Here is a 57,671-nt window from a genome sequence, read left to right as displayed (position 1 = left end):
GTCGGCACAGCATTCGTCGTCACACCCCGAACCTACCTCCGCGCCCTCACCCCGCCCGCCCGTTTCTCCCGGAGCTCCCACCCCAGGCCCGGGCGCGGCGTCCCCGTTACAGCGCGGGACGTCGGCAGCGGCCACCGGGTCGGTGCCGTCGCTGCGCGCGCAGGGAGGTGAGGGCCGGAGACACGGGCGCCGGGGGGGGTGGTGGGGATCAGCGGTGGGGCGGGGGCCAGGGGGTGGAGGCGGAGGTGAGGGTGGACAGGGACTGACGGAGGCGGCGGACGGCGGGGTGGTGGGGGCCGTCGCGGCGTTCGCGGTCGAGGAGGAGGGGGAGCAGCCACTGCCACGCGTTCCGGGGGTCTCCGGTGGCGGCGAGGTGGAGACCGATGCGTTCGCGGAGGTCGTAGCTGCGCTCGGGGTCGGTGTCGAGGCCGGATTCGAGGCGGGCGGTGTGGGCGGCGAGGAGTGCCTGGTACTCGGCGAGGGCTTCGGCGCCGTGTCCGAGCCGTTCGAGGCAGATGGCGGCGCGGAAGCGGTGGTCGAGGCCCTGGGGGCCGTGCGGGCCGCCGTCGGCGGTGGCGACGAGGCGGCGGTACTCGGGGAGGGCCTGCTGGGGGTGGCCCTCGTGCAGGAGGATGCGGGCGTAGATGGTGCGGATGGTGCGCACCAGGGGTGCGGCATCGCCGAGTTCGGCCTCGGCCCGGGGCAGCAGGCGGGCGGCGAGGCCGAGCACCTCGGTGTGGCGGCCGGCGTCGACCAGGTCGGAGAGCCGGGCGCACTCGGCGCCGAGGTCCGGGCCCGCGGGGACGGCGGGGGGTGTCGCAGGGGCGGGCGGCATGAGGAAGGGCCGTGGCTCGGAGCGGACTGCGGACGCCGGGGCGGCCGCCGAGGCCGGCGGCTGCGGCTGGTGCGGGTAGCGGAAGGGACGGGCCGGGTCCGGCAGCGGGGTGTAGCAGGGCTGCGGGGCGCCGTCGGCCGGGGGCAGCAACGGGAGCAGCCGCGCGTACACGGTCCGGGCGTCGGCGGGCCGGTCGGCGGGCTGCTTGGCGAGCAGGTCGAGCACCAGCTGCTCCAGCGGCTGCGGCACCTCGGGGCGCAACTCCCGCAGGGGGACGGGCGGTTCGTCGACGTGTCGGCGCAGGACACCGAGCGCGGTGGGCGCCCGGAACGGCTCCTCGCCGGCCAGCATCTCGTGCAGCAGGCAGCCGAGCGCGTAGAGGTCGCTGCGCGGGTCGGTGGTGGCGGCGAGGGCCTGTTCGGGGGCCATGTAGGAGGGGCTGCCGACGGGCACGCCGGTGAGGGTGAGCCGGGTGGTCTCGGTGTCGAGGGCGGTGGCGATGCCGAGGTCGAGCAGGACGGTGCGGCCGTCCTCGCGGACCATGACGTTGCTCGGCTTGAGGTCGCGGTGGACCACCGGGATGGCGTGGACGGCGGCCAGCGCCGCGCAGAGCTGGGCGGCGACGGCCGCCGCGCGCTCGACGGGGAAGGGCGCGTCCTCGGCGATGAGGTCGGCCAGACTGACGCCGGGGATGCGCTGCATGACGAGGTAGAGCTCGCCCTCGTCCTCGCCGGCGTCGAAGACGGTGACCAGCCCGGGGTGGTCGAGCGCGGCCGTGACCCGGCACTCGCGCAGGAAGCGGCGGCGCAACTCGTCGCCGTGGCGGGCCCGTTCGCCGCCGGAGCCGGTCCCGCCGGCGACCAGGTGCTCGGGGCGGAGCAGCTTGACCGCGACCTGACGGTGCAGTCGTTCGTCCTGGCCGGCCCAGACCTGGCCCATGCCGCCGTGGCCGATCTTCTCGGTGAGCCGGTAGCGGCCGGCGATCAGCCGGGCGGCGGTCACGGCCGGTCCTCGCGGGCCTGGCGGCGCAGCAACTCGCCCAGCTCGCGCAGGTCGTGGGCGGTCTCGGGAGCGGGAGCGGAGGGGGCCGGGGCCGAATGGGCAGGAGCCGATGGGGCCAGGGTGGCGGGCGCGGGCACCCCGTACCCGGGCACGGTCGCCGCGTAGGGCGAGACGTTCGGCACCGCGTACGGCGACACGGCCTGCGGTACGGCCTGCGGCGCAGGTCGCCCGGCCAGCCAGACCGCGCGGCTGTCCATCACCAGGAAGTGCGCCGTCGGCAGGAACCAGAGCACGGCCAGCGCGATCTCACCGGTGGTGTCGGCGGTCGGGTTCTTCAGGCCGCCCGCGACCCCGGCGGAGACGATCATGGTGAGCAGCAGCGCGCAGAACACCCCCGCACCGGCGATGTCGTACGCCCGCCGGCGCCGGACCGCCAGCAACAGCGAGGGGACGACCCCGAGCAGGCCGACGGTGAGCAGCGGGACCAGCGCGCACAGCGCCCGCGCGGTCACCCCGAACCGCCCGGGAATCGGGGCCGGCCCGGCCACCGCCGCCGGCCCGGGCAGTGCGCCCGGCGGGTAGCCCGGCACGTAGCCCTGCCCGTGCCCCGGCCCGTACGCCGTTCCGCCGGGCGGCGGTCCGAACTGCCCGGGGTACTGCCCTGACATGCGCGCTCCTGAGCTGGTGAGGACCGGCACCGAGGGCGGTGCGGACGGTTCCGCTCACCGTACCGCCCGGCCCGGTCGGTCCGGAGGGCTTCCGTCCGCCCGCTGCCGCATCGGTATCGGACCGCCCGCCGCACCGTCACCGGCGTGCGTCGGCCCTGAGCCGCTACTGAGCCGGGGTCACCTCCGGGACGGGCCTCAGGCCGGCGGCACCAGGGTGCCCGTCGCCAGGGCGTCGGTGGCGGCCTGGGCGAGGCTACGGCCGAGGGCGGCGGCCTGGGTGAGGGCGGTGTCGAAGGCGGCGAGGCGGGCGAAGACGGCGCCGAGGCGCTGCTGGGCGGGGAGCGGGAGTCGGGGCAGCTCGACCCGGCGGATGTCGAGTCGGGCGGTGGTGGTGGCGTGGCTGGCGGCACGCCGGGTGCCGGCGGTGGAGCGGAACTGGCCGGCCAGGAACTCGGGGTCGAGGGCCGAGGGGTCGGGCCGCAGGAGGTGGAGCTGACGGCCGAGGGCGGCACCGACCAGCGGGCCCTCGGCGGGGACGACCCGGGCGGTGCCGCCGCCGAGGGCGGGGACCAGGACGTCGCCGGGGCGGGTGCGGACGTCCCCGGCCGGTCCGGGGCCGGTGGCCAGGACAGCGCTGGGCGCGGCGCCGGTGGCGAGGTCCTGGTCGGTGACGACGGGGGTGCCGCCCGGCTCCGCGCCGGCCGGCCGGGTGGCGGCGCCGGTGCCGGTGCCGGTGCCGGTGCCGGTGCCGGTGCCGGTGCCGGTGCCGGAGGAGTACACCTCCAGCGCACCACCGCGGACCAGCTCGCCGATGGTGACCACACCGACGGGGGCCGTCCCGGACACCCCGTCGGGCGCGGCGTCCGGCTGCGGCACCAGCGTGGCCGGATCGGGCAGTTCGGCCAGCAGCTCGGCCAGCCGGCCGCCGAGGTGGGAGAGTTCGGCCGCGCCGCCGAGCGGGGCGGCGGGCGGCACGTGCCGGGCCGGGGAGAGGTCGGTCTCGTCGTCGAGCAGGTCGATGGCGGCCATGGTCCGGTGGACGCCGGGGCGGTCGGCGGGGACCGGCAGGCCCTCGCGGGCGGCGAGGTCGAAGCCGCGCCAGGCCTCCAGGACGGTGCGGCGCAGCTCGGGCCAGTCGACCTTGTCCCGGCCGCCCTCGACGGCCGGCGACCCGGCGGCCGCGGCCGGACCGGAGTGCGCCGCCCCGGCGTCGAGCAGCAGCACCTGGCGGAAGTCGCTCCCCGGCCGGGGCGCGCGCAGCACCCACAGGTGCAGCGGGACGCCGTACGGCGGGGCGGCTCCGGCGGGCAGCGCGATGACGGCCCGCAGCGCGCCGGAGCGGAGCAGTTCGGCCCGGATGCGGCGGCCGGCCCGGCGGGCGGCGACGGTCGGCGGGAGCAGCAGCGCGGTGAGGCCGCCGGGGCGGGTGTGCGCGAGGCAGTGCAGCACCCAGGCGAGTTCGGACTCGCCGCGCGGCGGGACGAGTCCCCCGGGCCAGCGGGTGTCGAACTGCAGCTCGTCGTGGCCCCAGTCGCGTTCGTTGTACGGGGGCTGGCAGAGCACGGCCTCGAAGGTGTCGCCGGGGAAGCCGTCGGCGCGCAGCGCGTCGCCGGCCCGCAGGTCGAGCGGGAGCGGCCCGGGCTCGTCGGCGGGGGTGTGCAGGGCGATCCGGAGCCGGGCGAGGGCGGCGGTGACCGGGTCGGCGTCCTGGCCGTACCGGCCGGTGGTCGGCGGGTGGGCGAGCAGGACGGCGCCGAGGCCGACGGCCGGGTCGAGCACGGTGGCAGGGACACCGGCGACGGCGGCGAGCAGTTCGGCGGCCTCCGGCGGGGTGGGGCTGAGCTGACGGGTGTTGGCCTCGGCGTACCGGTTGAGCAGCTGCTCGTACGCGCCGGCCGGGCCGGCCTGGGCGGCGAGTTCGGCGAGCAGCCGGGCGAGGTCCAGCTGGGTGCTGCCGAGCAGGCCCGGGAGGCCGAGGGTGCGGGCGCCGTCCGGACCGAAGGCGTGCACGGCGGTGCCGGCGACGGCCCGGGGCAGCGCGAGGGCGAGCCGGGTGCCCGGCCGGCCGGCGAGCTCGGCCCACCGTTCGGGCTCGCGGTGCAGCAGCAGGAGCAGGGCACCCACCTCGACCAGCGGGGCGGCGGGGTGGCCGGCCGGGTCGCGGAGGGTGTCGACGAGCTGCCAGACCCGCTCCAGCAGCGGGAGTTCGGCGATCTTGCCCTGGGCGCGCAGCCAGGACTCGACCTCGTCGAGCGCGAAGGCCGGGCTGGCGTCGGTGCCGCCGACCGGGCGCGGGAAGTCGGGGTGGCGGCGGCGCCAGTTGCTGACCGCGGCCCGGCCGACGCCGGCCAGCCGAGCGATCTCGGCGGCGGTCACTTCGGGACGGTCCGGCACGGGGGCTCCTTCGGTGGGGGCTGCGACCGCGCAGCGAGGGGCGCTGTGACCGCACAGCATAGCGATGCCCCTTCCATGCACGGTTCACATGTGAACAGAGCTCTTTTGTGAAATAGCATTGACATGGTTCACGGCTTGGTGGTGTGATCCTTCCGTCGCCGCCGAACGGGGGCGGCGCAGGGAAGACCACCGATCACCGGGAGACACCCCATGTCCGCGAACGCCCGCCGCACCGCCGTCCGCCGCACCGCCACCCGCCGCACCGCCACCCTGCTGCTGGGCGCCGCGCTGGTCGCCCTGGGCGCGACGGCGTGCAACTCCACCGGCGGCTCCTCCGTCTCGACGGAGGCGAAGCAGCCGGCGGCCACCGCCGGCTCCGAGGCCGCCAAGCCGGCCGGGAGCAAGCCCGCCGACACCGCCAAGGCCCCCGCCAAGGTCGGCGACACCATCGCGCTCAAGGGCAACGACCCGGCCGACACCGCCGACGTGACGCTGGTGAAGGTGGTCGACAACGCCGAGGGCGAGGACGAGTTCACCCACCCGGCCGACGGCAAGCGCTTCGTCTCGATCCAGTTCCGGATCAAGGCGAGCGGCAAGAAGGCCTACAGCGACGCCCCGGGCAACGGCGCCAAGGTGGTGGACGCCCAGGGCCAGGCCTTCGGCAGCACGGTCGCGACCACCAAGGCCGGCCCGGGCTTCCAGGTCCCCGCGAACATCGCCCCCGGCGAGAGCGCCCTCGGCTTCGTCACCTTCGAGGTCCCGAAGGACGCCCAGCTCGACAAGGCCCAGTTCGGCCTCGACAGCGGCTTCGCCCCGCAGACCGGCCAGTGGAAGCTCGGCTGACGCGTCCGTTCACAGTCCGGCCGGCCGCCGCGCAGCGCCGACGACGGCCGGTGCCCGTACACACGGAACGGCGGCCCCGGGGCAGAGCCCGAGACCGCCGTGGACCACCCGGAGGGCGGACGCTACTTCTTCGCCCCCGCCAGGTCGTCGAACATGGCCGACAGGAACTCGCTGCACCAGCCCAGCAGTTCCCGCCCGACCAGCGGCTTGCCGCCGATCCGCCCGGTGCTCGGGCGCGGCACCAGCAGTTGCTGGGCCGCCGCCTTCACCTGGCTGCGCGGGTAGAGCCGGTTCAGCCGCAGCTGCTGGGACTCCCGCAGCTCCACCGGTCCGAAGCGGACGTTGGAGCCCTGGAGGGTGATGTCCGCGATCCCGCACCGCCGGGCGTACAGCCGCAGCGCCGCGACCAGCAGCAGGTTCTCCACCGGCTCGGGCAGCTTGCCGTAGCGGTCCACCAGCTCGTCCCGGACCTGCTTGATGTCCTCCTCCGAGTTGACCGCCGCGATCGAGCGGTACGCCTGCAGCCGCAGCCGCTCGCCGGGTGCGTAGTCGTGCGGCACGTGGGCGTCGACCGGCAGCTCGATCTTCACCTCCAGCGGTTCCTCCTCCGGCTCCCCGCCGCCCGCCAGCGACTCGCGGAACTCCGCCACCGCCTCGCCGACCATCCGCATGTAGAGGTCGAAGCCGACGCCCGCGATGTGCCCGGACTGCTCGCCGCCGAGCAGGTTGCCCGCGCCGCGGATCTCCAGGTCCTTCATCGCGACGTACATGCCGGCGCCCATCTCGGTGTGCTGGGCGATGGTGGCCAGCCGCTCGTGCGCGGTCTCGGTGAGCGGCCTCTCCGGCGGGTACAGCATGTACGCGTAGCCGCGTTCGCGGCCTCGCCCGACCCGGCCGCGCAGCTGGTGCAGCTGGGAGAGGCCGAAGGTGTCGCCGCGCTCCACGATCAGGGTGTTGGCGTTGGAGATGTCGATGCCGGACTCCACGATCGTGGTCGACACCAGGACGTCGAACTCCTTCTCCCAGAAGTCGACGACGACCTTCTCCAGCTGGGTCTCCCCCATCTGCCCGTGCGCGGTGGCGATCCGTGCCTCGGGCACCAGGTCCTTCAGCCGGGCGGCCGCCTTGTCGATCGACTCCACCCGGTTGTGGATGTAGAACACCTGGCCCTCGCGCAGGAGTTCACGCCGGATCGCGGCCGAGATCTGCTTCTCGTCGTACGGTCCGACGAAGGTCAGCACCGGGTGCCGCTCCTCCGGCGGGGTGGTGATGGTGGACATCTCGCGGATGCCGGTGACCGCCATCTCCAGGGTGCGCGGGATCGGGGTCGCGGACATGGTGAGCACGTCCACGTTGGCGCGCAGCTTCTTCAGCTGCTCCTTGTGCTCGACGCCGAAGCGCTGCTCCTCGTCGACGATGACCAGGCCGAGGTCCTTGAACCTGGTCTCGGAGGAGAAGAGCCGGTGGGTGCCGATGACGACGTCCACCGAGCCCTCGAACAGCCCCTCCAGCACGGCCTTGGCCTCGCTGTCGGTCTGGAAGCGGGACAGCGCCTTCACCGTCACCGGGAAGTTGGCGTAGCGCTCGGCGAAGGTCGAGAAGTGCTGCTGCACCAGCAGCGTGGTCGGCACCAGCACCGCCACCTGCTTGCCGTCCTGCACGGCCTTGAACGCGGCCCGCACGGCGATCTCGGTCTTGCCGTAGCCGACGTCGCCGCAGATCAGCCGGTCCATCGGGACGGACTTCTCCATGTCGGACTTGACCTCGGCGATGGTGGTCAGCTGGTCCGGCGTCTCCGCGTACGGGAAGGCGTCCTCCAGCTCGCGCTGCCACGGCGTGTCCGGGCCGAAGGTGTGCCCGGGGGCGGCCATCCGCGCCGAGTACAGCCTGATCAGGTCGGCGGCGATCTCCTTGACCGCCTTCTTGGCCCGCTGCTTGGTCTTCGCCCAGTCCGCGCCGCCGAGCCGGTGCAGCGTCGGGGCCTCGCCGCCGACGTACTTGGTGACCTGGTCGAGCTGGTCGGTCGGCACGAACAGCCGGTCGCCGGGGTGGCCGCGCTTGGCGGGGGCGTACTCCAGCACCAGGTACTCGCGGGTGGCGCCCTGGACGGTGCGCTGCACCATCTCGACATACTTGCCGACGCCGTGCGCCTCGTGGACGACGTAGTCGCCGGCCACCAGCGCCAGCGGGTCGATCGCGTTGCGGCGGCGCGAGGGCATCCGCCGCATGTCCTTGGTTGAGGACTTCTGACCGGACAGGTCGGTCTCGGTGATGACGGTGAGCTTCAGCTTCTCGTCGACGAAGCCGTGCTCGATCGAGCCGCAGGAGACGTGGACGACGTCCCGGGTGGGCGCCTCGGCGAGGTCGGCGACCAGGCGGGCGGGGATGCCCTCGTTGCCCAGCACCTCGGCGAGCCGGGCGGCCGGGCCGTGGCCCTCGGTCACCATGACGACCCGCCAGTCGGCGGCCAGCCGCTCCTTGGCGTCGGCGATCGCCCGGGCGGTGTCGCCCCGGTAGGCCTCGACGGCGTGCATGCCGAGGGTCAGCGTGTTGGCGTCGCCGTGCCAGTCAGCGGCTCCGCCGCGGGCCAGGATGCCGTCGACGGTCGACTCGCTGGTCGCGAACGGGCTGACGGACCACCAGGGCAGCCCGATCTCGCCGGCGTGCTCGCGCACCTCGGCGAGCGAGCGCAGCGAGGCGGCGGAGACGTCGATGGTCTCCAGGTCGATCGGCCGGTCCCCGCCCGCCGCGGCCGCGACCCAGGAGGCGTGCAGGAACTCCTGACTGGTCGCCACCAGGTCGGCGGCCCGGGTGCGGACCCGCTCCGGGTCGCAGACCACCGCGACGGAGCCGAGCGGCAGCACGTCCAGCAGCAGCTCCATGTCGTCCACCAGCACCGGCGCCAGCGACTCCATGCCCTCGACCGCGATGCCCTCGGCGATCCTGTCCAGGATCTCGGCCAGCCCGGGGTGCTCGACGGACAGCTCGGCGGCCCGGGCCCGCACCTCGTCGGTGAGCAGCAGCTCCCGGCAGGGCGGCGCCCACAGGCCGTGCTCGGCGATCTCCAGCGAGCGCTGGTCGGCGACCTTGAAGTACCGGACCTCCTCGACCTCGTCACCCCAGAACTCCACCCGCAGCGGGTGCTCCTCGGTCGGCGGGAAGACGTCCAGGATGCCGCCGCGGACGGCGAACTCGCCGCGCTTCTCGACCAGTTCGACGCGCGCGTAGGCGGCGGCGGAGAGCCTGCGGGCCACCTCCTCCAGGTCGTACGACTTACCGCGCCGGACGGCCACCGGCTCCAGCTCGGCCAGCCCCTTGACCTGCGGCTGGAGCACCGAGCGGACCGGGGCGACGATCACCTGGACCGGCCCGGCCGCCGGGTCGTCCGCCCGCGGGTGCACGATCCGGCGCAGCACGGCCAGCCGGCGCCCGACGGTGTCCGAGCGGGGCGACAGCCGCTCGTGCGGCAGGGTCTCCCAGGCCGGGAACTCGGCGACGGCGTCGGCGGGCAGCAGCGAGCGCAGCGACGCCGCGAGGTCCTCGGCCTCGCGGCCGGTCGCGGTGACGGCGAGCACCGGGCGGCCCCGGTCCCCGGCGGCCTGCCCGGCGAGCGCGCGGGCCAGTGCGGCAATGGCGAACGGCCGGGCGGCGGGCGGCCCGACCAGGTCCAGGTGGCGGCGTCCACCGGCCGCGGCTCCGGGGGCGGTGGCCGCCTCGATCGCCTCGGCGAGCGCCGCGTCCCGCGCGACGACATCGAGCAGTCCGGTCAGGCTCATCTGGGGTCTCTTCTTCGTCCCGTGGCTGGTGCTGCCCCCGGGCGGCGAAGGCCCGCCGGGGCAACGCGAACGGCCCGGCGCGCCGAGCGGCCGGGGGTCTCCAGCCTACGCCGCGGCACGGACACGCACGTGGTCCACGGCGTCGGCAGGGCCGGACCGGGGCTGGACCGGGGCTGGAACGGTGGCCGGACCGGGGCCGGACCGGGGCCGGACCGCCGGGCACCCGCTCGACCGCCCATCCCGTTTTGTCAGGAGCACATCCGGGAACGAACGACTGGACGGAACACCGGACCGGCCGGTGGACGAACCAACCGTGAGCCGCACCGGACCGGGCACGGCTATCCGCCACGAACTGGACATACTCCTGTCACTGGCCGTCCATGGAGATCGCGCACCATGGTGAACGTGCCCGCCGCACCCAACCGTGGGGGATGGCTGTGGGGGCACTGTCGCACCCCCGATGGGGGTCGGAGGTGCGAGGCCGGGCGGCCCTGGGTGGGGGCGCCCGCCCAAGCGCCGGGAACCGTGGCGCCCTTTCCTGGAGGGCGCCACGGGTCTCGGCCTCTTTCGCTCCCGGGGGGCTTACCCCGCCGGCCGCCGTCCTACCCCGGACAGCCGCCGCCCGTTTCCCCGGCCCCACTCCACCGTCCCGACCGCGCCCGGCACGGCGAAGGCCCCCGGAAACCCGGGCGGTTTCCAGGGGCCTTCGCGACGCGAGGACGGACGGCCGGTCAGCGGCGGCGGTAGCTCACCGTGTGGGGGGTCGCGTAGGCGCTGCCGTCGTCCACGATGACGATCTTCGGGACGATCCGGGTCTCCTCCTCCGACCGTCCCTCGGCGCCCTTCCCGACCGCGGCCTTCCCGTCGACCGCCTTCCCGTCGACCGCCTTGCCGTCGACCGCCTTGCCGTCGAGCATCTCCTCGGCGGGCGGCGAGGCCGGCTTCGGCGGCACCGGGCCGGCCGCCACGGGACCGCCGATGGCCTTGGCGGCGCTGCCGCCGACCACCGGCGTCCGCAGCACGGTCGCCGACTTCTCCTGGGCCGGGCCCTTGTCCCCGGCGCGAGCCGCGGGGGCCAGGGCCTTGCGCAGGTTCGCCACCGGGATCTCCCCGGTGTCCGCCTCCGAGTCCACCGGCGCGGCGTCGGCGACGGCGTCCTCGACCGCGTCCTGCGGAGCGGGGACCGCAGCAACCTCGGCGGAGGCCCGGGAGGTCGCGACCGCGGCGGCCGCGGCGGCCGCCACCTCGGGCTCGATCTGGCCGACCGCCGCCCCGGTGAGCGAGGCCAGCGTGCCCTTGATGTGGTCCAGGTGCTGCTGCACCGTCTCCAGCCGGGTGTCGAACTCGCGCTGCTCGTCCTCGCTCGCCGCGTTGATCTTCTCGGCCTCCCGGCGGGCCTGCTCGACCAGCTGGTCGGCCTTGGCCTGGGCGTCCGCCTCCAGCTGCTTGATCCGGTTCAGCACGGTCTCGCGCTGCTGCTCCGCCTCCTTGACCCGGCGCTCGGCGGTCGCCGAGACCTCGGTGTCCTCGGCGTCGGCCTTGGCCTGGGCGGCGGCGAAGGTCTCGTCGGCCTTGCGGCGCCGGGCGGCCAGCTCGGCCTCGGCCTGCTCGCTGGCCTCGGCGGCGGCCACCCGCACCTTGGCGGCGTAGGCGGTGGCGGTGTCCCGGACGGAACGGCTCTCCCGGTCGGCGTCGGCCCGGATGCCCTCGGCCTCGGCGCGGGTCCGCTCCTCGGTGCGGCGGACGGCCGCATCGGCGTCGGCACGGGTCGTGGTGGCGTACTCCTTGGCGGCGCGGCCGGCGGCCTGCCCGGCCTCGTAGACCTCGTCCCGCAGGTCCTCGGCGAAGCGCTCGGCCTTCTCGCGGACGGCGCGCGCCTCGTTCTCGGCCATCGCGGCCAGTCCTGCGGCCTGCTCGCTGAGCACCTGGTAGTCGGGCTCCGGGGCCTCCTCGGCGGTCCGGCGGATGTCGGCCAGCCGGGCCTCCATCTGCCGGATGCCGGCGCCCAGGACGCTCAGCCGCTCCCACGCCTCGTCGCGCTGCGCGGTGAGGGCGGCAAGGGCTCGGTCGACCTGCTCGGGCACGTAGCCACGGCGGGCCTGGGTGAAGCCGTACTGGGGGACGGCGTCGCTCATGGGCTCTTCCCCTCGTTTTGCGGGCTGCGGAGCCCATGATCGGACGGAACGGACGGATCCGGAACCGGTTCGGAGCCCGGGGCCGGATTCCGCCGTCGTACGGACCGGATTGTGTCGAGGACTGGTCGAATGGACCTACCCTCTTGACCTATTTTGCGCAGATCCGGGCGAAACCCCAACGAGGCACAGCTGCGGCGACATGCCGAAGGGGTCGTCCCGGACACCGGAACGACCCCTCCCCACCTGCGAGGATCGGCGACGGCCCGCTACAGCAGGCCGTCCCAGAACTGCTCCAGCAGCACGGCCCACCAGGTGTCCGCGTTCTGCAGGGCCGCCGGGTCGATCGCGGCGAGCTGGGCCTGGAAGTCGGTCGTCCAGCGACCGGCCTGATCCGGCGTCAGCCCGTACCGCAGCCGCCACATCCGGCCCAGCAGGGCCAGCGAGCGGACGAACTCCGGTACACCGCTGTTGACGAACCGGGGCGGCTGACCGGTTCCCTCGATGTCCACGGCCACCACGTGCGCGGTGCCGTACTGGACGCACAGCTGGCGGCCGTAGTCGTTGCCCAGCACCAGGTAGCCGCCGAAGTCCGGGCCGGCGGCGAGGCCGCGCTCGGCGGCCAGCTCGGCGAGCGTCGGGATCGGACGGCCCTCCTGCGCCTGCGCCCAGAAGAACGGCCCGAAGTCGCGCGGCAGCCCGGCCCACATCAGGGTCTGGGACACCGGCTCGGGCACGCCCTGGCGGGAGACGGCGCGCTGCTCGTAGCGGAACAGGTTCTGCCCGAAGGCGGCGCCGATCTCCTGGGCGAGCTGCTGCGGCGGGAGCGGCGGCAGCGCCTGGACCGTTCCCGGCGCGGGCAGCGGCACCCGGAACGGGCGGACCCGCTGGGCACCGGAGGCCAGCTGGTGCAGCTCGTCCAGGTGGTCGAGCAGCTCGGCCATCCCGGCCTGACGGGATGCGTGGTCGCGGCCGTACGGGGCGGTGTGGGTGAGCCGGACGTTCGGCCAGGACGCGGCGATCATGCGGTTGCAGTAGCCGCCCGGCAGGTCGCACGACTCCAGCTCGGTGTAGAGCTCCAGCACCTGCTCCGGCGGCACGTTGAGCCGGCGCAGGTCCTGGAGGATCTTCCACTCCGGGTGCGGGGTGCCGGGCTCGCTGCGGTGCAGCAGCTTCTGCTCCGAGCCGTCCGGGCCCCGGTAGCTGAGCGCGGCGAAGTACCCCGGACCGACCGCGGGCACGCCCGGGGGCACCGGCGCGGGCTGCGGCGAGCCGGGCACCGCCGCGGGCGGGACGACCCCGGCGGCGCCGCCCGCGTTCGGGTAGCCGTAGCCGGCCGAGGGCGCGGCGGAGGCCACCGGGCCGCCGGGCGGCGGCGGGACGGCGGGGCCGCCGGACGGCGGGGTGCCCGGGTCCGCCGGGCCGCTCAGCAGCGCCGGGTCGATCGCGCCCGCGAGCTGGGTCGCCTCGTACGCCGTCCCGGACGCGGGCGGGCCGGCGATCGGCGCGCCCTGCGGGGCCGCCGGAGCCTCACCGCCGCGCAGGCCCGCCGGGGGCGGGGGCGGCGGGGTGGAACCGGCGCCGCGGCCGCCGGGACCGGCGGCGGGCGTGCCGGCGCCGCCCGGGGTGTGCTTCAGCTCGGCGGGCGGGGGCGGCGGCGGGGCCGAACCCGCGTTGCGCCCCAGCCCGGCAGGGGCGGCACCCGCGCCGGGGGAACCGGCGGGGCCGCCGCGCAACGCGGCCGGCGGGGGCGGCGGCGGGGCCGAGGCCGTGCCCCGGCCGGGCCCGCCCTGTGGCGCGGCTCCCTCCGGAGCACCGGGGGCCGGGACGCCGGGGGCCGAGGCACCGGGGGCCGGGGCACCGGGCAGACCGGCGAGGCCGGGCAGACCGCCGGGCGGGGCCAGCATGGTCGGCGCGTGATCCACCGGCGCACCGCCGGCGGGCGGGGCGGCCGGGGCGGCCGGGGCTCCGGGCAGGCCCATCAGCCCGGGCATGGCGTCCGGCGAGGCGAGCAGGGTGGGAACCGGCTCGGCGGCCGGGGCGGGTGCCGGGGCCGGCACCGCGGCAGGCGGCTCGGCAACCGGGGGCTGCGCCCCCTGCAGCCGGGCGGCGGACGGCGGGACCGGGGGCACGCCGAAGCCGCCGCCCGCCGGCGGCATCAGCATGGTCGCCGCCTCGGCACCCGCCGGCGCGGCAGGCTCGGGCAGGTCCGAGCCGGTGGTCCGCAGCCCCTCGGGCATCAGGACGGCCCCGGCCGGCGGCTGGACCGGCGCGACGGGCGCGGCCTGCGGCTGCGGCTGCGGCTGCGAGGGCCGCGGAGCGACGGCCGGCTCCTCGTGCCCGGCCGGCGGCGCGAGCATGGTCGGCGCGTCACCGGCGGGCCGGTCGGAGACCGGCGGCTCGGTCAGCACGGCCGGCGCAGGCAGCGGCGCCGGCGCGGACAGCACGGCCGGCGCGGGCAACAGCGCCGGCGCGGGCGGTTCCACCACGGGTGCGGCAGCAGCGGCTGCCGGGGCCCCGGCAGCCGCCCCCTGCGGGCCGGCCGGTGCCGTCCCGAGCCGCTCCGCCTCCGCCGCGATCGCCGCGGCCCCCGCCTCCTGGAGCCACTGCGGCGGGCTGAGCAGGAAGGAGGTCGCCTCCACGGGCCCGGGCGAGGGCTTCGCCGCCCCGGCCGGGTTGGCCGCCACCGGCCGCCCGTAGATCTCCTCGTACTGTCGGACCACCTCGTTGACTGGCAGCGCGGGCCACAGCGTGCTGGCGCCCGAGTCCCGGGCGATCACCAGCCGCGCCTCCCCCGAGCCGCCGCCCGCACCGCCCGTGCCGCCCGTGCCGCCCGTGCCGTCGGCCGCGCCCGCGGGCGCCACCGCCCAGCAGACGAAGCCCAGGTCGAACTCCCGGACCCGCACCTCGCGCTGCTGCGAGCGCGGCACCCCGCCGTTGATCCACTCCTCGGCGAGCTCCTGCGCCTGCGCGTACGTCACCACGCCCGGTTCACCCCTGTCCGCATCCTCTTCGTCCCCCGTTCCACCGACACCCTCGCGACCACGTGCTTCAGCCCACCGGGACGGCCCGGGCGAACCCGCCGTCCACCATCAGCTCCGCGACCGTCTCCAGCTCCGGCGGGCTGCCCGCCAGCCGCAGCAGGAAGGCGTCGAAGTCCTCGCCGCAGGGCAGCAGCAGCCGGGCGCAGCGGTCCTCCGGGGCCTCCGGGGCGCCGGTGTCGCGGGCATCGTCGTAGAGGTGGAACCAGACCGAACCGGCCCGCTCGCCGCGCACCTTGAGCGCGACCAGGCCGCCCTGCGCGTAGGCGATGCCCAGGTAGTCCTTGGTGAGGTGGTCGCGCAGGCACTTGTTGGCGTACACGACGTCCTCGGTGCCGTACTCCTCGCTGAGCGTCAGGAACGGCTGGTCGAGCAGCAGTCCGAGCTCGGTGTCCAGCGCCACGCCGACCGGGGCGCGGCCGCCGCCCAGCTTGAGGAAGGTGCGGTAGGCGTCGGGCAGCCGGTAGCCGAGGCGCTCCTCGGCGCGCTGGACCAGGTCCTCGGGGACGCCGATCGGGTCGCCGCCGTCCTTGGCCAGCGAGAAGTGCACCGGCCGGCGCTCCTGGAGGGGGCGGGTGCCGCGGCGGGTGTGGTCGGCGGCGGAGACGGCCAGGCCGCCGTGGTGCCGCAGCAGCGCCTTGACCTCGACCGGGACGAGCTCCATCCGCCGCCAGCCGGGGGCGGCCCGGCCGACCGCGTGGTGCCAGGTCCAGCCGGGCGGGGTGGCGACGGCGGTCGCGAGGTCGGCCCAGAGCGGGTGGCCCTGGGTGTAGAGCGCGGCATTGGCCGAGACGTAGTCGGTCAGCCGCAGCTCGTCCACGCCGAAGCCCTCCGGCGGGTCGGCCACCTCGGCCACGGCGGCGGCGTACGGGCCGAAGTCCGGGAATCCGTACTCGTCCACCCTGACCCCGGCGGGGTGCCGCTCCGCGCGGACCGGGTCCGGGAACTGCACCACCTGACCTGCGTACGCCGCGTTCGGTGCGGCGGCGACGCCGGGCCGACCTGTCGTCATCTGGGAGCCCCCACTGGCTGCTGCAAATACGGTGCTTGCTGGGCACCAGCCTAGGGCCTGCCCTCAACTCCCCGTCCGTCAGGCGGACGACGGGGGACCGGGGGCAGCTCCCGGCGCCGGTCCGCGGCCCGGGAGCACCCGCGGGGTCACAACCGCCCGCCCGGCGCCCGCGCCGGCGTCTCGGCCACCCGCGGCTGCCGGGCCTCGGTGAGGTGCGGGTGCGGCGGCAGGCCGAGCAGTTCGCGGGCGGCCCGCCGGCGACCGGGAACGCCCCCTCACAACGGCCGAGGTGACGGAACGCGGGTTGCGGGCGGACCGGCACCGGCCGGTCCGTCGCGGCGCCGGCGGCCGCCGCACCCCGGTTGTGCGGTTGTCGGTGTCGTTTGACAGGCTTGCCCCGGACCGGCCCGGTCACTCCGGCCGACGCCGGGTTACGAGGAGGAGGACGACGGATGACCACCGGTGAGCCGGCGGGCCCGCCCGTGCTGCGCCACCACCGCGACAGCCTGCTGCCCGCCGTCGCCGCCGCGCTGTCGCTCAAGGGCGGCGAGGTGCACACCCTGGCGGGCGACAAGGACGCGCGCCGCCCGGTGCTGCACCACCTGGTCGCCGACTTCCTGAACACCCTGCCGGCGGAGGCCCGCGAGCGGTTCACCGGCCGCTGCCCGGAGGCCGTCCTGCTCTCCCAGTACCTGGCCGCGGTCGACGGCAGGCGTTCCAAGCGCGCCGCCCGCAAGCCGATGACCCTGCACGAGGCCCGCAAGTCGCTCAAGGGCTCCCGGATGACGACCGTGCGCATCCGCGAGGAGGGCGACCCGGCGCACGGCAGCCACGCCCCGCCGTGCCGCTCCTGCGCTCCGATGCTGGAGCACTTCACCGTGCGCAGCGTCGCCGTCGGGCCGCCCGCGCACTGACCGGCCGAGCGCCGGCACGTCCCCCGTCCCCCAGCCCTGGAGCCCGCCCTGAACCCGCCCATCCCGCCCGCACCGGCCACCCTCTCCCCCGCCGACACCCGGACCCGCCCGCGCTTCCCGGCCGACGTCGCCGCCGAGCTCAAGGCGGCCGGCTGGCACCCCGGCCGCTGGCAGATCCGTCAGGCCGAGGAGTGGGCCGACACCCTGGCCGGGTACGGCGCGCCCACCGGCGTACGGCACGCGGTGTTCCCGGCGGCGGTGGAGGCCTGGGCCGAGTTCGGCGGCCTCGCCTTCGACCTGTCCGGCCCGGGCCGCCAGCTGGCCCGCACCCCGTTCCTGATCGACCCGCTGTGCGGCCTGCACCAGCCGCGCACCCTGTTCGACCTCGGCCGGGCGCTGGGCACCCGGCTGGCCCCGCTCGGCGAGGAGGCGTACGGGCAGGCGCTGCTGGCCGTCGACGAGGAGGGCCGGGTCTTCAGCCTGGACCACACCGGCGAGTGGTTCCTCGGCCAGGGCATCGACCAGGCGATCTCCACCCTGGTCCTGGGCACCGCCCCGGAGCGGCTGCGCACCGCCGAGGAGTACTGAGGGCGGCTCAGGGGCGTCCGGCCACCCCCGCCGCGCGCTGACCCGGCGCGAACCGTCGGACCCGCCTCAGCGCAGCCGTTCGGCCCGCACCGCCAGCCGGGACGGCAGCACCGCCTCGATCCGGAACCCGCCGTCCGCCTCCGGCCCGGAGGAGAAGGTGCCGCCCAGCGCGATCACCCGCTCCCGCATCCCGACCAGCCCGTTGCCCCCGCTGGGCAGCTTCGCCGCACCCTTCTCGCCGCCCGGGCAGGCGTTCACCACGGCCACCCGCACCCCGTTCGGCGCGTAGGAGAGCAGGACGGACACCTGGGCGCCGCCGGCGTGCTTGTGCGCGTTGGTCAGGCCCTCCTGGACGACCCGGTAGGCGGTCTGCTCGGCCTCGCCGGTGAACTCCTGCCGGCTGCCGCTGACCGTCAGCGTCACCGCCATCCCGGCCGCCCGGGACTGGTCCACCAGCCGCGGCAGCCCGGTCAGCGAGTCGGGCTCCGGCTGCCGCTCGTCGTCCATCCGCAACACCCCGAGGATCTCGCGCAGTTCGTTCAGCGCCTGCCGGCCCACCTCGCCCATCAGCTTGGCGCTCTGCGCCGCCTTGTCCGGGTCCTTGCCCGCGATCCGCTCCAGCGCCCCGGCGTGCACCACCATCAGCGACACCCGGTGCGCCACCACGTCGTGCATCTCCCGGGCGATCCGGGTGCGCTCCTCCAGCCGGGCCCGGCGGGCGCGCTCCTGCGCCTGCTCGGCCAGCAGGTCCAGCTCGGTCTCCAGGCCGTGCGCGCGGTCCTTGAGCGAATCGATCAGCCGCCGCCGCGCGCCGACGTACAGTCCGGTCACCACCGGGGCGACGGTCAGCCCGACCGACACCAGCAGCGACAGCAGGATCTGACCCCACAGCGGCGGCGTGTCCACCGGCGCGTCCCCGGGCGTCATCAGCGACACCGCCATCACCGCGGCCGCCTCGGCGAAGGCCAGTGCGGACAGCGCCACCACCCGGCGCCGCCGCAGGGGCCACTCCCAGGTCGACGCCAGCGTGTACAGCGCCACCACCAGCAGCACCACGCCCAGCATCCCGGGCATCACCAGCAGCGTCACCAGCACCGGGACGGCCGGCCAGCGCCGGCGCACCACCAGCGATCCGCCGGCCAGCGTGCCGAGCACGGCTATCCCGACCGCTCCCGCGGTACTGACATGGATCCGGGCGGAGAGGAAGGCGATCGTGCTGATCGCGCACTCCACCGCGGCGAGCAGCGCCAGCCCGATGTCCAGGAAAGCGCTGCGCGGCCGCTTCCACCACCAGAACGAACGGACCGGCACGCGCTCCCCAGGCGACTTGCTCATGCCCCACAGCGTAAGCGGCAACCCCCTCCCCTCCCCACCGGGATTGCCCGGAGCACTCCACGGAGCCGCCAAGTGGTCCAGACCATAGGTGGTTTTCGGCAGCCTTGTCCGCCATCCGGCCACCTCGCGGACAGCGCCCGCCCCGACACCTATGCTGGTCGCGTCGGACAGCGCGGTCCGCACGCGTCACACCTGCCACACGCGTGTGGACCTGTGACGATGAGCCGTTGCCGAACCCCACCACCACAGGGAGCCAGCCGTGACCGCTCCGGTCCCCAACCCGGCGGACAGCCCCACGCCCGTCGTCGCCGACAATGCCGCGTTGCGTGCGGACATCCGCCGCCTCGGTGACCTGCTCGGCGAGACGCTGGTCCGCCAGGAGGGCCCCCAGCTGCTGGGCCTGGTCGAACAGGTCCGCCTGTTGAGCCGCACCGACGGCGAGGCCACCGCCGAACTCCTCTCCGACATCGACCTGGACACCGCCGCCAAGCTGGTCCGGGCGTTCTCCACCTACTTCCACCTCGCCAACGTCACCGAGCAGGTCCACCGCGGCCGCGAGCTCGCCACCCGCCGCGCCCGGGAGGGCTCGCTGCTCGCGCAGACCGCCGACCAGCTCGCCGAGGCCGACGCCAAGCACCTCCAGGACACCCTCGCCCACCTGGCGGTCCGCCCGGTCTTCACCGCGCACCCCACCGAGGCCGCCCGCCGCAGCGTCCTCAACAAGCTGCGCCGGATCGGCGAACTCCTCGACCGCATCCACCGCGACGAGCTCACCTCCGGCCTGGCCGCCGCCGACCAGGCCTACGCTCCCGCCCGCCACCCGGCCACCACCCCTGACCGGGCCGCTGCGCGGCGCACCTCCCTCCAGCGCTCCGCCGACCGCCGGCTGGCCGAGGTCATCGACCTGCTCTGGCAGACCGACGAGCTGCGCATCGCCCGCCCGGAGCCCACCGACGAGGCCCGCAACGCCGTCTACTACCTGGACGAGCTCTACCGCGAGGCCGTCCCCGAGGTCCTGGAGGAGCTGCACGAGGAGCTCGCCCGGGTCGGCCTCGGCCTGCCCGAAGGCGTGCGGCCGCTCACCTTCGGCACCTGGATCGGCGGCGACCGCGACGGCAACCCCAACGTCACCCCGCAGGTCACCTGGGACGTCCTCAACCTCCAGCACGAGTACGGCATCAAGGACGCGCTCGCCGCGATCGACGACCTGCGCAACACGCTCTCCACCTCCGAGCGGCTGGCCGGCGCCTCGGTCGAGCTGCTCGCCTCGCTCAACACCGACCTGCACCTGCTCCCCGAACTCAGCCCGCGCTACAAGCGGATGAACGCCGAGGAGCCCTACCGCCTCAAGGCCACCTGCATCCGGCTCAAGCTGGAGAACACCCGCGAGCGGCTGGCCGGCGGCACCCCGCACATCGAGGGCCGCGACTACCTCGGCACCCGCGAGCTGATCGCCGACCTGCGGCTGATCCAGGACTCGCTGCGCTCCCACCGCGGCGAGCTCATCGCCGACGGCCGCCTCGCCCGCGCTATCCGCACCGTCGAGGCCTTCGGCCTCCAGCTCGCCACCATGGACGTGCGCGAGCACGCCGAGGCCCACCACCACGCCCTCGGCCAGCTCTTCGACCGGCTCGGCGAGGAGGCCTGGCGCTACGCCGACATGCCCCGCGAGTACCGGCAGAAGCTGCTCGCCAAGGAGCTCCGCTCGCGCCGCCCGCTCGCCCCCACCCCGGCCCCGCTGGACGAGGCCGGCACCAAGACCCTCGGCGTGTTCAACACCATCCGCCAGGGCTTCGAGCGCTTCGGTGACGAGATCGTCGAGAGCTACATCATCTCCATGTGCCAGGGCGCCGACGACGTCTTCGCCGCCACCGTGCTGGCCCGCGAGGCCGGCCTGATCGACCTGCACGCCGGCATCGCCAAGATCGGCATCGTGCCACTGCTGGAGACCACCGACGAACTCCAGCAGGCCGACCGCATCCTCGACGAGATGCTCTCCGACCCGTCCTACCGCCTGCTCGTCTCGCTGCGCGGCGACGTCCAGGAGGTCATGCTCGGCTACTCCGACTCCTCCAAGTTCGGCGGCATCACCACCTCCCAGTGGGAGATCCACCGCGCCCAGCGCCGGCTGCGCGACGTCGCCCACCGCTACGGCATCCGGCTGCGCCTGTTCCACGGCCGCGGCGGCACCGTCGGCCGCGGCGGCGGCCCCTCGCACGAGGCCATCCTGGCCCAGCCCTGGGGCACCCTGGAGGGCGAGATCAAGGTCACCGAGCAGGGCGAGGTCATCTCCGACAAGTACCTGCTCCCCTCGCTGGCCCGGGAGAACCTGGAGCTGACCCTCTCCGCCACGCTCTCCGCCTCCGCGCTGCACACCGCCCCGCGCCAGGCCCCCGAGTCGCTGGCCCGCTGGGACGCCGCGATGGACCAGGTCTCCGAGGCCGCCCACACCGCCTACCGCACCCTGGTCGAGCAGGAGGACCTGCCGAAGTACTTCTTCGCCTCCACCCCGGTCGACCAGCTCGCCTCGCTGCACCTGGGCTCCCGCCCGTCCCGCCGCCCCGACTCCGGCGCCGGCCTGGACGGCCTGCGGGCCATCCCGTGGGTGTTCGGCTGGACCCAGTCCCGGCAGATCGTCCCCGGCTGGTACGGCGTCGGCTCCGGCCTCGCCGCCGCCCGCGCGGAGGGCCTCGGCGACGTGCTGGACGAGATGTACGGCGAGTGGCACTTCTTCCGCAACTTCCTGTCCAACGTCGCCATGACGCTGGCCAAGACCGACCTGCGGATCGCCCGCCACTACGTCGAGCAGCTGGTGCCCGGCGAGCTGCACCACGTCTTCGACCAGATCAAGGCCGAGCACGCCCTCACCCTGCGCGAGGTGCTCCGGCTCACCGGCGAGAGCGAACTGCTGGAGCACAACCCGGTGTTGAAGCAGACCTTCGCCGTCCGCGACGCCTACCTCGACCCGATCTCCTATCTCCAGGTCGCGCTGCTGCGCCGCCAGCGCGAGGAGCTCTCGGCCGGGCGCCAGGACGACCCGCTGCGCGCCCGCGCGCTGCTGCTGACGGTCAACGGCATCGCCGCAGGCCTGCGCAACACCGGCTGACGGCCGGACCCGAGAACGGCCGAGGGGCCGGTGTCCCAGGACGGGACACCGGCCCCTCGGCCGTGAGGTTCCTACTCCGCGCCCTCGCCCTCGCCCGCGCGCCTGCGCTTCAGCCACAGCGCCGCGCCGCCGGCCGCCACCACCAGGCCGCCGCCGACCGCCAGCAGCCCCGCGTCGGGGCCCATCGAGTCTCCGAGCACCGGGCCGAACTGCGCCGCCGCCGGCTCCGGGGAGACCGCCGGGTCCGACTCCGCGACCGGCTCGGCGTGCGCCACCGCACCGCTCGACAGCAGGACCCCTGCCGCCCCCAGCGCACCGGCCGTACCGACTCGCCGTCCGAGCCGCTTCAGCCCGGTCACCCGGCGAACCGGACGCAATCTCCGCATCGAGAACTCCCCAGGACTCGTTCGCGTACCAGGCCGACGCTATCCGATCCCGCACAGGGTTCTCACACCGATTCAGGTTTGGACGGGCAAGCGTTGTACGACTGTTGCGTACCCTGCACGCAGCCCTGACGGGCAGTCAGGAGTTGTACGTGCTCTGGGCCCGCTCCAGCCCCTCGGACAGCAGCGCCTCCACCGCGTCCGCCGAGCGGTCCACGAACCACTCCAGCTCCTTGCGCTCGGTCGCGGAGAAGTCCTTCAGCACGAAGTCCGCGACCTCCATCCGGCCCGGCGGACGGCCGATCCCGCAGCGCACCCGGTGGTAGTCCGGGCCCAGCGACTTGGTGATCGACTTCAGCCCGTTGTGGCCGTTGTCCCCGCCGCCCAGCTTCAGCCGCAGCGCCGCGTAGTCGATGTCCAGTTCGTCGTGGACCGCGATCAGCGCCGAGGCCGGCACCTTGTAGAAGTCGCGCAGCGCCGTCACCGGCCCGCCGGAGAGGTTCATGAAGGACATCGGCTTGGCCAGCACCACCCGCCTGCCCGCCAGCCGCCCCTCGGCCACCTGCGCCCGGCTCTTGTGCGCCTTGAACTTCGCGCCCATCCGCTGCGCCAGCAGGTCCACCACCATGAAGCCGATGTTGTGCCGGTTCCGGGCGTACTGCTCCCCGGGGTTGCCCAGCCCCACCACCAGCCAGGGGCCGTCGTAGTCCTCGCTCATGCCCCCGCGCACCTTTCCGTGATCCGCTCGCTCATGTGCTGCTCCTCGCCTTCGCGCTCGACGTCATCATCCCGGACACGCCGCTGCCCCGGGCGCTCCGACGGGAGCGACCGGGGCAGCGGTCTCAGCGACCAGCGCTAAGAGGCTCAGGCCTCGGTGCCCTCGGCCTCGGCCTCGACGGCCTCCTCCTCGGCCGGGGCGGCCTGGGCGGCGATGACCTGGAGGACGACGGCGTCGGCCTCGACGGCCAGGGCGACACCGGCCGGCAGGACGATGTCCTTGGCGTGGACGGCGGCGCCGGCCTCCAGGCCCTCGACCGAGACGGTGACGGCCTCGGGCAGGTGGGTGGCCTCGGCCTCGATCGGCAGGGCCTGCAGGACGTGCTCCAGCAGGTTGCCGCCCGGGGCCAGCTCGCCCTCGGTGTGGACCGGAACCTCGACGATGACCTTCTCGCCGCGCTTGACCAGCAGCAGGTCGACGTGCTCGATGCTGCGCTTGATGGCCTCGCGCTGGACGGCCTTCGGCAGCACGTACTCGTCCTTGCCCTCGATCGGCACGACCAGCAGGGCGTTCGGGGTCTTCAGGGCCATCATCAGGTCGTGGCCGGGCAGGTTCAGGTGAACCGGGGCGTGGCCGTGGCCGTAGACGACACCCGGGACGAAGCCGGCGCGGCGGGCGCGACGGGCGGCACCCTTGCCGAACTCGGTACGGGTCTCAGCGGCAAGGCGGATCTCGGACACGACTGCACTCCTCGTGGAAACTGGCGCGGGGGTGCAGACAACGCGAAAAACCGCCGGGACCACACCCTCATTACGTTCGGGGGTCACTCGGCGGCAACGGCCTGCCGGCGGACGGGAATCCGGCACCGGCAGCGCGTCGATCACGGAGCGGGCACCCGTCGAGCAGGCACACGGCATCCCTCGCCGAGCAGTTTCACGAGTCTAACCGCATCGGTGGCCTCCCGCGAAATCGGCGGCGGCCCCGGTCCGTCCGGACCGGGGCCGCCTGCACGGGCCTTCGTCAGTGCACGCCCTCGAAGAGGCTGGTGACCGAGCCCTCCTCGAACACCTCGCGGATCGCGGCGGCGATCGACGGGGCGATGGACAGCGTGGTGATCTTGTCCAGCTGGAGCGAGGCCGGGGTGGGCAGCGTGTTGGTGAACACGAACTCGCTGACCCGCGAGTTCTTCAGCCGGTCCGCGGCCGGGCCGGAGAGCACACCGTGGGTGGCCGCCACCACGACGTCCGCGGCGCCGTTGTCGAACAGCGCGTCGGCCGCGGCGCAGATGGTGCCGGCTGTGTCGATCATGTCGTCGACCAGCACGCAGACCCGGTCCTTGACGTCACCGACGACGTCGGCCGACAGGATGGTGTTGGCCTGGGTGATGTCGCGGCGCTTGTGGATGATCGCCAACGGGGCGTCCAGCCGGTCGCACCACTGGTCGGCGACCTTCACGCGGCCGGCGTCCGGGGAGACGACGGTCAGCTTGGAGCGGTCGACCTTCTCGCCGATGTAGTCGGCCAGCAGCGGCAGCGCGAACAGGTGGTCCACCGGGCCGTCGAAGAAGCCCTGGATCTGCGCGGTGTGCAGGTCCACGGCCATCAGGCGGTCGGCACCGGCCTGGCGCAGCAGGTCGGCGACCAGTCGGGCCGAGATGGGCTCGCGGCCGAGGTGCTTCTTGTCCTGGCGGGCGTAGCCGTAGAACGGCAGGATCGCGGTGATGCTCTTGGCGGAGGCCCGCTTCAGAGCATCGATCATGATCAGCTGCTCCATGATCCACTGGTTGATGGGAGCCGTGTGGCTCTGCATCACGAAGCAGTCCGCACCGCGCGCGGACTCCAGGAAGCGGACGTAGATCTCGCCGTTGGCGAAGTCCAGGGCCTTGGTGGGGACCAGCTCGGTCCCGAGCGCCTCGGCCACCTCCCTCGCCAGTTCCGGGTGGGCACGGCCGGAGAAGAGTTTCAGCTTCTTCTCACCCGACGTCGTGATCCCGCTCACTGCACCGTCTCCTCGCGTTGCGGACGCTGAACCCTCGACCCGGTGCGGGCAGGCAGGGCCCGCTCGCGGCACGGGTTGGGGAATTGTCGGTACGCCTGGACACGGGCGGTTGGCCCAGTGGCGCACGTATGTCCCCAAGGTTACGCGCCCGCGCAGAAACCGTCCGCCCCGGGACCGCCCCCGGGCCCCGGCCCGCCCGCTCAGGCCTGCTCGGCCCCGCCCGTCGCCGCCTTCGCGGCCTGCGCGGACACCGTTCCGGGGCGCTTGCGCTCGACCCAGCCCTCGATGTTGCGCTGCGTGGCCCGGTTCACACCGAGCGCCCCGGACGGGACGTCGTTGGTGATCACCGAGCCGGCGCCGGTGTAGGCGCCGTCACCGACGGTGACCGGGGCGATGAACATGTTGTCCGAGCCGGTGCGGCAGTGCGCGCCGATGACCGTGCGGTGCTTGTTCACGCCGTCGTAGTTCACGGTGACCGAGGCCGCGCCGATGTTGGTGCCCTCGCCGATCGTGGCGTCGCCGATGTAGGACAGGTGCGGCACCTTGGCGCCCTCGCCCAGCTCGGAGTTCTTCACCTCGACGTAGGTGCCGACCTTCGCCTTGCGGGCCAGCCTGGCGCCCGGCCGCAGGTAGGCGTACGGGCCGACGGTGGCCAGCTCGCCCACCTCGGCACCGTCGGCCGTGGTGTTGCTCACCCGGGCACCGACGCCGACCGTGGTGTCCTTGAGGGTCGAGTTCGGGCCCACCTCGCAGCCCTCGCCCAGGTGCGTGGCGCCCTGGAGCTGGGTGTTCGGCAGCACCACGGCGTCCGGCTCGTAGCTGACCTGCACGTCGAACCAGGTGGTCGCCGGGTCCACCACGGTGACGCCCTCGCGCATCGCCCGCTCCAGCAGGCGGTCGTTCAGCAGCCGGCGGGCCTGCGCCAGCTGGACCCGGTCGTTGATGCCCAGGATGTCCCGGTGGTCGTCGGCCACCACGGCGCCGACCCGGTGGCCCGCCTTGCGCAGGATCTCCAGGGTGTCGGTCAGGTACTCCTCGCCCTGCGAGTTGTCCGTGGTGAGCTCGCCCAGCGCCTCGGCGAGCAGCTTGGCGTCGAAGGCAAAGACGCCGGAGTTGATCTCGGCGATCGCGCGCTGGGTGACGCTGGCGTCCCGCTCCTCGACGATCGCGGCGACGGTGCCGTCCTCGTCCCGCAGGATGCGGCCGTAGCCGAAGGGCTCCGGGACGACGGCGGTCAGCACGGTGACGCCGTTCTGCTGGGCCGTGTGGGAGTCGGCCAGTCGGCGCAGGGTCTCCCCGGTCAGCAGCGGCGAGTCGCCGGCGGTGACGATCACCGTGCCGTCCAGTACCAGGCCGTCGGCGGTCAGGGACTCCAGCGCCGTGCGCACCGCGTGGCCGGTGCCGTTCTGCTCCTCCTGCACCGCGGTGCGCGCGGCCGGGTAGTGCTCCGCCAGGTGCGCCACCACCTGCTCGCGCTGGTGGCCGACCACCACGACCAGCTGGCCCGGCGCCAGCTCCCGGGCCGCCGAGACCGCGTGACCAACCAGCGAGCGTCCGCACACCTCGTGCAGGACCTTGGGCAGCTTGTTCGACTTCATCCGGGTCCCGCCACCGGCGGCGAGCACGACAACGGCGGCAAGCGAATTGGCACCCATGCGGGGAGGCTCCTCGGTAGGTTCACAGAGAGGGCAGAGCAGGCCAGAACGTGGATCCGCACATATGCCCTGGCGCTACGAGGATAGCCGCGGAAGAAAACCCGCCCACTGGCCAGATCAGGCCACCAGACATGCACAAGGCTCCGCCGGATGGATTCGAACCATCACTGCAAGGTTCCAAAGACCTGCGGGCTGCCGATTACCCCACGGCGGATAGCTGCTCAGACCCTACCCGAGTCAGCCCCACCCTGGGTATCAGCTATGCCCATCCACCACCCCTCGATTCGGCGGTACAGGTCAGCACTCCCCAACACGCTGATCGTCAGACAGCCGCGGTAACCGATCCCGACGTTCTTCCGCGTCGCCTTCGGATTGTGCCGCTTGAGTCGACACCCGCAGGCGCCATCGCTCCTGCCCGACGCCCAGCAGCTTCAGCCAGGCGAGGTAGACCCGGACCACCTGCGGGTCACTGTTGATGAAGGTGGCTTTCTCCCGCCGGTCGTACGGCTTGTCCTTGCATCCTTCCGCCCAGTAGAGCGCGACCCCGACCAGGAAGAGCTCCCGGTCGCTGAGGTCGCCGATCTCAGCGCGGGCCGCCGCCTTGGTCTCGCGGCGCTCCTCGTCCCGCTGCCTGCGAATCGGGCCCCACCGGGCCTCGGCAGCTTTCCGCGACTGTTGCCGAGGAGTGGTCGGCCGCGGCAGGTCCCGGCTCATCGAGGTGCGCCCCTCTCGGCGGAGGCGGCGGGCGGCTTCGCGCTGTTCGGTCTTCGCTCGCACGCAAAGAGTGTGTGTACGACTCGTCCCATCACGGGGTGGATCCAGGATTCATCCATCCAGTCGAGTGAATTCACTCAAGCGCCGCGCGGCGGTGTGTTCCCCTGGACACGGAGCGCAACCTACGATGCCGTAGGTTACGCCAACGCAGGCTCCGCTCTGTCCCGCTCGAGGGACGCCGCGAAGGGACGCCCCATGACCACCCAGGCAGGCGAGGCGCGCGCGGGTGGCGCCGCGCCCCCCGATCCCTCCGCCGACGCAGCCACCGGGCTGTCCGCCACCCGCGGCGGGGAGAGGCAGGGCCTGGCCGAACGGATCGCGCTCTCCCTGTTCATCCTCGTGCCGTTCACCGCCCTGGTGGCCGCCGTCCCGGTGGCCTGGGGGTGGGGGCTGGGCTGGACGGACCTCGCGATCACCGTCGCCATGTACTTCCTCACCTGCCACGGCATCACCGTCGGCTACCACCGCTACTTCACCCACGGCGCGTTCAAGGCCGGTCGGACGATGCGCCTGGTCCTGGCCATCGCCGGGAGCCTCGCGGTCGAGGGCCCGCTGGTGCGCTGGGTGGCCGACCACCGCAAGCACCACCGGTTCAGCGACAAGGACGGCGACCCGCACTCGCCGTGGCGCTACGGGGAGAGCGTCCCGGCGCTGATGAAGGGCCTGTGGTGGGCCCACATGGGCTGGATGTTCGACGAGGAACAGACCCCGCAGCTCAAGTACGCCCCGGACCTCGTGCGCGACCCGGCGATAAGGCGGATCTCCCGGCTGTTCTGGCTCTGGACCACCGTCTCGCTGCTGCTGCCCGCGCTGATCGGCGGCCTGGTGAGCCTGTCCTGGGAGGGCGCACTGTCCGCCTTCTTCTGGGGTTCGCTGGTCCGGGTGGCGCTGCTGCACCACGTCACCTGGTCGATCAACTCGATCTGCCACGCCGTCGGCCGGCGCCCGTTCCGCTCCCGGGACCGCTCCGGCAACGTCTGGTGGCTCGCCGTGCTCTCCTGCGGGGAGTCCTGGCACAACCTGCACCACGCCGACCCGACCGCGGCCCGGCACGGGGTGCTGCGCGGGCAGATCGACTCCTCGGCCCGGCTGATCCGCTGGTTCGAGCTGGCCGGCTGGGTCCGGGACGTCCGCTGGCCGGACGCACAACGGATCGCCGCCCGCCGCGCCGCATGAGGCGGCACTTCCAGCATGATGTAGGGGTGAACGGGAGCAGCGCAGACAGCACAGGCGGTCACCACAGCACGCGGACGGACGCGGCGCCCGCCACGGCGCCGGCCCGTCCGCGGGCCGCTGCACCGGCGGCCGGCACCGCCGGCGGAGGTCCGGACCGGGGCGCCGCAGGCGGCCCGGGCCCGGCCCCGCGCCGCCGGGGCGGCCGGGTCCGGATGACCGGCAAGCAGCGGCGCGAGCAACTGCTGGAGATCGGCCGGACGGTCTTCGCGGAGCGCGGCTACGACGGCACCTCGGTGGAGGAGATCGCCGAGCGCGCCGGGGTGTCGAAGCCCGTGGTGTACGAGCACTTCGGCGGCAAGGAGGGGCTGTACGCGGTGGTCGTCGACCGCGAGATGCAGCTCCTGCTGGACATGGTGACCGGGGCACTGACCGGCGGGCACTCGCGCGAGCTGCTGGAGCAGGCGGCCTTCGCGCTGATGGACTACATCGACACCTCGACGGACGGCTTCCGGATCCTGGTCCGGGACTCCCCGGTGGCCCAGTCGACCGGCACCTTCGCCTCGCTGATCAGCGACATCGCCACGCAGGTCGAGGACATCCTGGGTCTGGAGTTCAAGTCCCGCGGCTTCGACGCCCGGCTGGCCCCGATGTACTCGCAGATGCTGGTCGGGATGGTCGCGCTGACCGGACAGTGGTGGCTGGAGGTCCGCAAGCCGGACAAGGCGACGGTGGCGGCGCACCTGGTGAACCTCGCCTGGCACGGCCTGGAGGGTCTGGAGCGGCACCCGAAGCTGGTCGGCGAGCGCAAGGGCTGACCGGCCGAACCGGACCCGTCGCCCCACCCCGGCCGGCTCAGCCCACCCGTTTGGTCCCCACCGCGAAGATCCGCCGGAACGGGAACACCGTCCCGTGCGGCCCGGCCGGATAGGCCTCGCGCAGCAGCCGCCCGTACTCGGCGAGGAAGGCGGCCCGGTCGGCCGGGTCGGTGAGCCGGGTGAGGACCGGGCGCAGCGCGGTGCCCTTGACCCACTCCAGGACCGGGTCCGGCCCCGGCAGCAGGGTGCGGTACGTCGTCTCCCAGACGTCCGGGAGGCAGCCGGCGGCGGCCAGGGCGTCGAGGTAGCGCTCGGGCGGGTGCACGCCGGCCCGGACGGCGTCCTCGCCGAGCGCGTCCCGCCAGCGGGCGCTGCGGCGCAGGTCGGCGAGCAGGGTGTGGCTGGGGGCCTCGAAGTTGCCCGGCACCTGGAAGGCGAGCACTCCACCGGGTTCGAGGGCGTCCGCCCAGCGCGGCAGCAGCGCCAGGTGCCCGTCCACCCACTGGAGGGTGGCGTTGGAGACGATCAGGTCGGGACCGGCCGGGGCCGGGTCGTAGTCACGGGCGTCGGCGAGCAGGTACTCGGCGTCCGGCTCGCCCTCGGTGTGGGCGGTGGCCAGCATCGGGGCGGAGTTGTCGACGCCGGTGAGGCGGGCGTGCGGCCACCGCTCGCGCAGTACGGCGGTGGAGTTGCCGGGGCCGCAGCCGATGTCCAGGATCACCTCGGCACCGGGGTGCGGGAGGGCGGGGACGCGGGCGAGCAGGTCGCGCAGCGGGCGGGTGCGTTCGTCGGCGAAGCGCAGGTACTGCGCCGGGTCCCAGACGGGAGTGGTCATGGTCCACCTCGAAAGTATCTCGACATCAAGATATCTCGGTTAGCCTTGCTGGCACATTTCTCGATGTCAAGAGACTTCACATCGACACATCCACCGATACACTGATCGTCATGGAGGACGAGGTCGACAGGCTGGTCGCAGCGTGGCGCCGGGAGCGCCCCGACCTCGACGTGGAGCCGCTGGAGGTGCTCAGCCGGGTCAGCCGGCTCGCCCGGCACCTGGACCGCGCCCGCCGTACCGCCTTCGCCGAGCACGGCCTGGAGCCCTGGGAGTTCGACGTCCTGACCGCCCTGCGGCGGGCCGGCTCCCCGTACCAGCTCTCCCCCGGCCAGCTGCTCACCCAGACCCTGGTCACCTCCGGCACCATGACCAACCGGATCGACCGGCTCACCGGCAAGGGCCTGGTCAAGCGCCTGCCCGACCCGGACGACCGGCGCGGCGTGCTGGTCCGGCTCACCGACGACGGCCGCGACCGCGCCGACCAGGCGCTCGCCGGGCTGCTCGCGCACGAGCGCGAACTGCTCGCCCAGCTCACCTCCGGCCAGCAGACCGAACTCGCCGCGCTGCTGCGGCTGCTGGTCGCCCCGTTCGACAACATCCCGGGCTGACGACGGCTCCCGGCCTGCGCTTGGGCTCAAACTCGGGCTCGGACTCGGACTCGGACTCGGACTCGGGCTCGGACTCGGACTCGGGGATCGCGCCTCAGGGCCGGTCGACGGTGCCGACCACCGAGGGCGGCGGGGGCACGGCCGACTCCGCGGGGCTGACCCCGGCCCGGCGGGCGACCGCGACGGCCGCCAGCGTGGAGTGCACCCCGAGCTTGCCCAGCACGTTCTGCATGTGCGTCCGGACGGTGTGCGGCGACAGGTAGAGCCGCTCCGCGACGGCCTGCCGGCCGAGGCCCGCGACCATGCAGCGCAGGATCTGCTTCTCCCGCGGGGTGAGGGTGTCCACCAGCCGCTCGCTCTCGGTGCGGTCCCGCCGGGCGGTGGTGAGCTCGCGGATCACCCCGGTGAGCAGCGCGGGCGGCAGGTGCGTCTCGTCCCGCAGCACGCCCCGGATCACCGTGAGCAGCCGGGCCAGCGAACTCTCCTTGGCCACCCAGCCGGTGGCGCCCGCGTGCAGGGCACGGGCAGCGCGGTGCGGGTCGTCGGCGGTGGCCAGGACGACGGCGCGCAGCCCGGGGTGGGTGCGGCGGAGCCGGGCCAGCAGCGTGATGCCGTCGGGCGGCGGGGCGGCGGATCTGAGCTGGTCGCCGCGCAGCGGGTCCACCGCAGGCCGGGCGCCGGGCGGCAGCCCGCCCGACAGCGGAACCGGCACCCCCGGCGGTACGGCCGGCCGGCGCGGCTGCGGCACGGGCGTGGCGGCGCGGCCGCGCCGGGCCTCCTCGGGGTGCTCCGCACCGGGCCGACGGCGGGCGTGTGCTCCGCCGGCTCCCGGCGCTCCCGGTACTCCGTGCGGACCGGCGGCTCCGGGCCCGCCGGGTAATCCGGCCGTGCCGGCTGCTCCGATCGCTCCCGTCGCACCGGCCGCCTCGACGCCGAGGTCGGCGTCGATCAACGCCACGTCGTAGGCCCGGCCCTCGCCGGCCGCGCGCTCCAAGGCCCGCTCGGCGGCGGCGGCGCTGCCGGCCGCCCCCACCTCCACGTCCGGCTCGGCGGCCAGCGCCGCCGCCAGCGCCTCGGCGAAGATCCGGTGGTCGTCGACCACCAGGACGCGAATCCGCCCCATCGTCCCTCCCCCTGCTCACAGCGCCCGAGCCCGGGGGCGGGGACCGGTCCGGCATCCGCGTTCCGGACCCGCCGTTCCGCCCGCCCACCGGCGGCCGGTGAGGCCAAAAGGGCGCCGGCCCCCACCGGTACCGCACTCAGCCTACGGGGCGGGAAACGCGCTCGTGGCGATTCGGTGAAGTTTCGTCAGAAGATGCGTGAGTGGCGGGACTTGAGCCATCGGACCGCCCGCCGCGGGCGTCGCTCCCGGAGGCTCCGGGGGCGACGCCACGGGGATCGGGGCCCCCCTCCCCCAACCGGCCCTCCCCCAACCGGCCCTTCCTCAGCGGCCCTTCCTCAGCGGCCGTTGCTCACCGGCCGTTGCTCACCGGCCGTTCTTCGCCAGGGTGAACGTCCAGGCGTCGGCAACGATCTCGTCCAGGTTCGGACGGCGCGGGGTCCAGCCCAGCGTCTCGTGGGCACGGGCCGCCGAGGCCACCAGCACCGCCGGGTCACCGGCCCGGCGGCCGGCGACCTGCACCGGGATCTCCCGGCCGGTGACGCGCTTGACCGACTCGATCACCTCGCGCACCGAGAAGCCGCTGCCGTTGCCCAGGTTGCAGATCAGGTGCTCGCCCGGCTTGGCCGCGTCCAGCGCCAGCAGGTGCGCCTCGGCCAGGTCGGCGACGTGGATGTAGTCGCGGATGCAGGTGCCGTCCGGGGTCGGGTAGTCGTCGCCGTACACCGCGATGTGCGGACGCTGCCCCAGCGCGGCCTGGAAGACCAGCGGGATCAGGTGCGACTCGGGGTCGTGCCGCTCACCGTACGCGCCGTACGCCCCGGCCACGTTGAAGTAGCGCAGCGAGACGGCGGCCAGGCCGTGCGCGACGGCCTCACTGGTGATCAGGTGGTCCACCGCGAGCTTGGTGGCGCCGTAGGTGTTGGTCGGCGCGGTACGGGCGGTCTCGGCGATCGGCACGGCCTCCGGCTCGCCGTACGTGGCGGCGGTGGAGGAGAAGACCAGCTTGCGCACGCCCGCCGCGCGCATCGCGCTGATCAGCTCCAGCGAGCCGGCCACGTTGTTGCGCCAGTACTTCTCCGGGTCCGCGACCGACTCGCCGACCTGCGACGAGGCGGCGAAGTGCAGCACGCCGTCGAAGGAGCCGTCCAGCACCTTGTCGGCCTGCTGGATCCGGCCCTCGACGAACTCGGCACCGGCCGGGACGCCCTCGCGGAAACCGGTGGAGAGATCGTCCAGGACGGTCACCTGGTGCCCCGCCTCCAGCAGGTGGGCGGCGACCACACTGCCGACGTAACCGGCGCCACCCGTGACCAGGTACTTACTCATGTTGCGACCTCCAGCGAACGACGGTCCGCCCGGTCGGGCGGAAGCCATCGACGGAATGCGTACGACTAGTCATTCTCCCAATCCCGCCGGGGTGCTCCGGACCACGGCTTCCGGCCTTCTCACCAAGTCCTCAGCCGTCGGACACCCGGCGCCCGGGGGCGTGTCCGCCGGGCCCATCCGCCGGCTCCTCAGCCCCCGGCCATCCGCTCCAGCAGACCGGTGCGCGCCGCCACCGCCGCCGCCTCCAGGCGGGTCCGCGCGCCGAGCTTCATCAGCACCCGCTGGACGTGCGTCCGGGCGGTGCTGGCGGCGATCCGCATCCCGGCGGCGATCGCCGCGGTGTCCTCGCCGTCCGCGATCCGGGCCAGCACCTGCACCTCACGGCGGGTCAGCAGCCGCAGCAGCCGCACGGCCTCGTCGTCCGGCTCGGCCGCCGGACGCAGCAGTTGGTCGAAGGCCCCGCGCAGGATGTCCACCGCGACCGCGGCCTCACCCGCGCGTGCCCGCCCGATGGCCCGCTCGACCACCTCGATCCGCTCGTCGCTGGGCACGTACCCGGCCGCACCGGCCGCGAACGCCCCTGCCACTCCGCGCAGTTCGCCCACCGGACCGAGCACGATCACGGCCACCTCGGGTCGCTCGCGACGAATCCGGCGCAGCCCGTCGAAGGCACCCGCCTCCCCCGGCGCCGCCACCCCCAGCAGACACACCTCGGGTCGCCGTCCGACCACCAGGTCGGCGGCGACGCCGGCCGGGGAACCGACCGCGAGCACCCGGTGGCCGCGCAGCTGAAGTGCGGTGGCCAGCGCCTCGGCCAGCAGCCGGTGGTCGTCCACCACCACGAGTCGAACACCCATGACGCCCTCCCGGTCGGGGTCCGGCTCGCGCCCGCGCCCCTCGGGCGGGCGGCCGATGACGCACCATCACAGCGCATTCCGTACCCGACCCGCTAGGCCGTGGCGTGTCGGCGGTACGGAACCGGCCGGGGAACGCGAAAGACCCCCGCCGTGAGGCGGGGGTCTTTCGATGGAGCCCCCATGCGGAATCGAACCGCAGACCTTCTCCTTACCATGGAGACGCTCTACCGACTGAGCTATAGGGGCTTGCCGGGCTTTTCACCGGGCCGGTCGAACAAGGAAGACATTACACGGCTCCGGGCTCGGAAGGGAAATCGGCCCCCGCCCCGTCCGTTCCCGCGCTCTCAGCCCTCGGCGTGCGCCGCGTCGAACTCCTCACGGGCCGCCATCATCCGGCCGGCGCGACGCTCCGTCCACCGGCCGACCGGCGCGAGCAGCTCGGCCAGCTCACGGCCGAGCGGCAGCAGGTCGTAGACCACCCGCGGCGGCGTCTCCGGAAAGACCGTACGAAGCACCAGGCCGCTGCGCTCCAGGTTGCGCAGGGACTGGGTGAGCATCTTGCGGCTGACCCCGCCGATCCCGCGCTGGAGTTCGGAGAAGCGCTGCGGCCCGCACCCGAGGAGGCTCATCAGGATCAGCATCGACCACTTGTCGGCCAGCTCGGCGAACACGTCGCGGCTGGGACAGAGCCGGGCGAACACGTCGTACTCCTGCCCGTCCCGCACTTCCCACCCCGTGGGCTGCCCGGCCCGGACCCGGGCCGCTTCCTCCGTCGTCATGGATCCAGGGTAGCCCCGAGGTCTCCAATCCACCCTTGGTAACCAACAGAGACCTGGTCTATATTGGAGACCGATCGAGGTCGAGGCCGCGTGCCACCGCGGCGCGCCTGCCCCGTCCCGCCTCCTGCCCGCCCGCCGGCCCGCGCCCGTCCCCCTGGAGTCCCGCATGACCGCCATCCGTCCGACCGTCGCCCTCGCCTACCACTCCGGCTACGGCCACACCGCCGTGATAGCCGAGGCCGTCGCCCGTGGCGCCGCCGCCGCAGGTGCCGAGGTCCTCCCGATCGCCGTCGACACCATCACCGAGGAGCAGTGGGCCCAGCTGGACGCCGCCGACGCGATCGTCTTCGGCTCCCCCACCTACATGGGCACCGCCTCCGGCGCCTTCCACGTCTTCGCCGAGGCCACCAGCAAGCGCTGGTTCACCGACGCCTGGAAGGACAAGGTCGCGGCCGGATTCACCAACTCCGCGTCCAAGAGCGGCGACAAGGCGAGCACCCTCGCCTTCTTCCAGACCCTCGCCGCCCAGCACGGCATGAGCTGGGTCAACCTCGGCCTCAAGCCCGGCTGGAACGCCACCACCGCCTCCGAGAACGACCTCAACCGGCTCGGCTTCTTCAACGGTGCCGCCGCCTCGTCCCCGTCCGACGCCGGCCCGGAGGCCGTCCACAAGGCCGACATCGCCACCGCCGAGCACCTGGGCGAGCGCGTCGCCCGGCACACCGCCATCGTGCTCGCCGGCCGCGCCGCACTGGCCGGCTGAACCGCCGCACACCTACGCCGCCGGGTCCGCCCCCAGCCGGGGCGCCCGGCGGCGTCCGCCGTCCACCGACCCGAGCTCCGCACCGGTGTTCTCCGGCAGCATCCGCAGGCACGCCAGGGCCAGCACACCCAGCACCGCCAGGTACCAGCCCACCGGCTGCGCCGTCCCGTACGCCCCGGTCAGCCGGGTGGCCACCAACGGCGTCGTCGCCCCGCCGACCACCCCGCCCAGGTTGTACGTCAGCGCCGCGCCCGTGTAGCGCACCCGGGTCGGGAACAGCTCCGGCAGGAACGCCGCCAGCGGCCCGAACAGGCAGCCCAGCACCACCATCGCCCCCGCCAGCGCGCCGAACATGAGCGGCCGGCTCACCGTCTCCAGCAGCGGGAACAACACCAGCGACCAGACCGCGGCCAGGCCCGTCGCCCACCCCAGGGTCCGCCGCCGCCCCCACCGGTCACTGTGCGAGGCGCTCAGCCAGACCGTCACGGCCATGCCCACCGCGCCGGCCAGCAGCATCGACAGCACCAGCGTGCTCGCCACCCCGAGCCCGGTGGTCGCGTACGCCAGCGTGTACGTCGTGGTCAGGTAGAACAGCGCGTACCCCACGGTGATCGCCCCGCTGCCCGCCAACACCGGGCGCCAGTGCTCGCGCAGCACCTCCATCACCGGCAGCCGCTCCCGGCGCTCCTCCGTCCGGAACAACGGCGACTCCTCGACCCGCAACCGGACGAACAGCCCCACCACGACCATGACGAACGAGGCCAGGAACGGCACCCGCCAGCCCCACGCACGGAACGCCCCTTCGTCCAGGCCGAGTTGAAGCGCCAGGAACACCCCGTTCGCCAGCACGAACCCGATCGTCGGCCCCAGCTGCAGGAACCCCCCGTACCGGCCCCGCCGCCCGGGCGGCGCGTTCTCCGCGATCAGCAGCGCCGCCCCGCCCCACTCCCCGCCCAACCCGACGCCCTGACACACCCGCAGCACCACCAGCGCCGCCGGTGCCCACCACCCCCACACCCCGAACCCCGGCAACAGCCCCACCGCCGCCGTCGCCAGGCCCATCAGCAACAGCGACACCACCAGCGTCGCCTTCCGCCCCACCCGGTCCCCGAAGTGCCCGAACACCACCGCCCCCACCGGCCGGGCCAGGAACGCCACCGCATACACCGAGAACGCCGCCAACAGCGCCCCCACCGTGCCCAGCCCGGGAAAGAACACCGGCCCGAACACCAACGCGGCCGCCGTCCCGTAAATGAAGAAGTCGTAGAACTCGATCGCCGTCCCGATCAGCGCCGCAGCCGCCGCCCGCCGCACCTGCCCGACCCGCCAAGCACCCTCCGCATCCATACCACCAACCCTCACCACCGCCGCCCCACCCCACCAGCCGCCACCCGAGTGACCCCGGCGCCCACCCGCCGCCCCGCGCCCCCGACATGTGTGAGGGCGCCAGGTTCCCCTGACGCCCTCACACATGTCATCGGCTCGCGGACGCGACTACCTCGCGTACGGGTTGTCCTCCGGCGGCACCGGCGGCTGGTACGACGGCGGAGGCGGCGGCACCGCCCCCATCGACTGCTGCGACGGCACTGGCGGCACCTGGGCCACCTCAGGCTGCTCAACCGGCTTCCGCCGACGCCACATCACCGCGAACACCACACCGGCCACCAGCACCAACCCGGCCACCACACCCGCCACGATCGGCAGCGTGCCGCTCGAACCCGGCGACCCCTCCATCTTCGGCTGCGCCGTCGGCGCACCAACCGCCACATCGGTCGGGCTCTCAGCGGGAGTCGGCGCCGAAGGAGTGGCAGGCGAACTCGCTGCCGGCGTCGGGGCTGCGGAAGACGTGGGCTGAACGATCGGGATCGGCGAGACATCTGCGGGACCAGGGTCGCCGGGATTCGTCAAGGCAATTCGGGGTCGAGCTGCGCCGTAGCCGGCGTCATCAGTGCGATTCGATCCGTCAGTCGGCTTGCCGGCCGTGTTGATGAGCACCCGCAGAACCTGATTCGCAGTCCACTCAGGGTGAACCGACCAGATTAGCGCCGCCGACGCGGACACCAGAGCAGCGGAGTCCGAGGTGCCATGGCTCTTGCAGTAGCCGGTAGGCGAGGTACAAGCGGCAATCATATCCATGCCCGGGGCGACAAGGGCTACCTGCGGCCCATGCTCGGATTCCGCCGTTACCGTCCCGTTCCGATCCGACGCCCCCACGCCAACCACACCTGGCAATGCGCCAGGATACTCAACCGGATTGCCCTTTTGCGCCTCGTTTCCAACACTCGCCACCACGAGGGCACCCTTTGCCTTTGCAGTTGCGATGACGCCGTTCAACTTGGCCACCTCCTCCGGCAGGGGAACTGCCGCGTTAATTCCCTGCGAGATGTTGATGACCTTGGCCCCCTGGTCAACTGCATAGGCAATAGCCTGGCCGATCTGGTCAAGAAACTCAGAGGAAATCGATGTCCCGACAGACCCGTTGTTGATCTTCAACGGAAGGATCTTCACGCCGGGGGCCAATCCTTGGGCTCCCGTGCCGCCCATGCCCTTTCCGGTACCCGCGATCAGGCTGGCGATCCCTGTGCCGTGCCCATCGCCGTACGAGCCCACCCCACCGGGGCTTCCGCTGAAGTCCTTACCAGGAAGGAACTGCCCCACCACATCCGGATGCTCCAGGTTGAATCCGCCGTCGATCACCGCGACAGTGACACCCTGCCCCTTGGTGATCTTCCACATCTCCGTTGCATGCATCGCATCCAGATGCCACTGCTGCTGCCGAATCGTGTCCTCGGCAACCGCGGGCACTGCAACCGGGCCGACCACGATTCCCGCCGCCAGAAGCGCCGCAGCAGCAGCCCGCCAACGCGCTCGCGCGTTCGTCCGCCCCATCACAACTCCTCGTCAATCTCTCCGTCGACCGGGAAGCGTGCCCCGAACAAGCCTGCCCGGCCACTGGGGAGGCCCAGTGGCCGGGCAGTCGTTGCCGTCCTACTCAATCACGTCCGGGTTGCTGTGCGGCGTACCGCTCGTCCAGGTCTCCTCGTCCTCGTGCAGGTAGTCGGCTCGCTTGCGGCGGTCGCGCTCGTTCCGGCCACCGTGGCCCGCCGTTCCGGGGGCCATCATGCCGTTCTGCCTGGACTGCGCACCGCCCTCGGCAGCGCCCGCCGCGCGGTTGCGAAGGCCGGTACCGCCGGGCGTGAACTCCCCGCCCGTGGTCGGCCCCTTGCGACCACCGACCGTCCCGCCGGTGGTCGAGGCCAGACCTCGGCCGCGCGAGCCGCCGCCGGCGCCGACCGCCCCACCGTGGGCGCCACCCATGCCGGGGTGCATGCCACCACCCATGCCGACCGGCCCGCCGACCCGGCCGCCGCCCGGTCCTGCCTCACGGGCGCCGAAAACCGTCCCACTGGGCAGCCCCGGGGTGCCGCTCCTCCCCTGCCCCGGGCCGCCGCCGAACGGGGTTGTACGCGGCTGGATCTGGCCGCCGCCCTTGTTCTGGAACGTCCCGCCGCCCGGTCCGACCGGGAAGCCCGGAACCGGGCCTCCCCCGGGGACGCCGGGTCCGGTGTTCGGGCCACTCGGCCCATTCGGGTAGCCGGGGAGAGTGGTCGGTCCGTCCATAGGCAGCTGGCCGCCGCCGGGGCCGTACGGGCCGGTCTGGGTAGGCAAGGTGGGCGCGGGGGGCAGGCTGTTGAGGTCGGTGCCCGGACGGTTGACCGGGTCCGACGGGTAGGACGGCGGAGTCGAGGTCCCCGGGTCCTGCGGCGCGGGCGGTAGCTGGCCGCCGCCGTGCGGCGGGGCCGGGGTGTAGCCAGAGCTGGACGGGCCGGGACCGCCCGATCCCGGCCCCTCGGGCAGGACCGTGCCGCCACCGTGGCCTCCGCCGCCCGCGGGACGGACAGTCCCACCGGTGCTGCCGCTGCCCGTGCGGGGAGCACGAACAGAACCTCCGGATCCGGCAGAGCCGCCGCTACCACCCGAGGCGGTGGTCGAGTCGTTACGGTTCCTATCCGAGCCAGGCGTCCCAGGCAGCACCACGCCGTCGCCCAGCCCGTTGAGCGTCGTCGCTGCCGCGACGTACGCCTGCGCCAGCTTCTCCATCTGGTGGATGGCTTCTTGGTGCGCCATGTAGATCTCGCGCGTCCCAGCCATGGCCTGCGTTTCGGTGACCCACTTGTCACCGATACTGCGCCTCATCGCAGCGTCAACCTCCGACGTGCTGGGGGCGCTGCCGACCGGCTTGATGGAGACCAGCTGCATTTGCTGGAGCACCACGGGATCGGGCTTCTGCGTCTTGCGCGTCTCCACCCAGTTGAGGGCGTCCTTCGGCTCTGGCGGCATAGCGGCCTTGGCGGTGCTGAGTGCCTCCCCGGCCAGGTGCATGGCATCACCGGCGCTCGCCGAATAGGCGCCCAGCTTCTCGGCGGACTGCTGCAGGTTACCGGCCCAGGTCTTGAAGCCCTCAGCAGCCGGCCCTTCCCAGGTGACGTTGCCGACGTGCGACTTGAGTGCTGCGCTCAGCTCCTTCAGTACACGTCCCGCCGACTGGAGCTGAGTGCCACGGGTCAACACGATCGCGGGATTGGTTTTCTCGACCATCGCGATGAGCGCCTTGTGGCTGGTGTTCTCGAAATCGGTTCCGCCTGACAATGCCTACTCCCCGTCTCCCCGTATCTCTCTCACTCAAGTCACCGTCAGTAGCCGACTTCGGTCCGCTTGGACGAGGACCCGCTGGACGTGGCAACGCCCGCGTTCTGCGCGACCGCGTTCTGCTCGGACGTCGTGTGGTCCTCATTGGTCGAGTAGCGGGTCGCCGTCGTCGAGACCGCGTCCTTCATCGCCTGGATCTGAGAGACGAAATCCTTGTGAAGCTTGACGAGTTCCGCGTGCACCTTGCCATAGGCAGTCGTCAGATCTGTTGCCTCGACGAACGTCGCACTGGCAAGGTGCTGCCCCTGCAGCTTCTGCTCCTGCACGTTGTAGGGCGCGGCCGCAGACCCCTCCATCACCAGGAGCAGGGCTTCGATCTTCCTCGTGAACTCGGTGAGTGTGTCGATCTCGACCTTGACGTTCTGCTTCCCGAAGGCCGCCACCAGGTCACCGGCGCTGACGTTGGTCTGCACCGTGCTGACGATGGGGGCGATGTTGATACCGCCCATAGGCCATGGAAGCTTCTGCTCCAGCATGAACGGCGTCGTGTCCCCCGAAGGGTTCGCCGGTGCAGGAGTCTCCGACCCGTTCCCGTTAGCTTCTGCCACAGCAGTTCACCTCTCCCCCGTACGGCCGGTCGCGCCCGGGGCTTCCCGGGCGGCCGCAGGCCGCAAACACACCGTCAACTTCTGGTTCGTACCGTCCTGGTCGGTGCACCGTCCGCCCTGTGGACGGTTTCCGCCTCCGTCATCGTAGCCACCACCCCCGTCGCACCGGCAGGGCCCTTGGCCCGCCCGTACGCGATCGGTACGAACTTGACACGTACGAGCCGTCACCGCGGCCCTGGGTAGACTGGCCCGGTACGCCCCATCTGCCGCGCAATGTCGCACAGCAGCGACCCAAGGCCGCAGAACGGACGTGACCGCGTGAGCTCCTCCGACGCCTCCTCTTCCCCCTGGTGGGCCCGTGCCGCGCGGCCCGCGCGGCCGCCGGTTCCGGTGGCGCTGATGGTGCGGGCGGCGGTGGGCATGGCGGTGCCGTTGGCGGTGGGGCTGCTGGCGCACCGGCTGGACTTGGGAGTGTTCGCCGGGCTCGGGGCGATGCACGCGACGATGAACGACCGCGTCGAGCCGGGCAGGCTTCGGGCCGCCAGGATCGGGACGGCCGTCCTCGCCTCCGCGCTCGGCATGCTGATCGGCACCGCCCTCCAGCACGCCGACGCGGACGGCCTCGTCCTGGGTGTCGCGCTGACGCTGACCGCCTTCGCCTCCGGCGCACTGAGCGCGACCGGTCCGCGTGGTTCGGCGGCCGGGATGCTGCTGCTGGTGTCGGCCGCGCTGGGCAGTGGGATGCCGCTGCCGCAGCCGTGGTGGGCGGCGGCGCCGATGCTGCCGGTCGGGGCCGCGTTCGTGGTGCTGCTCGGGTTGCCGGCGGGGGCGCCGAACCGGCCCACCGCGGATCCGCGCAACCGGGCGCTGGCCGCCGCGTACGACGCGCTCGGCCGCACGCTCGCCGACCTGGGCGGCCCGCGGGCGGCCGCCTCCCGCCAGGTGCTGACGGCCCGCCTGAACCAGCTCCAGGACCTCCTCGGCACGAGCCGCCGAAACCGTCGGGACCCCGGAGACCAGCGGGACCACCGCGACCGTAAGGACCGCCGCGGCCGGATGTACGAGGCCGCCCTCGCCGCCACCGAGGCGGCGACCGGCCTGCTGTGGGCCCGCCGCCCGGTCCCGCCGGAGGTGGCCGAGGTCCCGAACCGGCTGGCGGCCGCCGTGCGGCAGGGCGGCGGCGAGGTCGCCGTCCCGGACTGGCGGCCCGACACCCCTTCGCGGCAGGCCCTGGACGTGGCGCTGCGCGCCGCCGCCGACACCGTGGCCGGTCGCGACACCCGGCTCGGCACCGCCCCCGCGCCGCCGCCGGACCCCTGGCGGCTGCGGGTGCGGCTGCTGTCCCGGGGTTCGGTCCGGTACGGGCTGCGGGTCGCGCTGTGCATCGCGGTCGGCTCGGCGATCACTGCCAACTACCCGCTCAGCAAGAGCTACTGGGTGCCGATGACGATCGCCTTCGTGCTGAAGCCGGACCTCGGCTCGGTGTTCCTGCGCGCCGTGAGCCGCTCGGTCGGCACGGTGCTCGGGGTGGCCGTGACCGCGGCGCTGCTCATGGTCACCACCGACGAGTGGGCGCTGACCGCGATGGCCGCCCTCTGCGTGGCCCTGCTCCCGTACGCCACGGCGGCGCACTACGGGCTGAACACCGTGGTGATGACGCCGATGGCACTGGTCCTGCTCCAGCTGGGAGGGCAGAGCAGCGCCGCCGAGTTCTGGCCCCGGGTCCTGGACACCGTACTGGCCAGCGCGGTCGTCCTGCTGTTCGGCTACCTGCTGTGGCCGGAGCGCCCGCGCCACCGGATCGAGCCCAGGCTGGTCGACGCGGCAACGGCGCTGCGGGCCTACCTCGACTCCGTCCTCCGGAACGGCAGCGCCCAGGTGTGGCTGCGCCGCACGGCCTACCGGTCGCTGGCGGACGCCCGCCGGGAGGTGCAGCAGGGGCTGGCCGAGCCCCCGCCCACCGGCCGGCTGGCCGAGCGGTGGCTGCCGGCGACGGCGGCGCTGGAACGGCTGGGCGGCGCGGTGGCGGCCTTCGCGGCGCAGATCCGGTACGGCGGCCGGGTGCCGGACCCGGCCGAGGTCGACCGGGTGCGGCAGGCGCTGGACGAGCTGACCGCCGCCGCCCGGGCGCACCGTCCGCCGACGAACCCGGCGGCCGGTCCGACCGCCCCGCACGACCCGACGCGCAGCGCGCTGGGCCGTGCGGCGGAGGAGCTCGAAACGCTCCTCCGCACCGGCTGACCCGGCTCAGACCTGCTCGGCCAGCTCCAGCCAGCTCATCTCCAGCTCCTCCTTCTCCTCCCGGACCGCGCGCAGCTGCGCGTCCAGCTCCGCGACCTTGGAGAAGTCGGCGGCGTGCTCGGCGAGTTGGGCGTGCAGCTTGGACTCCTTCTCGTCCAGCTTGGCGATCTGCCGCTCCAGCTTCTGCATCTCCTTCTTCGCCGCCCGCAGGTCCCCGCCGGACAGCGCGGGAGCAGCGCTCTCGGCAGTCGAGGTACCCGAGGCAGCCGACGCGCCCGACGCGGCCGGAGCGGCAGCGGGTACCGCGGCGGCGGCCATCCGGGCCCGGCGCTCCAGGTACTCGTCCACGCCGTTCGGCAGCATCCGCATCTTCTTGTCGCCGAGCAGCGCCTGGACGGTGTCCGTGGTGCGCTCGATGAAGAAGCGGTCGTGGCTGATGACGATCATCGAGCCGGGCCAGCCGTCGAGCAGGTCCTCCAGCTGGTTGAGCGTCTCGATGTCCAGGTCGTTGGTGGGCTCGTCCAGGAACAGCACGTTGGGCTCGTCCATCAGCAGCCGCAGCAGCTGGAGCCGGCGCCGCTCGCCACCGGAGAGGTCGCCGACCGGCGTCCACTGCTTGTCCTTGCCGAAGCCGAACTGCTCGCACAGCTGGCCGGCGCTCATCTCCCGGCCCTTGCCGAGGTCGACCCGCGAGCGGACCTGCTCGACGGCCTGGAGCACCCGGGTCGCCGGGTCCAGCTCGGCGACCTCCTGCGACAGGTAGGCCAGCCGCACGGTCTTGCCGACCTTGATGACGCCCGAAGTCGGCTGGACGTCGCCCTCCGAGGCGTACGCGTCGCGCAGGGCGCGCAGCAGCGAGGTCTTGCCGGCGCCGTTGACGCCGAGCAGACCGATCCGGTCGCCGGGGCCGAGCTGCCAGGTGACGTTCTCCAGCAGCAGCTTCGGGCCGGCCTTGACGGTCACGCCCTCCAGGTCGAAGACCGTCTTCCCGAGCCGCGCGTTGGCGAACTTCATCAGCTCGGACTTGTCGCGCGGCTCCGGCACGTCCGCGATCAGGGCGTTGGCGGCCTCGATCCGGTAGCGCGGCTTGGAGGTGCGGGCGGGGGCGCCGCGGCGCAGCCAGGCCAGCTCCTTGCGGGCCATGTTCTGGCGCTTCTGCTCCTCGACGGCCTCGATCCGGGAGCGCTCGGCGCGGGCGAAGACGTAGTCGGAGTAGCCACCCTCGTACTCGTGCACCTCGCCGTGCTGGACGTCCCACATCCGGGTGCAGACCTGGTCGAGGAACCAGCGGTCGTGGGTGACGCAGACCAGAGCGGAGCGGCGCTTCTGGAGGTGCTCGGCGAGCCAGTTGATGCCCTCGACGTCGAGGTGGTTGGTGGGCTCGTCGAGGACGACCAGGTCGGGCGAGCCGAGCAGCAGCTTGGCGAGGGCGATCCGGCGGCGCTCGCCACCGGAGAGCGGGCCGATGACGGTGTCCAGGCCGTCGGCGAAGCCGGGCAGGTCGAGGCCGCCGAAGAGGCCCTCGATGATGTCGCGGATCCGGGCGTCGCCGAGCCACTCGTGGTCGGCCCGGTCGGCGATCACCTCGTGCCGGATGGTGGCTTCGGGGTCGAGCGAGTCGTGCTGGGTGAGGACGGCCATCTGCAGCCCGCCGGAGTGGGTGATCCGGCCGCCGTCCGGCTCCTCCAGCTTGGCGAGCATCCGGATCAGGGTGGTCTTGCCGTCGCCGTTGCGGCCGACGACGCCGATCCGGTCGCCCTCGCTGACGCCCAGGCTGACCGCGTCCAGCAGGGTGCGGGTGCCGTAGACCTTCGTGACGGACTCGATGGTGGCGAGGTTGACGGCCACGTGTGCTGCGCTCCTGGGTTCGGCGGTCGCGGGGCGGCCCACCGCTCGACGGCCGGGCACCCCTCTCGGGGACACCCCGATCTCTCCAGCCTAATGGGCCCGCCGCGGCACCTTCACCGCGTCAGCCCGCTACGGAGGCCCCCGGCACCGGCCCGTGGGTGGCGTGCGCGGTCCGGCAGGTGCCGGAGGCCCTCAGCGCTTCGGCCACCTCGGCGGCGGCCTCGGCGTCCTTGACCAGGAAGGCGCAGGTCGGCCCGGAGCCGGAGACCAGCGCCCCGAGCGCGCCCGCCTCGGTGCCGGCCCGCAGGGTGGCGGCGAGTGCGGGTCGCAGCGAGAGCGCGGCGGGCTGGAGGTCGTTGGCGAGCGCGGCGGCCAGCGCGACGGCGTCGCCCTCGGCGAGCGCGGCGAGCAGCGCCGGGTCGGCGTCCGGGGTGGGGACGTCGGTGTCGCTGGAGCCGGTGCCGGCCTCCTCGCGCAGCCGGTCGCACTCGCGGAACACGGCGGGGGTGGACAGACCGCCCTCGGCGACCGCGAAGACCCAGTGGAAGGTGCCCTCGACGGCCAGCGGCTCCAGGATCTCGCCCCGGCCGCGACCCAGCGCGACGCCGCCGAGCAGGGCGAACGGCACGTCGGAGCCGAGTTCGGCGGCCAGCTCCAGCAGCACCGGAAGCGGGGTGTCCAGCTGCCAGAGCGCGTCGCAGGCGACCAGTGCCGCAGCGCCGTCGGCGCTGCCGCCGGCCATCCCGCCGGCCACCGGGATGGCCTTGGCGATGTGCAGGTGCACGCCCGGGTCGGCGATGCCGTGGTGGGCGGCGAGCAGCCGGGCGGCGCGGGCGGCGAGGTTGCTGTCGTCCAGCGGGACGACGGCGGCGTCCGGCCCGGAGCAGCTCAGCGTCACGCCCTCCCCGTCGGTGGCGGTGACCTCGTCCCCGAGGGCGACGGCGAAGAAGACGTTGGCCAGGTCGTGGAAGCCGTCGGCGCGCAGCCCGCCGACCCCCAGCTGGACGTTGACCTTGGCCGGTACCCGTACGGTGATCACGCGGACTGCTCCGTCCTGTGCTCGGCGGGCTTGTGCTCGGCGATCGCGGCGAACTGCTCCACCGTCAGCATCTCGCCGCGCAGCTTGTGGTCGATGCCGGCCGCCGCGAGCGCCTGCTCGGCCCCGGCGGCGGAGCCCGCCCAGCCGGCCAGCGCAGCACGCAGGGTCTTGCGCCGCTGGGCGAACGCGGCGTCGACCACCGCGAACACCTCCTCGCGGCTGGCGCTGGTCCTCGGCGGCTCGCGGCGGATCAGCGAGACCAGCCCGGAGTCGACGTTGGGGGCGGGCCAGAACACGTTCCGCCCGATGGCGCCGGCCCGCTTCACGTCGGCGTACCAGTTGGCCTTGACCGACGGGACTCCGTACACCTTGTTGCCAGGCTTGGCGGCGAGCCGGTCGGCGACCTCGCTCTGAACCATCACCAGGGTCCGCTCGATGCTGGGGAAGGTCGCCAGCATGTGCAGCAGGACGGGCACCGCGACGTTGTACGGGAGGTTGGCGACCAGCGCGGTGGGCGCCGGCCCGGGCAGCTCGGTGACCTCCATGGCGTCGCTGAACACCAGGTCGAACGCGTCCGCCTTGCCCGGCATCCGGGCCGCGACGGTGTCCGGCAGGTGCCGCGCCAGCACCGGGTCGATCTCGACCGCGGTCACGTGCCGCGCCACCTCCAGCAGCGCCAGCGTGAGCGAGCCGAGCCCGGGCCCGACCTCCACCACCGCGTCCTGCTCCGTCACCTCGGCGGCGCGGACGATCCGCCGCACGGTGTTGCCGTCGATGACGAAGTTCTGCCCGCGCTGCTTGGTCGGCTTCACGCCGAACGCGGCCGCCAGCTCCCGGATGTCGGCGCTGCCCAGCAAGGGGGTCCCCCCGGCCGGAGGCTGGGGGCGGCTGTCAGGGGTGGGGTCGGTGGTGCTCACGCGCCAAGGATACGGGCGCCGGAGGTGCCCTCCGGACTCGCCGATCCGAAGGGCACCGCTCGATCCGGCCCAGTGGGCGGAGGCAGGGCTCAGCAGAGGCAGGGCTCAGTAGCCGAAGGCCCGGGCGGTGTTCGCCGCGATGGCCGCGGACAGCTCGTCCTCGGCCAGCCCCAGGGTGGCGGCCATCGAGCGCACCGTGACCGGGATCAGGTACGGGGCGTTCGGGCGGCCGCGGTAGGGGTGCGGGGTGAGGAACGGGGCGTCGGTCTCGACCAGGATCCGGTCCAGCGGGGTGGCGAGCAGGGCGTCGCGCAGCGGCTGGTTGGCCTTGAAGGTGACCGGGCCGGCAAAGGAGAGGTACCAGCCGTACTCGGCGCAGGTCTTCGCCATCTCCGCGTCGCCGGAGTAGCAGTGGAAGACCGTCCGTTCCGGGGCGCCCTCCTCCAGCAGGACGGCGATGACGTCCTCGTGGGCGTCCCGGTCGTGGATGACCAGGGCCTTGCCGTGCCGCTTGGCCATCTCGATGTGGCGGCGGAACGACTCCTTCTGGATCTCCACGCCCTCCGGCCCGGTGCGGAAGTAGTCCAGGCCGGTCTCGCCGACCGCCACCACCTGCGGCAGTGCGGCGAGCCGGTCGATCTCGGCGAGCGCCTCGTCCAGCGCGGCGGCGCCGCCGGCCTTCCGCTGCTGCCCGGACCAGCCGTCCGAGTCGCCGAGGAAGATCCGCGGCGCCTCATTGGGGTGCAGGGCGACGGCCGCGTGCACCTGCTCGTACTGCGCCGCCAGTTCGGCGGCCCAGCGCGAGCCGGGCACGTCGCAGCCCACCTGGACCACCGTGGCGACCCCGACCGAGGCGGCCTTCGCCAGGCCCTCGGCCGGGGTGCCGGACTGCATGTCCAGGTGGGTGTGCGAGTCGGCCACCGCCACCGCCAGGGGTTCCGGCAGCGGCGGCGGGGTCGACCGGTCGTCCTTGGCAGCCATGTCAGGCGGTCGGCTTCTCTTCGAGGCGCGGGAAGAGGATCTCGCCCTTGGTGACGGTGGCACCGGCGGGCAGCCGGCCCCAGTCGGCCACGGTGGCGACGGTCTGCGCGGAGAGCGCGCCCAGCCCGGCGGCCTCGGCGCCCAGCGAGGCCCACAGCTTCTCGGCGGTGGACGGCATCACCGGGTTGAGCAGCACGGCGGTGGCGCGCAGCGCCTCGGCGGCGGTGTAGAGGATGGTGGCCAGGCGGGCCCGGCCCTCGGCCGAGTCGTCCTTGGCGACCTTCCAGGGCTCCTGCTCGGTGAGGTAGCCGTTGACCTGCTTGACGAACTCGAAGATCGCCGCGAGGCCGCCGGCGAAGTCCAGCTCCTCGCCGATCTTCCGGTCGGCCGTCTCGACGGCCCTGGTCAGACCGTCCGCCACGGCCTGCTCGGCGTCGCCCGCGGCAGTCGCGGAAGGCAGCACCCCGTCGAAGTACTTGCCGACCATCGCGGCGACCCGGGAGGCCAGGTTGCCGAAGTCGTTGGCCAGCTCGGAGGTGTACCGGGCGGTGAAGTCCTCCCAGGAGAACGAGCCGTCGGTGCCGAACGGGATCGCCCGCAGGAAGTAGTAGCGGTACGCGTCCACCCCGAAGTGCGAGGTCAGGTCGGTGGGCGCGATGCCGGTCAGGTTGGACTTGGACATCTTCTCGCCGCCGACCATCAGCCAGCCGTTGGCCACGACCCGCTTGGGCAGCGGCAGTCCGGCGGCCATCAGCATGGCGGGCCAGATGACGGCGTGGAACCGCAGGATGTCCTTGCCGACCAGGTGGACGGAGGCGGGCCACAGCTCGGCGAAGCGCTCCGGGTCGCTGCCGTAGCCGGCCGCGGTGATGTAGTTCTGCAGCGCGTCGACCCACACGTAGAGGACGTGCTTCTCGTCCCAGGGCAGCGGCACGCCCCAGTCGAAGGTGGAGCGGGAGATCGAGAGGTCCTTGAGGTCCTGCTCGACGAAGCGCAGCACCTCGTTGCGGGCCGAGGCCGGCTGGATGAAGTCCGGGTTCGCCGCGTAGAACTCCAGCAGCTGCGGGCCGTAGGCGGAGAGGCGGAAGAAGTAGTTCTCCTCCTCCAGCCACTCGACCGGCCGCTTGTGCACGGCGCAGAGCTTCTCGTCCGCGGTCGCGCCGTCGAGCAGCTCGGACGGGAGCTTGAACTCCTCGCAGCCGACGCAGTACGGGCCGGAGTAGCCGCCCTTGTAGATCTCGCCCTTGTCGTACAGGTCCTGGACGAACTCCTGCACCCGGGCGGTGTGCCGCTCCTCGGTGGTGCGGATGAAGTCGTCGTTGGCGATCTCCAGGTGCTCCCAGAGCGGCTTCCAGGCCTCCTCGACCAGCTTGTCGCACCACTCCTGCGGGCTGACGCCGTTCGTCTCGGCGGTCCGCATGATCTTCTGACCGTGCTCGTCGGTGCCGGTCAGGTACCACACCTTCTCGCCGCGCTGGCGGTGCCAGCGGGTGAGGACGTCGCCCGCCACGGTGGTGTACGCGTGGCCCAGGTGCGGGCGATCGTTGACGTAGTAGATCGGGGTGGAAACGTAGTACGCCGGGGCACTCGCCCCGGTGGTGCTGTGGTCTGCAGTGGCCGCCATGGTCGGAAAGCTTAGTCGGGCGCGCGGACCGCCCTCGACCGAGTTGTCTCCCGGCCGGGGGCGGTCCCTCCTGCGTCGCCCCGGTGTCAGCCCAGCAGCCGCGACCAGAACCGGGCCCAGCGTCCGCGCGGCCGGACGGGCTCGACCACCGGGGGCGCCCCGGCCGGCTCGGCGTGCGCCGGGTAGCCGGGGGCGTGCTGGAACTGCTGGTCCGCGCTGGCCACCCGGCCCTCGCGCATGATCCGCACGGTGTGGCCGCCGCACCCCGGGCAGGTCGGCTTGAGCAGCGGGGACGGCACCCGGCCGCCGTTGGCGTGGTACTCGAACACGACGTGCCCGTCCCTGGCCACGTGGTGCTCGATGTCGTACGCCTGCTCCCAGCCGTACCCGCAGCGCAGGCACGCGAAGGAGTAGGCCTCCCGTACGGTCTCGACGGGAGTGTGCGGCCGGCCGGCCAGGCCTGCCGTGCTCAGCGCATTGCCACCGCGGGGGCTGCCGACAACATCGCTCATAGCCGTCTCCCAGCGCCCGCCGGACGTTCGTCCGGCTGGGTCTTTCCCTTCCAGGAAATGCCCGGACCGCCTCGGCCGATGCCCCACTTGTGAAGACTTGGATGCGGGTTGGGAAGCCCTATACGAAGGGCCTCCCCAAGACCGGGAACCGCGACCGAAACTTCAGCTCAGAGGGTGTTTACCGGGGCCTTCCCTCCACGGTACGACTCCCCGTGAGCAACGCAAGCCCCGGAATTCACCGCTTTCCCGGGCCGCCCTCCAGGCTTTCCTTCTTCGCCGCCACGACCGCGTCGAAAACCTCCCGCTTGGGCAGCGAGAGTTCCGCCGCGACGGCCGCGATGGCCTCCTTGCGGCGCTCCCCGGCCTCCTCGCGGACGGCCACCAGCCGGGCCAGCTCCGCCGGAGTCAGTTCCTGCGGCGCGGCCGGCGGGGCGCCGGCGACCACGACGGTGATCTCGCCCTTGACGCCTTCGGCCGCCCAGGCCGCGAGCTCGCCGATCGGCCCGCGCTTGACCTCCTCGTAGGTCTTGGTGAGCTCGCGGCAGACGGCGGCCGGCCGCTCCGGCCCGAACGCCTCGGCCATCGCCGTCAGCGCCTCGGCGATCCGGTGCGGGGCCTCGAAGAAGACCATGGTGCGCGGCTCGGCGGCGATCGAGGCGAGCTGCCGGGCCCGGTCGCCGCTCTTGCGCGGCAGGAAGCCCTCGAAGGTGAAGCGGTCCACCGGCAGGCCGGACAGCGCGAGCGCGGTGAGCACCGCCGAGGGTCCGGGCACCGCGGTGACCTTGACGTCGGCGGCCACGGCGGCGGCGACCAGCCGGTAGCCGGGGTCGGAGACCGAGGGCATGCCGGCGTCGGTGACCAGCAGCACCCGGGCGCCGCCGAGCAGCGCCTCGACCAGTTCGGGGGTGCGGCCGACCTCGTTGCCCTCGAAGTAGGAGACCACCCGTCCCGCCGGGGTCACCCCGAGCGCCTGGGTGAGCCGGCGCAGCCGCCGGGTGTCCTCGGCCGCGATCACGTCCGCCGTGGCCAGTTCGTTGACCAGCCGGGGCGGGGCGTCCGAGACGTCGCCGATGGGGGTGCCTGCGAGAACGAGTACTCCTGTCACGGTCCCCATCCTTGCAGCTGCCGAGCGCCCTGGGCTTTTGGTGACGATTCGGGCAGCTTCCGAGGGAGCGGACACGCGTACGAAGAGCGCCCCTACGATGTGGCGGATGAACGGCGACACGGCGGCGCAGACGCCCACTGGTACGGACCACTCCGCGGACGGCGGCGTCGGTCTGCCGTCCCCCCGCTCACCCCGGACCGGACCCGCCGACTGGCGCGAACGCCTGGCCCGGTACGGCTACACCGCCCGTCCCGCGGGGACGCTCACCGAGCGCCTGGCGCCGCCGATGCCGGACGGCCCCCGGGTGACACCCCGGGAGGTGCCGCAGTCGCCGCTGCTGCTGCGGGTGGGCATCTCGCTGCCGCAGGGATTGTGGTTCTTCCTCTGCCGCTGGGCCGGCTGGCTGGGTCCGGTCGCGGTGGCGGTGTTCGCCGGCCTGCTGCGGTTCACCGGCCTCGGGCAGCCGCACGCGATCATCTTCGACGAGACGTACTACGCCAAGGACGCCTACGCGCTCTGGCACGGCGGCTACGAGATCAGCTGGCCGGAGGACGCCAACACCACGATCATGACGCCGGGCGCGGCCGTCCCGTACCGGGCGACGCCCTCGTACGTGGTGCACCCGCCGGTGGGCAAGTGGATCATCGGCGCGGGCGAGCAGCTGTTCGGCATGAACCCCTTCGGCTGGCGGTTCGCGGTGGCCCTGCTCGGCACCCTGTCGGTGCTGATGGTGGCCCGGATCGCCCGCCGGATGTTCCGCTCCACGCTGCTGGGCTGCGTGGCGGGCCTGCTGCTCTCGGTGGACGGCCTGCACCTGGTGCTCAGCCGGGCCGCCCTGCTCGACCTGGTGGTGATGTTCTGGACGCTCGCCGCCTTCGGCTTCCTGCTGCTGGACCGCGACCGCACCCGGGCGCTGCTGGCGGAGAAGCTGGGCGGGGCCGAGAACGCCGCACTCGCCCAGCGGCTGAACCTGGGCTGGCGCCCGTACCGGATCGCGGCCGGCGTCTGCGTCGGCCTGACCTGCGCCACCAAGTGGAGCGGCCTGTACGTCATGGCGGCCTTCGGCCTGATGACCGTGCTCTGGGACGTCGGCGCCCGCCGCCTGGCCGGCGCCCCGCGCCCGTTCCTGGCGGTGCTCGCCCGGGACGTGGTGCCGGCCTTCGTCTCGGTCGTCGTGGTCTCGGCCGCGGTCTACATCGCGTCCTGGTGGGGCTGGTTCGCCAGCAGCACCGCCCCCGGCCAGGGCGGCTGGGGCCGGGACTGGGCGGCCGGGCGCTCCACCGACTACCCGTGGATACCCGAGGGCCTGCGCGCCCTGTGGCACTACCACTCGACGGTCTACGACTTCCACGTCGGCCTGAGCGACCCGCACACCTACCAGTCCAACCCGTGGTCCTGGCTGGTGCTGGGCCGGCCGGTGTCCTTCTACTACGAGTCCCCCAAGTACGGCCAGGCCGGCTGCACCGCCGCCGACTGCGCCCGCGAGGTGCTGGGCATCGGCACCCCGCTGCTGTGGTGGACGGGCGTCGCGGCGCTGGCCTACTGCCTGTGGCGCTGGGCGGCCCGGCGGGACTGGCGGGCGGGCGCGCTGCTCTGCGGCCTGGCCGCCGGCTACCTGCCCTGGTTCGCCTACCAGCAGCGGACGATCTTCCTCTTCTACGCGGTGGTCTTCGTCCCGTTCCTGGTGCTCGCCGTGACGATGCTGGTCGGCGCCCTGATCGGCCCGGCCGGCGCCTCCCGGGACCGCCGGATCATCGGCTCCTCGGCGGCCGGCCTGCTGATCCTGCTGATCGTCTGGAACTTCCTGTTCTTCTTCCCGCTGTTCACCGGGCAGACCATCCCGCTGGAGGACTGGCGCCGACGGATCTGGTTCAACACCTGGATCTGATCCGCCGCCCCGCGCACACCGGGTTCCCGCGAACCGTCCGTATACGGTGCACGACACGTACCAGATCCGTCACAAGTCCCGGGCAATTCGCCGGCGCACCGATCCGCGCTGCCTAGGGTGGGGGGGTACCGCGTTTCCGGCCCCGGCCGGTTGCGCCCGGCCGCGAGACCCCTGGGGGAACTCCACCATGCGCAGTGGCGCGAAGATCGGCATCATCACCGGCGTGTCCATCGCCGTCCTCGCGGGCGGCGGCTACGGCGCGTACAGCCTGATGAGCGACTCGGGCGGGTCCGGCGGCAAGAAGCCCCGTACGGTGGTCGCCGAACCGCCGTCGGCCGAGCAGGCGGCAGCCGGCACGAAGGACTTCCTGGCGGCCTGGGCGGCCGGCGACATCGCCAAGGCGGCCTCGCTGACCGACGACCCGGCCGCGGCCACCGCCGCGCTGACCGCCTTCAGGGACCAGGTCAAGCCGAGCGCGCTGACCCTCACCCCGTTCGGCCCGACCACCCAGCAGGTCTTCGCCGCCGCCACCGGCACCCCCGCCCCGGCCGCCAAGCCGTCCGCCGGGGCCTCCGCGACGCCTGGTGCGACCGACTCGCCGTCCGCCACCGCCACGCCCGGGCCCACCGGCACGCTGATGTCCTTCAAGGCGCGCGCCGAGTTCGCGGGCACCAACCGGGCCTGGGACTACCAGGGCTTCCTGGGCGTCGTGAAGATGAGCGACAACACCCCGGCCGTGCACTGGGCCCCGTCGGTGATCCACCCCCACCTGTCCGGCAACGAGACCATCGCCGTCCAGCCGGTCTACTCCCCGCCGTCCACCGTGGTCGACCGCAACGGCAAGCCGGTCCAGGGCGCCTCGCTCACCCCGGCGCTGATGAACACCCTCCAGGAGAACGCCAACAAGCTGCTGCCGCCGGACCCGGCGAAGGAGCAGGACGCGGGCAGCGCGGTGGTGATCTCCGACCCGACCGGCAAGGGCGCCGCGGACAAGCTGTTCACCATCGTCGAGCCGAAGCCGGGCAAGCCGTTCAAGGTGACCATCGACAACACCCTCCAGGCCGCCGCCGAGAAGGCGATGACCGACCTGGGCGGCAAGCCCGCCTCCATCGTCGCGATCGAGCCGAGCACCGGTCAGGTGCTGGCCTTCGCCAACTCACCGTCCAACGGCCAGAACCGGGCCTTCACCGGGCTGCTCGCACCGGGCTCGACGATGAAGATCGTCACCTCGGCGGCGCTGCTGGAGGCCGGGGTCAACCCGGACACCGTGGTGGCCTGCCCGGAGAAGAGCGGCAACGCGCACCCGATCCCGAACTCGTTCCCGGGCGCCTTCCCGAACAACACGCTCCAGCAGGACTTCATGATGTCCTGCAACACGGCCTTCATCAATCAGGGCCTGGCCAGCCTGAAGCCGACCAGCCTCGCCGGCGAGGCCAAGGACGTCTTCGGGATCGGCCTGGAGTGGAAGACCGGCCTGCCCAACGCCGACGGCCGGGTGCCGGACCCGGGCACCAACAAGGACGAGCAGTCGATGAACTACATCGGCCAGGGCAAGGTCCAGATGAACCCGCTGGCCATCGCCTCGGTCACCGCCACCGTGCAGAGCGGCGAGTTCAAGCAGCCGATCCTGGTCGCCGAGCTGCCGCAGCAGAAGGCCGCCCGCCCGCTCTCCCCGGACGTGGCCGGCAAGCTGAAGACGATGATGGCGGCCACCGCCACCGGCGGCACCGCCAAGGAGGTGATGGCCGGCATCACCGACAACGCGGGTGCCAAGACCGGCTCCGCCGAGGTCGCCGGCGTCGACGTCACCAACAGCTGGTTCACCGCCTACCGCGGCAACATCGCGGTGGCCGCCGAGGTGCAGGGCGGCGGCCACGGCGTGGACGCGGCCGGCCCGGCCGTCGCCTCCGTCCTGAAGGCCGCCGGCGGCCGCTGAGCCCCCCGGAGCCGTACGCCGCAGCCCGCTCAGCCTCGCGGCAGGGCGGGCTGCGGCCTTCCCCGCACCCGGCCGGGCGGGGCCGGGCGCCGGCTGCTCCGGCGCCCGGCCGCCAGCCGGGGCCAGATCACCAGCACCGCCGGCAGCGCCAGGTACCCGAACCGTCCGGCCGGGGCCAGCATGAAGGCGATCGCGAGCCCGGCGGCCAGCAGGTCGGCCGCCGCGATCGCGGAGACCGGCGGCCGGGCCAGCAGCCAGATCGCCACCGCGACCAGGGCCACCGTCATCAGCGCCAGCGAGATCGCGTGCCCGGTCGGCCCGAGCCCGGCCAGCACCTTGCCGGGCAGCGGGCTGCCCGCCGGGGTGCGGATCGCCGTCATCCCGAGCGGGAAGCGCACCACCTGTTCGCGCAGCGCGTCCGGCTGGGCCAGCGCGGACGGCAGGATCACCAGCGTGCTCACCCCGACCCCGATCAGCGCGGTCCGGGCCGCGGGCCGTCGGCCGTAGAGCCGCCAGAGCAGCAGGACGGCGACCGGCAGCGCGGGCCAGGCCGTCCACTTCAGGGTGCAGGCGAGGGCGAGCACCAGCCCGGCGCCGACCGTACGGTCCCGCTCGGCGAGCGCCATGGCCAAGCAGCAGACCCCGATCAGCGGCAGGTCCACCCCGCCGACCACCAGGGCGAGCGCGATCAGCGGCGAGGCGGTGAGGACGGCCAGCGGCAGCAGCGGCGCGCGCGGGTCGCCGCTGCCGGGGCGGGAGGGCCGCAGCAGCCGCCAGGCGGCCAGCAGGCAGGCGAAGAAGGTCAGCGCGAACCAGATCCTGGCGTCCCCGGCGACCCGCGCGAAGGCGGTGGAGTCGCCGAGCAGCTGGCGCGGCATCCCGAACAGGGACATCGCCGGCAGGTACGGGTCGTAGTCGGTGACCACCACCGGGTGCGGCAGGTACGCGGTACCGGTGGTGAGCAGCAGGTGGGCCGAGCGTTCGACCACCATGACCTCGGACTGGTGGCGGCCTTGCAGGGCGAGCAGCCCGAGCGGGAGCAGGACGGCCCCGACGAGGGCGACCGAGGCGGCGGCGTGGGCCGCGAAGCGGCGCGGCAGGGTCAGGCAGAGCAGTCCGGCCAGGACGTAGGCGGGGGCCGCGACCAGGCCCCACAGCCGCTGGTTGGCCAGGTTGGAGACGAGCGGGAAGGCGGCGGCCCAGCCGGCCGCGACCAGGCAGCCGAGCAGTTGGACGGTCCGCATCGAGGCGAGCCCGGCGGCATGCAGCCGATCGGGCGTGGGCGGAAAGGTGCTCTCGCCACGTTGGCGGGGGAAGGGCCGGACGGAGAAGCCGCGCGGCGGTCGTCCGGTTCTGGACGACACCTCGGTCGCGGAGGTCTGGGCCGGCGTTCTGCCGCGGCCGGTGAAGCGGCCGCGCGGGCGGGAGTAGCCGGGCGTGCGGGTGCTCACCATGGTGGAAGGTTAGGGGTGGGAGTCGGGCCCTGTCGCCATGACGGCGGACACCGGACGGGCGATGGCGTGAAAAGGGCCGCCGGGTGCCGTGGCGGTCGGCGGCCCTTCATTCTGGGTTTGCTTCCGGGTCAGCCGGGGGTGTTGTCCGAGGACACGGACTGCCGCTCTGCCCGCTCCAGCCGGGAGTGCTTGATGCTGTAGCCGAAGTAGACCACCACGGCGACGCCGAGGGCGATCGCCCCGGCCCGGAAGGTGTCGGCGTGCAGGCCCTTGACCAGGTAGATGCAGAAGCCGATGCTGAGCAGCGGGACGACCGGGTAGCCGGGCACCTTGAAGCCGCGCGGCAGGTCGGGCTGGGTGCGGCGCAGCACGATCACGCCGATCGAGACCACCGAGAAGGCGATGAGCGTCCCGAGGCTGGTGATGTCGGCCAGGACCCGCAGCGGGACGAACGCGGCCAGCGCGCCCACGCCGAGGCCCACCACGATGGTGTTCCAGATCGGGGTGCCGGTGCGCGGGGAGAGCTCGGCGAAGCGCCGGGGCAGCAGGCCGTCGCGGCCCATCGAGTACAGGATGCGGGTCTGGCCGTAGATCACCACGAGGGTGATGCTGAAGATCGAGACGATCGCGCCGAACGCGAAGACCATCGCGGGCCAGTTCTGGCCGGTGATGTCCTGGAGGATCTGGGCGAGGCCGGCCTCCTGGCCCTCGAACTTCTTCCAGGGCTGGGCGCCGATGCCGGCCAGGGCGACCAGGATGTAGAGCAGGGTCACCACGACCAGCGAGATGATGATCGCCATCGGCAGGGTGCGGCGCGGGTTCTTGACCTCCTCGCCGGCGGTGGACACGGCGTCCAGGCCGATGAAGGAGAAGAAGATGCTGGACGCGGCGATCTGGACGCCGCTGATGCCGAGCGGCATGAACGGGGTCAGGTTGCCGGAGTGGAAGCCGGTCAGCGCCACGCAGATGAACATCAGCAGGATCAGGATCTTGATCGCGACCATCACCGCGTTGACCTTCACCGACTCGCTGACGCCGCGGATCAGCAGGAAGCAGACCATCGCGACCAGCAGCAGCGCCGGCAGGTTGAACCAGTGGGTGCTGTCCGGCGCGCCGGAGAGCTGCTCGGGGATCGTGAACCCGAAGGCCAGGTCGAAGAACTTGTTCAGGTACTCGGCCCAGGTCACCGCGATCGCGGAGGCCGAGACGCCGTACTCCATCAGCAGGCAGACGCCGACGCCGAAGGCGACGCCCTCGCCGAGGGTGGCGTAGGCGTAGGAGTACGAGGAGCCGGAGACCGGGATCGCGGAGGCCATCTCGGCGTAGCAGAGCGCGGTGAGTCCGGCGGTGACCGCGGCGATCACGAAGGACAGGATGACGGCCGGGCCGGCCGAGGGCACCGCGGTGTTCAG

Annotated in this window: 44 protein-coding genes and 2 tRNA genes (2 of these 46 running past the window's edge); 11 read left to right on the top strand and 35 right to left on the bottom strand. The window is 73.5% G+C overall.

Annotated elements, in window-relative coordinates:
* From AB0O11_RS24130 to AB0O11_RS24115, 4 genes are all read right to left on the bottom strand, one after another.
* Positions 1 to 23, bottom strand: the 5' end (the start) of a protein-coding gene (locus tag AB0O11_RS24130; protein WP_363390583.1) for a MazG family protein. It extends 1,015 nt beyond the left edge of the window; only the first 23 of its 1,038 coding nucleotides appear in the window; its start codon is at positions 21 to 23; its stop codon lies off the left edge, out of view.
* Positions 24 to 208: 185 nt separating this feature from the next.
* Entirely contained in the window at positions 209 to 1,837 is a 1,629-nt protein-coding gene (locus AB0O11_RS24125; protein WP_363390580.1) for a serine/threonine-protein kinase, read from the bottom strand.
* Positions 1,834 to 2,505, bottom strand: a complete 672-nt coding sequence (locus tag AB0O11_RS24120; protein WP_363390577.1) for a hypothetical protein — start codon at positions 2,503 to 2,505, stop codon at positions 1,834 to 1,836. Before AB0O11_RS24120 ends, AB0O11_RS24125 begins: the two co-directional genes overlap by 4 nt.
* A gap of 195 nt (positions 2,506 to 2,700) precedes the next feature.
* Entirely contained in the window at positions 2,701 to 4,899 is a 2,199-nt protein-coding gene (locus AB0O11_RS24115) for an N-6 DNA methylase (protein WP_363390574.1), read from the bottom strand.
* Between the two features lie 210 nt (positions 4,900 to 5,109).
* On the opposite strand from AB0O11_RS24115, the gene AB0O11_RS24110 reads away from it, so the two are divergent.
* The gene (locus AB0O11_RS24110) at positions 5,110 to 5,742 is read left to right on the top strand and encodes a DUF4352 domain-containing protein (RefSeq protein WP_363390571.1); all 633 of its coding nucleotides are present in this window, start codon (positions 5,110 to 5,112) and stop codon (positions 5,740 to 5,742) included.
* A gap of 122 nt (positions 5,743 to 5,864) precedes the next feature.
* On the opposite strand, the gene mfd is transcribed toward AB0O11_RS24110, so the two are convergent.
* The 4 genes from mfd to AB0O11_RS24090 all read right to left on the bottom strand — a co-directional run bounded on the left by mfd (position 5,865) and on the right by AB0O11_RS24090 (position 15,703).
* Positions 5,865 to 9,518 carry a transcription-repair coupling factor gene (mfd, locus tag AB0O11_RS24105; RefSeq protein ID WP_363390568.1) on the bottom strand — a complete coding sequence of 1,218 codons (3,654 nt, stop codon included), beginning with the start codon at positions 9,516 to 9,518 and terminating at the stop codon, positions 5,865 to 5,867.
* Positions 9,519 to 10,249: 731 nt separating this feature from the next.
* Positions 10,250 to 11,653, bottom strand: coding sequence for a hypothetical protein (locus AB0O11_RS24100; RefSeq protein WP_363390565.1), 1,404 nt, complete (start codon positions 11,651 to 11,653; stop codon positions 10,250 to 10,252).
* A gap of 266 nt (positions 11,654 to 11,919) precedes the next feature.
* Positions 11,920 to 14,634, bottom strand: a complete 2,715-nt coding sequence (locus AB0O11_RS24095) for an SUKH-4 family immunity protein (RefSeq protein WP_363390562.1) — start codon at positions 14,632 to 14,634, stop codon at positions 11,920 to 11,922.
* Between the two features lie 67 nt (positions 14,635 to 14,701).
* Positions 14,702 to 15,703, bottom strand: coding sequence for an SMI1/KNR4 family protein (locus AB0O11_RS24090; protein ID WP_363390559.1), 1,002 nt, complete (start codon positions 15,701 to 15,703; stop codon positions 14,702 to 14,704).
* Between the two features lie 452 nt (positions 15,704 to 16,155).
* On the opposite strand from AB0O11_RS24090, the gene AB0O11_RS24085 reads away from it, so the two are divergent.
* Positions 16,156 to 16,617 (top strand): YwqJ-related putative deaminase, encoded by a 462-nt coding sequence (locus tag AB0O11_RS24085; protein ID WP_363390556.1) that lies wholly within the window; start codon positions 16,156 to 16,158, stop codon positions 16,615 to 16,617.
* A 60-nt stretch (positions 16,618 to 16,677) separates the two neighbouring features.
* On the top strand, positions 16,678 to 17,205 hold the full coding sequence (locus AB0O11_RS24080; RefSeq protein ID WP_363390616.1) for an SUKH-3 domain-containing protein: 528 nt from the start codon (positions 16,678 to 16,680) through the stop codon (positions 17,203 to 17,205).
* A 66-nt stretch (positions 17,206 to 17,271) separates the two neighbouring features.
* Here the strand turns inward: AB0O11_RS24080 and AB0O11_RS24075 are convergent, their stop codons facing one another.
* Positions 17,272 to 18,540, bottom strand: coding sequence for a histidine kinase (locus tag AB0O11_RS24075; RefSeq protein WP_363390553.1), 1,269 nt, complete (start codon positions 18,538 to 18,540; stop codon positions 17,272 to 17,274).
* A 259-nt stretch (positions 18,541 to 18,799) separates the two neighbouring features.
* Here AB0O11_RS24075 and ppc point away from each other — a divergent pair, with 259 nt between their 5' ends.
* On the top strand, positions 18,800 to 21,646 hold the full coding sequence (gene ppc, locus AB0O11_RS24070; RefSeq protein WP_363390550.1) for a phosphoenolpyruvate carboxylase: 2,847 nt from the start codon (positions 18,800 to 18,802) through the stop codon (positions 21,644 to 21,646).
* A gap of 71 nt (positions 21,647 to 21,717) precedes the next feature.
* On the opposite strand, the gene AB0O11_RS24065 is transcribed toward ppc, so the two are convergent.
* From AB0O11_RS24065 to AB0O11_RS24035, 7 genes are all read right to left on the bottom strand, one after another.
* Complete coding sequence (locus AB0O11_RS24065) at positions 21,718 to 22,005, bottom strand: hypothetical protein (protein WP_363390547.1); 288 nt, start codon at positions 22,003 to 22,005, stop codon at positions 21,718 to 21,720.
* Positions 22,006 to 22,168: 163 nt separating this feature from the next.
* Positions 22,169 to 22,747, bottom strand: coding sequence for an aminoacyl-tRNA hydrolase (pth, locus tag AB0O11_RS24060; RefSeq protein ID WP_224281799.1), 579 nt, complete (start codon positions 22,745 to 22,747; stop codon positions 22,169 to 22,171).
* A gap of 146 nt (positions 22,748 to 22,893) precedes the next feature.
* Positions 22,894 to 23,487: a 50S ribosomal protein L25/general stress protein Ctc gene (locus AB0O11_RS24055; protein WP_363390544.1), complete on the bottom strand. Its 594-nt coding sequence runs from the start codon at positions 23,485 to 23,487 to the stop codon at positions 22,894 to 22,896.
* Positions 23,488 to 23,767: 280 nt separating this feature from the next.
* The gene (locus tag AB0O11_RS24050) at positions 23,768 to 24,745 is read right to left on the bottom strand and encodes a ribose-phosphate diphosphokinase (protein ID WP_224281797.1); all 978 of its coding nucleotides are present in this window, start codon (positions 24,743 to 24,745) and stop codon (positions 23,768 to 23,770) included.
* A 200-nt stretch (positions 24,746 to 24,945) separates the two neighbouring features.
* A complete protein-coding gene (gene glmU / locus AB0O11_RS24045) occupies positions 24,946 to 26,400 on the bottom strand; it encodes a bifunctional UDP-N-acetylglucosamine diphosphorylase/glucosamine-1-phosphate N-acetyltransferase GlmU (protein WP_363390541.1) in 1,455 nt (484 codons plus the stop codon).
* A gap of 141 nt (positions 26,401 to 26,541) precedes the next feature.
* Positions 26,542 to 26,614 (bottom strand) — tRNA-Gln (locus AB0O11_RS24040).
* An 83-nt stretch (positions 26,615 to 26,697) separates the two neighbouring features.
* Positions 26,698 to 27,177, bottom strand: a complete 480-nt coding sequence (locus AB0O11_RS24035) for a hypothetical protein (RefSeq protein WP_363390538.1) — start codon at positions 27,175 to 27,177, stop codon at positions 26,698 to 26,700.
* 192 nt (positions 27,178 to 27,369) lie between these two features.
* Between AB0O11_RS24035 and AB0O11_RS24030 the strand changes: the two genes are divergently transcribed.
* Together AB0O11_RS24030 and AB0O11_RS24025 are read left to right on the top strand one after the other, a co-directional pair.
* Positions 27,370 to 28,350, top strand: a complete 981-nt coding sequence (locus AB0O11_RS24030; RefSeq protein WP_363390535.1) for a fatty acid desaturase — start codon at positions 27,370 to 27,372, stop codon at positions 28,348 to 28,350.
* Positions 28,351 to 28,562: 212 nt separating this feature from the next.
* Positions 28,563 to 29,165, top strand: a complete 603-nt coding sequence (locus AB0O11_RS24025) for a TetR/AcrR family transcriptional regulator (protein WP_224285115.1) — start codon at positions 28,563 to 28,565, stop codon at positions 29,163 to 29,165.
* Between the two features lie 37 nt (positions 29,166 to 29,202).
* On the opposite strand, the gene AB0O11_RS24020 is transcribed toward AB0O11_RS24025, so the two are convergent.
* Entirely contained in the window at positions 29,203 to 30,000 is a 798-nt protein-coding gene (locus AB0O11_RS24020; protein WP_363390532.1) for a methyltransferase domain-containing protein, read from the bottom strand.
* Between the two features lie 110 nt (positions 30,001 to 30,110).
* Here AB0O11_RS24020 and AB0O11_RS24015 point away from each other — a divergent pair, with 110 nt between their 5' ends.
* Positions 30,111 to 30,608 (top strand): MarR family transcriptional regulator, encoded by a 498-nt coding sequence (locus tag AB0O11_RS24015; RefSeq protein WP_360351434.1) that lies wholly within the window; start codon positions 30,111 to 30,113, stop codon positions 30,606 to 30,608.
* Between the two features lie 94 nt (positions 30,609 to 30,702).
* Here AB0O11_RS24015 and AB0O11_RS24010 read toward each other — a convergent pair whose 3' ends face one another.
* The 5 genes from AB0O11_RS24010 to AB0O11_RS23990 all read right to left on the bottom strand — a co-directional run bounded on the left by AB0O11_RS24010 (position 30,703) and on the right by AB0O11_RS23990 (position 34,693).
* A complete protein-coding gene (locus AB0O11_RS24010; RefSeq protein WP_363390529.1) occupies positions 30,703 to 31,731 on the bottom strand; it encodes a response regulator transcription factor in 1,029 nt (342 codons plus the stop codon).
* Between the two features lie 363 nt (positions 31,732 to 32,094).
* Positions 32,095 to 33,057, bottom strand: coding sequence for a UDP-glucose 4-epimerase GalE (gene galE / locus AB0O11_RS24005; RefSeq protein WP_363390526.1), 963 nt, complete (start codon positions 33,055 to 33,057; stop codon positions 32,095 to 32,097).
* A gap of 188 nt (positions 33,058 to 33,245) precedes the next feature.
* On the bottom strand, positions 33,246 to 33,914 hold the full coding sequence (locus tag AB0O11_RS24000; protein ID WP_224283060.1) for a response regulator transcription factor: 669 nt from the start codon (positions 33,912 to 33,914) through the stop codon (positions 33,246 to 33,248).
* Between the two features lie 170 nt (positions 33,915 to 34,084).
* Positions 34,085 to 34,160: transfer RNA gene (locus AB0O11_RS23995), tRNA-Thr, on the bottom strand.
* A 98-nt stretch (positions 34,161 to 34,258) separates the two neighbouring features.
* On the bottom strand, positions 34,259 to 34,693 hold the full coding sequence (locus tag AB0O11_RS23990; RefSeq protein WP_363390522.1) for a helix-turn-helix domain-containing protein: 435 nt from the start codon (positions 34,691 to 34,693) through the stop codon (positions 34,259 to 34,261).
* A 166-nt stretch (positions 34,694 to 34,859) separates the two neighbouring features.
* On the opposite strand from AB0O11_RS23990, the gene AB0O11_RS23985 reads away from it, so the two are divergent.
* A complete protein-coding gene (locus AB0O11_RS23985; protein ID WP_363390519.1) occupies positions 34,860 to 35,456 on the top strand; it encodes a flavodoxin family protein in 597 nt (198 codons plus the stop codon).
* A 12-nt stretch (positions 35,457 to 35,468) separates the two neighbouring features.
* Here AB0O11_RS23985 and AB0O11_RS23980 read toward each other — a convergent pair whose 3' ends face one another.
* The 4 genes from AB0O11_RS23980 to AB0O11_RS23965 all read right to left on the bottom strand — a co-directional run bounded on the left by AB0O11_RS23980 (position 35,469) and on the right by AB0O11_RS23965 (position 40,642).
* A complete protein-coding gene (locus AB0O11_RS23980; RefSeq protein WP_363390516.1) occupies positions 35,469 to 36,803 on the bottom strand; it encodes an MFS transporter in 1,335 nt (444 codons plus the stop codon).
* A 147-nt stretch (positions 36,804 to 36,950) separates the two neighbouring features.
* On the bottom strand, positions 36,951 to 38,345 hold the full coding sequence (locus AB0O11_RS23975) for a S8 family serine peptidase (RefSeq protein ID WP_363390513.1): 1,395 nt from the start codon (positions 38,343 to 38,345) through the stop codon (positions 36,951 to 36,953).
* Positions 38,346 to 38,444: 99 nt separating this feature from the next.
* Complete coding sequence (locus AB0O11_RS23970; RefSeq protein WP_363390510.1) at positions 38,445 to 40,106, bottom strand: hypothetical protein; 1,662 nt, start codon at positions 40,104 to 40,106, stop codon at positions 38,445 to 38,447.
* Positions 40,107 to 40,150: 44 nt separating this feature from the next.
* On the bottom strand, positions 40,151 to 40,642 hold the full coding sequence (locus AB0O11_RS23965) for a hypothetical protein (protein WP_363390507.1): 492 nt from the start codon (positions 40,640 to 40,642) through the stop codon (positions 40,151 to 40,153).
* Positions 40,643 to 41,032: 390 nt separating this feature from the next.
* Between AB0O11_RS23965 and AB0O11_RS23960 the strand changes: the two genes are divergently transcribed.
* Positions 41,033 to 42,955, top strand: a complete 1,923-nt coding sequence (locus AB0O11_RS23960; protein ID WP_363390504.1) for an FUSC family protein — start codon at positions 41,033 to 41,035, stop codon at positions 42,953 to 42,955.
* A gap of 6 nt (positions 42,956 to 42,961) precedes the next feature.
* On the opposite strand, the gene AB0O11_RS23955 is transcribed toward AB0O11_RS23960, so the two are convergent.
* The 7 genes from AB0O11_RS23955 to rsmI form a co-directional block, all read right to left on the bottom strand.
* Complete coding sequence (locus AB0O11_RS23955) at positions 42,962 to 44,803, bottom strand: ABC-F family ATP-binding cassette domain-containing protein (RefSeq protein WP_363390501.1); 1,842 nt, start codon at positions 44,801 to 44,803, stop codon at positions 42,962 to 42,964.
* Positions 44,804 to 44,924: 121 nt separating this feature from the next.
* On the bottom strand, positions 44,925 to 45,842 hold the full coding sequence (locus AB0O11_RS23950) for a 4-(cytidine 5'-diphospho)-2-C-methyl-D-erythritol kinase (RefSeq protein ID WP_363390498.1): 918 nt from the start codon (positions 45,840 to 45,842) through the stop codon (positions 44,925 to 44,927).
* On the bottom strand, positions 45,839 to 46,759 hold the full coding sequence (gene rsmA, locus AB0O11_RS23945) for a 16S rRNA (adenine(1518)-N(6)/adenine(1519)-N(6))-dimethyltransferase RsmA (RefSeq protein ID WP_363390495.1): 921 nt from the start codon (positions 46,757 to 46,759) through the stop codon (positions 45,839 to 45,841). Before rsmA ends, AB0O11_RS23950 begins: the two co-directional genes overlap by 4 nt.
* Positions 46,760 to 46,864: 105 nt before the next feature.
* Complete coding sequence (locus AB0O11_RS23940) at positions 46,865 to 47,740, bottom strand: TatD family hydrolase (RefSeq protein ID WP_363390492.1); 876 nt, start codon at positions 47,738 to 47,740, stop codon at positions 46,865 to 46,867.
* A gap of 1 nt (position 47,741) precedes the next feature.
* A complete protein-coding gene (metG, locus tag AB0O11_RS23935) occupies positions 47,742 to 49,364 on the bottom strand; it encodes a methionine--tRNA ligase (RefSeq protein ID WP_363390489.1) in 1,623 nt (540 codons plus the stop codon).
* A gap of 86 nt (positions 49,365 to 49,450) precedes the next feature.
* The gene (locus AB0O11_RS23930; protein WP_363390486.1) at positions 49,451 to 49,876 is read right to left on the bottom strand and encodes a hypothetical protein; all 426 of its coding nucleotides are present in this window, start codon (positions 49,874 to 49,876) and stop codon (positions 49,451 to 49,453) included.
* 235 nt (positions 49,877 to 50,111) lie between these two features.
* Positions 50,112 to 50,981 (bottom strand): 16S rRNA (cytidine(1402)-2'-O)-methyltransferase, encoded by an 870-nt coding sequence (gene rsmI / locus AB0O11_RS23925; protein WP_363390483.1) that lies wholly within the window; start codon positions 50,979 to 50,981, stop codon positions 50,112 to 50,114.
* Between the two features lie 106 nt (positions 50,982 to 51,087).
* On the opposite strand from rsmI, the gene AB0O11_RS23920 reads away from it, so the two are divergent.
* Together AB0O11_RS23920 and AB0O11_RS23915 are read left to right on the top strand one after the other, a co-directional pair.
* On the top strand, positions 51,088 to 52,869 hold the full coding sequence (locus tag AB0O11_RS23920) for a phospholipid carrier-dependent glycosyltransferase (RefSeq protein WP_363390480.1): 1,782 nt from the start codon (positions 51,088 to 51,090) through the stop codon (positions 52,867 to 52,869).
* A 187-nt stretch (positions 52,870 to 53,056) separates the two neighbouring features.
* On the top strand, positions 53,057 to 54,805 hold the full coding sequence (locus AB0O11_RS23915; RefSeq protein WP_363390477.1) for a penicillin-binding transpeptidase domain-containing protein: 1,749 nt from the start codon (positions 53,057 to 53,059) through the stop codon (positions 54,803 to 54,805).
* A 29-nt stretch (positions 54,806 to 54,834) separates the two neighbouring features.
* Here the strand turns inward: AB0O11_RS23915 and AB0O11_RS23910 are convergent, their stop codons facing one another.
* Both AB0O11_RS23910 and AB0O11_RS23905 read right to left on the bottom strand, forming a co-directional pair.
* On the bottom strand, positions 54,835 to 56,259 hold the full coding sequence (locus AB0O11_RS23910) for a glycosyltransferase 87 family protein (RefSeq protein ID WP_363390474.1): 1,425 nt from the start codon (positions 56,257 to 56,259) through the stop codon (positions 54,835 to 54,837).
* Between the two features lie 128 nt (positions 56,260 to 56,387).
* Positions 56,388 to 57,671: the 3' portion of an amino acid permease gene (locus tag AB0O11_RS23905; protein WP_363390471.1), read on the bottom strand. The gene runs 207 nt beyond the window's last position; the window shows 1,284 of its 1,491 coding nt (coding positions 208-1,491); the start codon falls outside the window, past its right edge; it ends in the stop codon at positions 56,388 to 56,390.

Origin of the sequence: Kitasatospora sp. NPDC093102 (genome assembly GCF_040683915.1) — a bacterium.
Lineage (GTDB): Bacteria > Actinomycetota > Actinomycetes > Streptomycetales > Streptomycetaceae > Kitasatospora.
The sequence above is the reverse complement of the archived record's forward strand: the minus strand, read 5'-3'. Positions and strand labels throughout refer to the sequence as shown.

What these genes read in the sequence shown, in the direction of transcription:
- AB0O11_RS23940 (WP_363390492.1), bottom strand. Translation starts at nt 47,740, where the DNA reads ATGGCTGCCAAGGACGACCGGTCGACCCCGCCGCCGCTGCCGGAACCC.
- AB0O11_RS23915 (WP_363390477.1), top strand. Translation starts at nt 53,057, where the DNA reads ATGCGCAGTGGCGCGAAGATCGGCATCATCACCGGCGTGTCCATCGCC.
- AB0O11_RS24000 (WP_224283060.1), bottom strand. Translation starts at nt 33,914, where the DNA reads ATGGGTGTTCGACTCGTGGTGGTGGACGACCACCGGCTGCTGGCCGAG.
- AB0O11_RS23965 (WP_363390507.1), bottom strand. Translation starts at nt 40,642, where the DNA reads ATGCTGGAGCAGAAGCTTCCATGGCCTATGGGCGGTATCAACATCGCC.
- AB0O11_RS24010 (WP_363390529.1), bottom strand. Translation starts at nt 31,731, where the DNA reads ATGGGGCGGATTCGCGTCCTGGTGGTCGACGACCACCGGATCTTCGCC.
- mfd (WP_363390568.1), bottom strand. Translation starts at nt 9,518, where the DNA reads ATGAGCCTGACCGGACTGCTCGATGTCGTCGCGCGGGACGCGGCGCTC.
- AB0O11_RS24090 (WP_363390559.1), bottom strand. Translation starts at nt 15,703, where the DNA reads ATGACGACAGGTCGGCCCGGCGTCGCCGCCGCACCGAACGCGGCGTAC.
- AB0O11_RS24030 (WP_363390535.1), top strand. Translation starts at nt 27,370, where the DNA reads ATGACCACCCAGGCAGGCGAGGCGCGCGCGGGTGGCGCCGCGCCCCCC.
- AB0O11_RS24085 (WP_363390556.1), top strand. Translation starts at nt 16,156, where the DNA reads ATGACCACCGGTGAGCCGGCGGGCCCGCCCGTGCTGCGCCACCACCGC.
- AB0O11_RS24075 (WP_363390553.1), bottom strand. Translation starts at nt 18,540, where the DNA reads ATGAGCAAGTCGCCTGGGGAGCGCGTGCCGGTCCGTTCGTTCTGGTGG.
- AB0O11_RS23910 (WP_363390474.1), bottom strand. Translation starts at nt 56,259, where the DNA reads ATGGTGAGCACCCGCACGCCCGGCTACTCCCGCCCGCGCGGCCGCTTC.
- galE (WP_363390526.1), bottom strand. Translation starts at nt 33,057, where the DNA reads ATGAGTAAGTACCTGGTCACGGGTGGCGCCGGTTACGTCGGCAGTGTG.
- AB0O11_RS23985 (WP_363390519.1), top strand. Translation starts at nt 34,860, where the DNA reads ATGACCGCCATCCGTCCGACCGTCGCCCTCGCCTACCACTCCGGCTAC.
- AB0O11_RS23990 (WP_363390522.1), bottom strand. Translation starts at nt 34,693, where the DNA reads ATGACGACGGAGGAAGCGGCCCGGGTCCGGGCCGGGCAGCCCACGGGG.
- metG (WP_363390489.1), bottom strand. Translation starts at nt 49,364, where the DNA reads ATGGCGGCCACTGCAGACCACAGCACCACCGGGGCGAGTGCCCCGGCG.
- AB0O11_RS24015 (WP_360351434.1), top strand. Translation starts at nt 30,111, where the DNA reads ATGGAGGACGAGGTCGACAGGCTGGTCGCAGCGTGGCGCCGGGAGCGC.
- AB0O11_RS24020 (WP_363390532.1), bottom strand. Translation starts at nt 30,000, where the DNA reads ATGACCACTCCCGTCTGGGACCCGGCGCAGTACCTGCGCTTCGCCGAC.
- AB0O11_RS23980 (WP_363390516.1), bottom strand. Translation starts at nt 36,803, where the DNA reads ATGGATGCGGAGGGTGCTTGGCGGGTCGGGCAGGTGCGGCGGGCGGCG.
- glmU (WP_363390541.1), bottom strand. Translation starts at nt 26,400, where the DNA reads ATGGGTGCCAATTCGCTTGCCGCCGTTGTCGTGCTCGCCGCCGGTGGC.
- AB0O11_RS24025 (WP_224285115.1), top strand. Translation starts at nt 28,563, where the DNA reads ATGACCGGCAAGCAGCGGCGCGAGCAACTGCTGGAGATCGGCCGGACG.
- AB0O11_RS24100 (WP_363390565.1), bottom strand. Translation starts at nt 11,653, where the DNA reads ATGAGCGACGCCGTCCCCCAGTACGGCTTCACCCAGGCCCGCCGTGGC.
- AB0O11_RS24110 (WP_363390571.1), top strand. Translation starts at nt 5,110, where the DNA reads ATGTCCGCGAACGCCCGCCGCACCGCCGTCCGCCGCACCGCCACCCGC.
- AB0O11_RS24120 (WP_363390577.1), bottom strand. Translation starts at nt 2,505, where the DNA reads ATGTCAGGGCAGTACCCCGGGCAGTTCGGACCGCCGCCCGGCGGAACG.
- AB0O11_RS23930 (WP_363390486.1), bottom strand. Translation starts at nt 49,876, where the DNA reads ATGAGCGATGTTGTCGGCAGCCCCCGCGGTGGCAATGCGCTGAGCACG.
- pth (WP_224281799.1), bottom strand. Translation starts at nt 22,747, where the DNA reads ATGAGCGAGGACTACGACGGCCCCTGGCTGGTGGTGGGGCTGGGCAAC.
- AB0O11_RS23920 (WP_363390480.1), top strand. Translation starts at nt 51,088, where the DNA reads ATGAACGGCGACACGGCGGCGCAGACGCCCACTGGTACGGACCACTCC.
- AB0O11_RS23975 (WP_363390513.1), bottom strand. Translation starts at nt 38,345, where the DNA reads ATGGGGCGGACGAACGCGCGAGCGCGTTGGCGGGCTGCTGCTGCGGCG.